Below are 57671 nucleotides of genomic sequence, written 5' to 3'. Positions count from 1 at the left end.
CTCTGCACTCTGGCTCAGGTCGAACACCGACAGCGTCTCGCCTTCTTCGTACTGACCGGCGCTGTGGATAATCTGGTCGATATGCTTGAGCGCTTCCTTGTTGGGAGCGAGCACGATACGGAAGCTGGCCAGGTTGGAGACCTGACGTTTGTTGATCTCACGGTTGAACAAGGCCAACTGATGCTCAAGGCTGTCGTAGTCGCTGCGAATGTTGCGCAGGGTTCGGGCGATGTCGGTCACAGCGGCGCGACGTGCCTTGCCAAGCGTCAGAGCTTCATCAGTGCGGTGCGCGTAGGCATTGATCAACAGCTGCAAACGGCGCTCGACATCATCTTCGTTGTCAAACTTGGCCACGCCCTTGAGGCGCACCTGTGCGTACAGCGCTTCGATCTGCCCATCGCTGCGCAGCAGTGCCTGCCAGCTGTCCTGATAGTCATTGAGCAGTGGCAGCAGGTTTTCCATGGAGTCATCGATCGGGTCCATGAACGGCGTGCCGAATGGCATGTCAGCAGGCAATAGCTGACGACGCCGCAAAGCATCATCCAGCGTGCGTTGTTTGGATTCCAGATCGCCGATCTGACGCGCCACCAATTGAAGCTTGGCTGACAGCTGCTGGACGCGTTCGGTGAAAGCATCGCTGGAGCGCTTGAGTTCATCCTGCGCCGCTTCCATCTGCGCGAGTTCTTCGAGCTTGCCGGGTTCTTCGGCGCTCAGGGTCTGGGTGCGACGGAAGTCTTCCAGGGCTTTCTGGGCATCCAGTACCCGCTGGTACAAGGCTTCGGTCTGGCTCTTGCCGGCGACTCGGTCGGCGGCCACCGCCTGCTGGGTTTTGAGTTGCTTGAGTTCTTTTTCCAGGCGTTCTTTCTGATCTCGCAAGGCGGCACGGTCAGCCAGTGCTTGAAGCGCCGGCGGCTCGATGCTCGACAGGTTGATCGACAGGCCCGGCACTTGAAACTGCTCGCCCTTGAAGCCATCCAGAATGGTTTCCAGGGATTTGACCCAAGCATCTCCTTCGTCCAGGGCAATGCCTTGTTCGCCTAGCGGCAGGCTGAACAGTGCGCTGTTGAACAAGCGCATCAGGCGTTCGACATCCGGTTGCGAAAACTCTTCGCGCAGACGCGCGTAGCTGTTGTTGTCGGCATGATCGAGCTGTTGCTTGACGGACTTCAGGCGCTTTTCCAGATCCCGCAGACGTTCATCCAGATCCTCGGCGCTGAATTGACGGGACTGGGCCAGCGCACCGGCCAGTTCGTCGTGCGCGTCCTTGGCCGCGAGCAGCTGTTGCTCCAGGACCTTGGCGTCATCCACCAGCGCAAAACGGTTCTTCAATACCGAAAGCTCACCCAGCCAGCGCTGGATACTGCTGATCTCACGCTCCAGGCGCATCAGTTCCTGAGTGCTGTTGCGCTGGTCGTTCTGCATGACGTCCTGCTGAGCGCGATAATGCTCGGCCTGGATCACCAGCTCTTCCTTGCGCGCGCCGGAGTAATCGGACCAGCTGCCAAGCAGGGAATCGAGAATCGGCGACAGACGATGCAGTTTGCCGCGCAGGATGTCGCGTTGCTTCACGCCTGCTGCCAGTGCTTCGACCAGTGGTCCGGCCAACACCAGCGAGTTGTAATCCTGCTCCATGCGCCGCACGTCACGGAATGCCTCTTCACAGGCGGCGATGTAGTCGACGCTGCCGGAACGCAGGCTATGCTCGAACGCATCGAGGAACAGTTGCTTGAGCTTGGCGGCGGTGATCTCGCGCATGTGCAGCAGGTTGATGAACAGCGCGCGGAAGGTCTTGAGGCTCTGTTCGCTGGTGGAGCGCAGCGGGATCAGGGTCAGATCCAGCGGGATCGAGGTGTGACCGCCAACCAGCAGGCGCCGCAGTTCATCGGGCTTGAGCTCGTAGGCTTTCAGGCCTTGGCTTTCCAGATTGCTGAACAGCTCTTTCTGGCGCAGGCAGGTATCGTCTTTTTGATAATGACCCAGGTCCAGCTCGCCGGCATAGGCGAAGAACTGGTGACCGAAGCCCCCGCCAGGACCGCGACCGACTACGCCGATGACGTGCGGACCGTGGGGCAAGGAAACTTCCACCAGAATGTAGCTGGTGTCGGAGGCGAAGTAGAAGCGGCGGGATTGCTCCAGGCTGTACTTGCCAAAGCTCATGTCCGACATGCGGGCCAGAATCGGGAATTGCAGTGCGTTGATCGACGCACTCTTGCCCAGGTTGTTCGCGCCGTAGACCGACAGCGGGTTTTCCAGCGGGAACAGCCCGAGGCTGTAACCGGCAGTGTTGAGCAGTGCAAAACGGCGAATGCCATAGCGTTCCTGGCTCATGCGTCCATCTCCTGTTCATCCGCAATGGCCCGTACCAGCGCCTGTTCCTCGGTTTCCAGCGTTTCTTCGCCGAATTCATCGAGATCCAGCGGGTCGTCGGTCTCCAGCAGCTTTTCATCACTGTCGTCATCGATGAGCACCGGCGTAGGCAGCGGCAACGCGCTGTGCAGGCTGGCGGCCAGATCGCGGTCCTGCTGGACCGAGAGGCATACGTCGAGGAAACGATGCATCGGCGGCAGGAAGCGGTACACGCCCATTTCCTCACCGGCAAAACCGAGTTGGGTCATGCGGCGCATGATTTTCTCTTCGAGTTCGTCCTGAGTCTGGACTTCGGCCTGTAGAAACAAGTCGCGGTACTTTTCCAGCATCGAGGGCAGTTCATCACGGCCCAGGCTGCCGCCGTCCAGCACGGCAATCGGGTCGCGACCCTGGTCAGCCAGATGCTCGACCAGAATGAAAGTGAACAGCGCCAGTCGTTGCGCGGTCTTGTTGACCTGCGCGGCGGCCAGTTCCGGAACGAAGTAATAGAAACCGCGGGTGTCGCATACCAGCTCGAAACCCAGCGCCTTGAACAGCGTGCGGTACTGATCCTGGAAGTTGGAAAGCTGAGCGTACAGTTCCGGGTCGCGGCGGCTGACGTGGTAGCCCTTGAACAGCTCCCGAAAGATCGGCGCCAGCTGGGACATTTCAGATAGATCAAGATGCATGAACAGTGCTCTCGGAATTCTCTGGCTGCTCAGCCTGATGGGCGAGCAGGGCAAAGGAGCGCAGGCTGACGCGGTGCTCCCGGGTGAAGTATTCGCAACGCTCCAGGCGTTGGCGGGCAAAGCGCTTGTCCCGCGACAGACGCGAGAACCAATACAGTAATTCTTCGGTTTCGCCGTGCGGTTCCTGCTCCAGCAGCCAGACCATCAGGTCCGGCAGTGGCAGCGCCTGCTCGCAACGTTCGAGCATTTCCTTGACAGTGCGCGGCGCGCGTGGCGCTTCGCCTTTGCGAGTGGCACTGGCCTTGGGGAATTTTGCCGGCTTGGGTTCGAAGCGCGCCAAGGCGTATACATACGCTTCGACCTGGCTTGCGCTGCCCAGAAAGGTGCTTTGCGGACGGGTGAACATCGGCATCGCCGCTTGCGGCACGGCATCCAGACCTTTGCGGCGGATGGCCGACAACGCCAGTGCCGCACCGCGCGTCACTGCGTTGTGGCGACGGGCTTCTTCGCGCAGCGGCAGCAGCAGTTCCCGTGCATGGCGCAAGGTGAGCTGGGCGCTGGTCTGCATCTCCAGGATGCGCGCGTGGGTGCGCAGCAACATGTCGTCATCGACCAGATGCCCGAGCCGTTGCTGTTCGGTCAGCAGGCGCAGCAGCACGTTCTCGACCTTGCGCACGCCCTGTTCAAAGGCGCCATCGGCGTTCACCAGCTGAATCATCGGCTCGACGTATTCGTCCCATGTGGCCAGGACCTCGGCATAGCGTTGACGCAAGGGAATCTGTCGGTCGCTGGTCTTGGCCCGATCGGCCACGGCCACCAGCGCCTGTTCGTCATTGGCGAGCTTTTTCAGGACGTCGCGCACGCGCATGTCCAGCAGTCGCAACTGGCGAGCCAGGTCGTTGGCGTCCCGGATATCGAAGGCGTCCTGAATGTAGCCGGCCAGCCGTTCCAGGTGGCGCAGGTAGGCTTCGATTTCCAGGCACAGGCCGAGACGATGCTCGCGGCGCAGGTAAGACAGGAAGTCGTGAATCTGCGCGTTCAGCTCGAAACGGTTAGGGCTCTTGGCGACGGGGACCAGAATGTCCAGACGAATCCAGACGTCCAGCAGATTGGTGATTTCTTGCGGGGTGCTCTCCTGTTGCTGAACGGCCAGCTGCTGACGCAGCTCGCTCAGGCTCAGGGTGCCCTGGTCGAAGTGTTCGCACAAAGGCTCGAGTAACGCCCAGTGCTCGGCAAGGGCGCGCAGGACGCGCTTGGGTTCGATCATTGGAAGGCCGACTGTTGGCAAGTGAAAGTCGGCAATTGTACTGCATCATCCCGGTTAGGTTTCACCTGCCGGCGTCATCCCTGTCCGAAAGCCGCAACCGGCTCCGGCGCTGCATGGTGAACGGCCTATAGGCCGCCGAACCGCCTGACCACAGGCCGGATCGTTGCTCGACGATTGCGGGCAGAGCGCCTAGAATTGCGCGCTTAACTTATCCCCAGGTGGTCGACCCTTGCTCAACGAGTCTCGTCGCCGCGCCTATCTGACGTCCATGCAGGTGGTCAGCTGGTTGCCGCGCACCGAACTGCCGTTCGCCGCGCCGTCACGTCCGCAGCTGCTGGAAGCGTTGCCGCCTGCGGCCCAAGGCTTGCCGGCGGCTGCGCCGTCGCAAGCCGAGCCGGGCGCAGCGGCAGCGGGCAATCCGGTCCAGACGCGCGCAGCGCCTGTCACCCGTCAGGTCGAGCGGCCGAAGATCGAAGTTCCGCGCCCGTCATCCAGCCCCAAGGCAGCCGCCGCGCCAGTGGTGGAGAGCGATGAACCGGCACCGGTCAAGACGCCGGTAGCGCCGCCGCCGCGCTTTGCCTTGCAATTGTTGCGCGCCGGACGTTGTCTGTTGCTGGTGGAGTTATCCACCGGGCAGCCGTTCCAGAGTCGCGATCCGTCCTACTTGCTGCTCAAGGATATGCTGCGCGCCGCCGGCCTTCCGGACAGCCCGCAGATCATCGGCGAGCCGGTGCGCTGGCCGTTGCTGGTGCGTGGCAACATGGATCAAGGGCCGGAGGCGGCGCGGGATTTCGTGCAAGGTTTCGTCGCGGCGCGGTTCGAAGAAGAACCCTGCGCTTGTCTTTGGCTGATTGGCTTGCCGTCAATGCGCTTTGCCGCAGACGTCAATGCCGAGTCTTACGATCTTGAAGTCCAGGTCGATGGCCTGGGAACGGCCTGGGCGTTGCCCAGTCTCGAATTGCTGATGGACGAGCCTGAGCGCAAGGCAAGTGTCTGGCAAGCCATGCGTCGGCTGATGGCGCGCTGGAAATCGAACGATGAATGATGCAATTACCTTCCGCCCCATGACGGAAGCGGATCTGGATGCGGTACTGAAAATCGAATACGCCGCTTTCAGTCATCCCTGGACGCGAGGCATTTTTCTTGATGGTCTCAAGTCCTACGAAATCTGGCTCATGTTTGAGGGCGCGCAGCAGGTGGGCCACGGCGTGATTCAGGTGATCATCGACGAAGCGCATTTGCTCAATATCACCGTCAAGCCGGAAAGCCAGGGCCGTGGCCTTGGCCTTCGTTTGCTCGACCACCTGATGAAGCGCGCCTATCAGCTCAACGCCCGGGAATGCTTCCTGGAATTGCGCGACAGCAACCGGCCGGCGTATCGCCTGTACGAGAACTACGGTTTCAACGAAATCGGCCGGCGTCGCGATTACTATCCGGCAGTAGGCGGCCGCGAAGACGCGGTGGTCATGGCCTGCACGCTGCTCGAATAGTTGCCCCGATCAAGGTCGGTCGGGTCTGCCGTCGAGCGGGTCGACGATCGCCAGTTCTTCTTCATCCAGACCGTTGCCACCGCCGATGTCGTCTTCATCGACCACGGTTACATCCAGGTCGGCCGGCTCATCCTCGCCTTTTTCGTTGGGCGAGCGCGCGCCGTCTTCATGAATCAGGGTTTCGGGCGACAGATCGTCATCGGTTGAATGATGGTCCTGCGTCGACGCGCCGGTCAGGCCTGCCTCGGCTTCCCGCGATTCGGGCAGCAGATGCTCCAGTTCATCTTCAGGTATCTCGTCGCCGATGCGGGCTGTGTCTTCTTCCCCGAAGTGCAGCTCTTCCATCGAACCCATGCGGTCCTCGTTATCGTCGATGGGCTCCGGTTGCGGCGCACCGAACGGGCGGCGTGAATCGTTCATGGCAAAATCCTCACTTATTGGGGCCTGTTGGGTACCTGTAAGGTGGACCTGCCGTAACTTTGAAGATTCCTTTTTTCGTCATCCGGCGGACAGCGGGTGCGCGATGACATGCGGGCGTGGCGCAATAGCGTGACTTGGTGCCGCGGACGCGAGTCCAAGCCTGAGCATCATTACCGAGGCGTCATAGCATGAACGATCTAAAAGACCTGATTGATAACAACGAGCGCTGGGCCGATGCGATCAAAAAGGAAGACCCTGAGTTCTTCGCCAAGCTGGCCCGCCAGCAAACCCCCGAATACCTCTGGATCGGCTGCTCGGACGCGCGCGTACCCGCCAACGAGATCGTCGGCATGCTGCCGGGCGATCTGTTCGTACACCGCAACGTGGCCAACGTCGTGCTTCACACCGACCTCAACTGCCTGTCGGTGATCCAGTACGCGGTCGATGTGCTGAAGGTCAAACATATTCTGGTGACCGGCCACTACGGCTGCGGCGGTGTGCGCGCGTCCATGCAGGACCGCCAGCTGGGCCTGATCGACGGCTGGCTGCGCTCGATCCGTGATCTGTATTACGAGAACCGCGAGCTGTTGGCCAAGCTGCCGACCGAAGAAGAGCGCGTCGACCGTCTGTGCGAATTGAACGTGATCCAGCAGGTGGCGAACGTCGGCCATACCAGCATCGTGCAGAACGCCTGGCATCGCGGGCAGCCGCTGTCGGTGCATGGCTGCATCTACGGCATCAAGGATGGTCGCTGGAAGAGCCTGGACGTGACCATCAGCGGTCTGGATCAGCTGCCGCCGCAATACCGTTTGCGTCCGCAGGGCTGATAAACAGCGGATCGCCGCCCGCGGGCTCCTATATACAGGCTTACAACACGAAGCGTTGCACCATGCTGTTGAGGTCAGTGGCCAGCATCGACAGCGCGTTGCTCGCCACGGTCGTCTGTTGCGCGCCCGTGGCGGTCTGGGTAGACAGGTCACGGATGCTGCTCAGGTTGCGGTCCACTTCCCCTGCCACCTGGGCCTGTTGTTCGGCGGCGCTGGCGATCATCAGGTTGCGATCGTTGATGGTGTTGGTCGAACTGATGATGACCGTCAGCGCTTCGCCGGTGGCCGCCGCCTGTTCCAGTGTCTGGCTGGCTTTGGTAGCGGTGTGGCGCAGGGAATCGGCGGTTTCCTGGGTGCTTTGCTGTACGCCGTTGATCAGGTTCTCGATCTCGGTAGTGGAGGCGCTGGTGCGCTGCGCCAATGAGCGCACTTCGTCGGCAACTACCGCGAACCCACGGCCCGCTTCCCCGGCGCGTGCCGCCTCGATGGCCGCGTTGAGCGCCAGCAGGTTGGTCTGATTGGCGATGGCGCGGATCACATCCAGAATGCTGCTGATGCTCTGGGTGCGTTCGGCCAGACCTGCGGCCTGGTGCGAAGAGTCCAGCACGTTGTCGGTCAGTTCCTGGATGGAGCTGATGGTCGCCGACAGACGCACCTGACCCTGCGCGGCCGCCTGCGTCGACGCCTGCGATTCGGTAACCGTGTTGCTGGCGTTGCCGGCCACTTCCACTGCCGCCTGACTCATCTGGTTGACCGCAACGGCCGCTTGTTCGATTTCGTTGTTCTGCAGTTGCAGGTTATGGGCGCTGGCTTCGGCAATGGAACCCATTTCCTGTACCGACTGGGAAAGCTGGCTGGCGGCGGCATAGATCTGATCGATGGTGCCGTGCAGGTTGGTGCGCATGCGGCCCAGCATGATCAGCAACTGCGCCGTTTCGTCCTTGCCTTCCGGGATCTCGTGTCTGGAGAGGTCGCCGTCGGCGATCGTACTGGCGATATGCAGGGCGTAACGCACCGGATGAATGATGCTCACACTCAGCCGCCAGGCGAGCAGCAATGTCAGCGCCAGCGCCAGGCCAATGGCACTGAGGGCGATGATCCGCGCCCGGGCGTAGCTGGCGGTGGCCGTGTCTACGGCTGCGGCGGCGCGTTGGGTGTTGAGTTCGCGCAACAGCTGAACCTGCATGTCCATCAGGTCGCCCTGCATGGACAGCATGGTGTTGGCCAGTACGCGTGCTTCATCCAATTTGCGCTGTTCGATCAGTGCGATCTCGTCCTGCAGGCCCGGCATGAACGCCTTGTAGGCGTCCTGCAAGGCCATGATCGAGTCGCGTTCGGTGCCGTCCTTGATTCGCGCCAGGTAATCGACGAAGCCTTTTTCCACTTCGTTTCTGAGCTGCTCGACGTTGATCTTGCTGGTGATCACTGCGCCTGGGTCGTCGGCGTTGGCGATCAGCCGTGCGGTTTCGGCGCGCAGTTTTACAAGGCCAATGGCGATGGCGTCGGCCATGGCAATGCTGGGCATCGCGCCGCTTTCCACCACTTCGCTCTGGTTACGGATGTGCTGCATCTGCAACAGGCTGAAAACCCCCAGCGCAACCATCAGCAACGAGGTAATACCGAAGCACAGCACCAGCCGTTGGGTAATCCGGAAGCGGCGCAATACCGACGTTCCAGAGCGCTGGCGCAACAAGCGAGGCAGGATTTTTTTCACAGCACGTGACCCTATAAACGGAGCTTCGGAGAAGTGTTTATAAGGCAGTCGTGTGATGTCTTTATGACATCGCCAAGAAAACGGAATGTTGGCGCCAGACAAATGCGTCACACGCTGGAAGGTTGTGCCTCATGAACCGGTGCGCCAATCTCTTCCATCAGTTCATCGAGGAATCTTTTCAAGCGCTCATGGCGTACCTGAGCGAAGCGCGCGCCGGCCGACGTCTGGAAGCCTTCGGCCAGATGCAGCAGTTTGGTGTGGAAGTGGTCGATGGCGAATCGTTGGTCGTCGTAGCTGCGATGGCTGGCCTGCGGGTCAAGTGGATCATACAACGCGCTGCCCATGCGCCCCGACACGTAAAAAACCCGCGCGACCCCTACCATGCCCAACGCGTCCAGTCGGTCAGCGTCTTGCAGGATCTTCGCTTCAACCGAGGTCGGCGTCACGCCGGCGGAAAAACTGTGGGCTTCGACGGCATGCGCGACCGAGGCAATACGCTCTTCTTGCCAGCCCATTTCGGTGAGCAGTTCGGTCGCCTTGGCGGCGGCCAGGCGCGACGCACTCGAGCGAAACGGCGAATTTTTCTCCACCGCCACACAGTCGTGCAGCAGCGTCGCGGCCAGCAGAATCTCCACGTCACCGCCTTCCTGGTCACGAATGGCGCAGACATTGCTCCACACCCGCAACAGGTGAGAGACGTCGTGGGAGCCATCGACGTTCTCTGCCTGGGTGTGGGGAATCAGGCGAGCGGCGAAATCCTGGAACGGAGCGAAACTGGCTGCGGTCATCGGCGTTTTCCTGATGCGGCTGGCGTGGCGAGACAGTGTAGACCGCGACACTGGCGCCAAGGTCTGGAGGCTGCGAGGCTAACGCGCAATTATTTCGCTGATGTGCCCGGCGAGCAGTTTCGCGCCATGTTCGTTCACATGGTTGAAATCCTTGTACCAGGAACTCGTGTCGCCGATCAGGCACTGCGCCGTGCGGCAGAACACGTCGTCCATGGCCACCAGATGGAAGTCCTGGTGCCGGCGTTCGTGCTCGAATGTCTGGCGGGTGAAGCGTTGCAGTTCCTGATGCCGGTCGAGGGTCACCGACAGGTTTCCCACCAGTTGCAGCTTTTGCTCAGGCGTTTGCGAAGCGTTGCGGGCCAGGCGGTAATAGAGATTTTTCGGGTTGATCATCTGTTGCGGTACCTGGGCCACGATGAACACTTCGGCTCCGATCTCGCGGTAGGCGCGCACGGTCGCTTGCAAGCCTTGCTGGAATACCTTGCGTGACGCTTGCTGGCTGCGTTCGCGGCTGTCCCGCGACACCAGGAAATACCGGTACATTTCCCGATCGTGATAATCGCCGTCGGTATAGAGCGTCCAGCGTGCCACCAGCACGACCTTGCGAATACCGTGTTTCTTCACGTATTCGAATTCGCGGCTGGCCAGTGCTTCGCAAACGCCGGCCTGGTAATTGCCCTGGGCAACGTCTACGCCCAGAAACGGCAGGCAGCCGCCCAGACCGATGTGCACCAGGGTCTCGTTCTGTTCCCGGGCGGCAGCATCGAAAGTCGACAGCAGGGCTTCGGAGTGGCTGTCGCCGAAGACCGCCACATCCGGCGTGGCATTGGGCTGCGCCAGGCCGAACAGGCAGAAATCGACGTTCCAGTAATTGCCATGCAGGTTGCGGTCGCAACGGTCACGCACCTGCGGGTCGGCAAATTCTTCGTAGATCGTCGGGTCCACGTTGAAGCGGCCGGTAAACCCGTTATTGAGGTAACCGGTCAGGCCAACGGCGATGAACACCGCCGATGCCGTGGCGCCGAAGCTGAAGATTTGCGTTCGATTGAACGTACCTTTGTTGCGCAACGGCTGTTCGATGAATCGCCAGCTGAGCCACGCCAGGACCAGCGACAGGCAGGCCAACGCCAGCATGATCGACAAGGCCGGTTGAATCAGGCTGTGATGGCGGGCGAAGGCGAATAGCGGCTGGTGCCAGAGGTAGGCGCTGTAGCTGATCATCCCGATCAGCACCAGTGGCCGGCTGCTCAGCACTCGCCCGACCCAGGTGTCTGCGTGAGCGAACAGAATGATCAGCGCCGCGCCAAGGGTCGGCACCAGGGCGTGCACGCCCGGAAAGGGGGTGCTGCTGTCGAAGCGGGTGACGGCGTAGGCGATCAGGCCGATACCCAGCAGGGCAGCGGCTTGATCAAGCATGGGGTTGTCGCGTGTCACTGACGGGCGCTTGACGAGGTAGAAGGCGATGAACGAACCCACCAGCAGTTCCCACGCTCGGGCATGGAGCAGGTAGAACGTGCTGGCCGAGTCGTTGCGCACGCCTGCTTCCGCGATCAGCAGGCTCAGCACGGCGATGACCGACAGCATCCCCACCAGCCATCTGAACCCCAGACGCCAGGCCATCATCAGGATCAGCGGAAAAAACAGGTAGTACTGCTCCTCCACGGCGAGGGTCCAGGTATGCAGCAACGGTTTGAGTTCAGCACTGGGATCGAAGTAGCCGCTCTCCAGCCAGAACAGCAGGTTTGACGAGAAAGTGGGCACGGCTACCAGGCTTTTGGAGAAATACTTGAAATCCTCCGGGTCCAGCATGGTCCAGGCCAACGGCAGGCACACCAGCATGACCACGAACAGCGCCGGCAGGATGCGCCTGGCCCGCCGTTCGTAGAAGTTGATCAACGAGAATCGCCCCGCCAGCATCTCGGCGAGAATGATCGAGGTGATCAGGAAGCCGGAAATCACGAAGAAGATATCGACACCGACGTAACCGCCGGGAAACAGCTCCACACCCGCGTGATACAGGATGACGGGAAGGACCGCGACCGAACGCAGGCCGTCGATTTCCGGGCGATAGCGCAGCGCCGGGTTATGAGGAATGCCCATGGAGTTCTGCTCTGATGTGGGGTGGACCGATGGAGTTGGTCGCCAGCTGCAATAGCTACCGCCAACGTCGAACGCAGGAATTAGAAAAAAGAGGGAATGGGCCGCGAAACGGGCCGCAAGCAAGCGAACCGCTTGTGTTGTTTAGCTCAGTCTTTTCGGGCTGTCCAGTTGGCAAGTGGCTGCGGGTGTCCATGTAAGCGCCAGCGGGGCCGCTCTCCGGCAGGTGCATCCTCGGCAGGCGTGCCGTTCGAGAATGTGCCTTCGCGAGTACGCTCGCCGCTACAGATTCAGCGCGGTTTGTGGAGGAGCGCCTTACTGGCGAAAACGCGAACCGCCCAAACCGATAAAAGCCCTTTATAATCCATGGTTTTTACCCGTCGATGCGAGAATCCAGTGAGCTTACCGTCCTGTCCGAAATGCAATTCCGAGTACACCTATGAAGACGGCACCCTGCTGATCTGCCCGGAATGCGCCCATGAGTGGTCTGCCGCCGGCGAGGGTGCCGACGCTTCGGACGATGTGAAAGTGATCAAGGACGCTACCGGCAACGTGTTGCAGGACGGCGACACCGTTACCGTGATCAAGGATCTGAAAGTCAAAGGCTCGTCCCTGGTGGTCAAGGTCGGCACCAAGGTCAAGAACATCCGCCTGGTGGACGGCGACCACGACATCGACTGCAAGATCGACGGCATCGGTGCCATGAAGCTCAAGTCCGAGTTCGTCAGAAAGGTCTGATCCGATCACGTTACGGAATGCCCTGAACGCCTCGCGATCCTGTCGAATCGCGGGGCGTTCGCGTTTTTTGCGTTACGTCGATCGATGCCTGCTCTAGCGTACTTCGACCAGTACCGGGCACGGCGCGACATCGAGCACGCGGCTGCCTACCGACGGATCGAGCAGGCGCCCGAGGAATGACAAGTGCCGATGGCCGATCACGATCAGGTCGCAGCCAAGGCGCGTGGCTTCTTCGCAAATCGCCTCAGCCGGATTGCCGCCCCTCAGCGTGTCCGCCGAACACTGAATGCCTCGTTCACGAAGTTGTTCCAGTGCGGTGGTAATCAGGCTTTGGGCGTGACGCTGTTCGCCGGCAGCAGCGGGGTACTCTGTCTTGGCGAACGAGGATTCACAGTCAGTCAGTGCGTATGCCGGGTCGACCACACAAATCAGGTGCAGGTGCGCCGGCGGGTCAGCGGAAGCCGCCAGGCCGCTTGCCAGGTCCAGCACCTTGCCGCTCTGTGCACTGCCGTCGATGGCTACCAATAGGGTCTTGAACATGCGATCTCCTTGTGGACACGTCAGTGTGCGATTTGCTCCGGGGCCGGTAAATGCCGTTGCCTGCAATTATCGATTGCGTTACACGCAATCGACGAGCGGTCATCCTGCCATGGGCGTCACGGGCCATGTGTTGTGGTCGAACCGTGCGAGACGTAGAATTCGCGGCATCCGGCTGTAATTCCCAATACCCATAAGAATCCACATCACGCGCTGCACTCGGTCCCGGACCTTGAGTGGTTTCTTCGCGTTGCCGTGTGGTTGTCTACATGCCCGATTTTTTGTCCAGGTGTCATGTGTGGTGTCATCACATGGCGAACGACCTCCGGGTTTCGAATTTCTTGAGTGCTGCCTTTCCTGATGAATACACCCCCGAATGCACATGCCGGTAGCTGGCTTGGCGTCGTCGCTTTGGCCTTGGCGGCCTTTATCTTCAATACCACCGAGTTCGTGCCGATTGGCCTGTTGAGCAACATCGGCGTCAGCTTTGACATGACTCCTGCGCAAGTGGGGCTGATGCTCACCATCTACGCATGGGTGGTGTCACTCATGTCGCTGCCGATGATGCTGATCACGCGCAATATCGAGCGCCGCAAGCTGCTGATCTGCGTGTTTGCCGTGTTCGTGGTCAGCCATGTGGTCTCGGCCATGTCCACCAGCTTCACGCTGTTGCTGATCAGTCGGGTGGGCATTGCCTTTGCCCACGCCATATTCTGGTCAGTGACCGCCTCGCTGGCGGTGCGTATCGCGCCACCGGGCAAGCAGGTGCAGGCACTGGGCCTGCTGGCGACCGGCACGTCGCTGGCCATGGTCCTGGGCATTCCCCTTGGACGCCTTCTCGGCGAGGCGCTGGGCTGGCGCACCACCTTCCTGACCATCGCCGCGGTTGCCGCGGTCGTCGTGGTATTGCTCACGCGGGCGCTGCCGCTGCTGCCGAGCCAGAACTCGGGGTCGCTGCAAAGCCTGCCGATGCTGTTCAAGCGTTCGCGGCTGATGGCGGTCTACCTGCTGACCGCGACCGTGGTCACGGCGCATTTCACTGCCTACAGCTATATCGAGCCGTTCACCCAGCAAGTCGCGTTGCTGAGTGGCGACATGACCACCGTTCTGTTGCTGGTATTCGGCGGGGCAGGGGTGTTGGGTTCGGTGCTGTTCAGCCTGTTCAGCAGCCGCTTTCCCAATGGGATGCTGATCGGCGCCATTCTGATGATCTCGTGGTGCTTGCTGCTGCTGTTGCCGCTGTCCGGTCATGAGACGGCGCTCATCACGATCACCGTGATCTGGGGCGTGGCAGTCATGTGCTTCGGGCTGTTGCTGCAGGCCAGAGTGCTATCGCTGGCGCCGGATGCGACCGACGTGGCCATGGCGCTGTTCTCGGGCATCTTCAATATCGGGATCGGCGGCGGCGCCTTGCTCGGCAGCGTGGTCAGCAGCCAGCTGGGCGTGGCGAATGTGGGCGTCGTAGGGGGCTTGCTGGCGGTGGCGGGGCTGGCACTGTGTTGCGTCAGTACCTGGCATTTCGGCAAGACGCCCACCGTTGCAGAGCTGGAGCAGGAAGCGAAGTCCTGATCGAGCGGTCAGACACCGACCGGACGCGCAGTCCGGTCGGTATCGGTTGAATCAGGCCTTGAGGCGACCGATCCATTCCAGCGACGTTCTCCAGATACAAATCCCCAGAAAGTACGCCGACATTGTCAACCACAAGCCCATGACCACCGGACCGTTGTGCGGATGGTTGGTGATCAGCAGCGCACTGCTCAACAGCCAGACCGTGGTGACGGCAATGTTGATCGGCATGAAGCGTCGCACGCGGAACGGGTGTAGGAACTTCATGCGGGTCAGGGTCAGCAGCGCCAGGGCGATGATGGTGATGAACGTCAGCCAGGGCGCCGGGGACAGAATGTACAGACATAGCGCCACCACGTTCCAGGCCGCGGGAAAGCCCTGGAAGTAGTTGTCCTTGCTTTTCATGTCGACGTTGCAGAAGCAGAACAGCGAAGACACCAGGATCACCGAAACGCTCAGCAACAGCGTGTAGTCCGGTACCGGAATGTAGCGGTAGATGAACAGCGCCGGTATGAAAACGTAGGTCAGGTAGTCGATCACCAGGTCCAGTACCGAACCGTCGAAATGCGGCAGTACCGAGGTGGTGTTGACCTTGCGTGCCAGCGAGCCATCCACGCCGTCGACGATCAGGGCCGCGCCCAGCCACAGCAGGCAGGCCTTGGGTTCGTTGTTGAACAGGGCAATGGTTGCCAGGAACGCAAGGACTACGCCGGTGGCGGTAAAGCCATGTGCACCCCATGCGTTGAGTCTGGCTATGCGTTGATTGGATATCACGGGGCGCTCTCCAGGAACTAATGCTTGTCAGGGTTTGCCGTAAACCTGACCGGTAACCACTATCGACCCGGTAACCGGCTATAAGGTTCAGCGATGACTATCGCTGGTTTCCTGCTCATTTTCCACGAAACTGCGCTGGTTGTCGGCCCGCTCGTCCTTGTATTCGTCAGGTTCGACGAAACAGGTGGGCGGCGTGCCGTTGGCGTTGAGTTGATTGATCAGCTCCGGCTGGCCGTTTTCGTTGAAGAAAACCTGACCGATACCCGCTGAATTCCACAAGCGTTCACCGGCCTTGCTGTGTTCCGGCGTGCGCGGAATAACTTTCATCAGGCGGCGTTTGGTGAACCAGTTGAGAGGCGAGCGCGGTGAATACAGCCAGCGATTGAGCCGGTCGAAGGTGTCGAGCAGGCGCCGTGGAAACTCGTTCTTGATACCGCTGCTGGTGATCTGCCAGATTCGTGGGCCGCCGCTGCGTTGACGAATCTGGATTTCGTAGACGAACGAATAATGCACGTCACCGGAAAGGATCACGTAATTGCCCGGCGTGCGCGAGTGACGAAAAATGTTCAGGATCACCTGGGCTGCGCCGCGATGGGCCATCCAGTTCTCGGCGTCCACCAGCAACGGAAAACCGCACCAGCTGAATACTTTCTGAATGGCTTCGATCAACTTGACGCCAAACACCGGTGCCGGCGAAACGATGATCGCCGATTTGTGATCGAGCAGTTCCTGTTGCAGCTCGCTGAGCGCTTCCCAGTCCAGCAGGCCGGAAGGATGGTTGAAATTCGATTCGCTGCGCCAGCGCCGGGTCCGGGTATCGAGCACCACCAGCGCAGGGCTGGTCGGCAATACGTAATGCCATTGCTGGAAACCGAGCAACCGGTCGATCAACGCGTCCTGGGCCGCAGCAGGCCAGTATGGTTGGGCACCGTCGGCCGTTGCGCTCAGTGCCAGCGCCTCTTGAAGCAGATCGCCAAACACGTCGGGATTGTTGCCCCAGCCCTGGCACAGCAAATACGCGATCAGCGCGTTGCCCAGGATGCGCTTGGAAAACGGATGGTTGTAAGCAGTCTCTTCCCAGTTGGCAGAGAGGTTCCAGTCGTCGGTGATGTCGTGATCGTCGAAGATCATCAGGCACGGCAAGTGCGCCATGGCTCGCGCCACGCCGCCGAGGCCGTTGCGGAACTCGTCGATCCGCGTCTGCTCAGCGGCCCAGCGTTCCTGTTCCTTGGCATCGAGCGGCGGCACGGTTGGCGCGATCAACGTCCACGGCGTGGGCGACCAGACCAACAGATACATGGCCATGACTTCGGCCAGTGTCACCAGGTGATTGTCGGCGGTGGCGCTGGTGAAGACCGGCTTCCGGGCGCCGCCGAAGAAACGCTCACGCAGGGTATCGTTGCTTTTCAAGGCCGGTAGCAGGTCGGCGCGCTGGTAATAGCTGGCCGGGTGCCGATACAGCTCGTCGCTGTCATCGACCACCGCGCCTTCCAGCTTTTCACCGAACAGACCAAGACGTTCGATCAGCGCGTGAATGGCGCGCAGCATCGGCCCGGCGACATCGTCGGCATAGATCTGGTCGCCGCTCATCATCAACAGCGCCGGTCGATCCAGTGGGGCCGGTCGTTGCGCGAGCAAGCGATCGACGCACAGCAGCCCTTCGGCAGAACTGTGGTGAGGCTTGCGACATGAACCATGCAGCAACTGGTCGATGCGGCTACGCACCACAAAGTTGGGCTGTGAGGCGTTGCCATACAGCAGGTGCGGCGCCCATTCGCCTATACCGCCGGGCTCCCCGTCGATCTGCAGGTCGTAGTCGATCTGGGTGTCATCGGGCAACTCGGCGTCGAGCGTCACGTCGATCAGGTGCACAAAAGCCTGCTGGCCGACGGCGATGACCTGGCATCGATCGGCATTGAGCGCGTAGTCCTGGAATGCCGACTCACCAGCGACCCGAAGCTGCAAGGTCAGGGTCAGCTTTCGTGAGCCCACCAGCCAGAGCACCAGACGGCCTGATTCCTGACGGCGCAATATCGGGCCGGCGAGGACTGCGGGAAGCGTGCAAGGCTGATCAAGGGTGGCGGCGGGTATCACGGCTCTGAGGCTCTGGGTGGCGAAGGACCGCGAATACTAGCGCAAACCCTGTGAAAAATTCCTCATCAATGCTGGCACCGAGGTTATGCCAGTAGTGCGTTTGCATTGATTTGATGAATGAAAGTTCGCTTGCGGAGGCGGTTCACGCCAGGGTGGGAAAATTGTTACCGAATGTCCGATGAACGACCTGCAGCCGCCGGCCGCCGTGCCGATAGCGGGTATGACGCCAACCTACGGGGCGCATCCTCTTTCGCAAGTCTTCAGCCGATCGGCTGTTTCATAGGTAATCAGATGAACTGGTTCTACAACGCCAAGCTTTCGACCAAGCTTTTTATTGCATTCGCACTGTGTGCGCTCATCACGCTTGCAGTCGGCGTGATAGGCGGCCGAGGCGTTGAGGCGATTTCCTTGAACCTGAAGGAAGTCTTTTCCAATAACCTGGTTTCGATCTCCAAAACCAGTGCAACCAAAGGCAATTTCACTTCGCAGAACCGTGATCTCTATCGTTACCTGTCTGCTGCGGCAGCGGACGCACCGCAGACGACTAGGGATGAAATCCTTTCGAGCATGCGCGAAAACCGCGCCAGCGCCGAACAAGCCTACGCGCAATACCGCGCTCTTCCGCTTGATGATGATGAGCGAGCCGCCGGTGATCGTATGGACCGCGCCTGGCCGGCTTATCAGGCGTTGCTCGACCGGATCGTGGCCAGGATCGACGCAAATGATCTGCCCGGCGCGCGAGTGCTGGTCGGCAGTGAACTGCAGCAGGCGTACCGCCAGGTGATGGATGACCTCAACGTGATGGTGAAGTCCAACAACCGTCAGGCGGAGGAAGGTGCATTGGAAGCCGCCAAAACCGAATCCAGCGCCCGTCTCAACCTGTATATCGGCGTAGGCGTGGCATTCCTGGCGGCGCTCATTTTGGGCATGTTCATCAGCCGCACCATCAGCCGTCCGATTGCCGAGGCTGTCGTCAGCGCTCAGCGCGTCGCCAGCGGCGACCTGACTCAGGCCATCGTCAGCACCCGTCGTGACGAAGCCGGCCAGTTGCTCTCTGCGCTGGGCGACATGCAGACCAACCTCAAGAACACTATCCAGCAGATCGCCAGCGCTGCCGACCAGCTCGCTTCGGCGGCCGAAGAACTCAATGCCGTTACTGAAGAAAGCAGCCGTGGCTTGAATCGCCAGAACGACGAAATCCAGCAGGCCGCGACTGCCGTTACGGAAATGACGGCAGCGGTGGAAGAAGTGGCACGCAACGCCTTGTCCACCTCTGAAGCGTCCAGGCTGACGAGCACCGATGCGGCCACCGGTCGTGATCAGGCCCGTGAGGCGGTCAAGGCAATCAACACCGTCAGCGCCGAAATCAGCTCGTCGACCTCGATGGTCGAGGAGCTGGCTGGTCAGGTTCGCGATATCGGCCAAGTCTTGGATGTGATTCGCGGCATCGCCGAGCAGACCAACCTGCTGGCGCTCAACGCCGCCATCGAAGCGGCCCGCGCGGGTGAGCAAGGTCGTGGTTTTGCCGTGGTAGCCGACGAAGTTCGCGCCCTGGCGGCCCGCACTCAGGCCTCGACCGGGGAAATCGAAGCGATGATCGGCTCGGTTCAGAGCAGCGCGGACAAGGCCGTTCAGGCCATGGGCAACAGCCGCAACCTGGCCAGCAACACTCAGTCGCTGGCACAGGCTACCGGCCAGTCGCTGGAGCGCATCGCCCAGAGCATCGCGGAAATCAACGACCGCAACATGCTCATCGCCACCGCATCCGAAGAACAATCCCATGTGGCCCGCGAGGTGGACCGCAACCTGATCAACATCCAGGACTTGTCGACCCAGACCGCCGCCGGCGCGCACCAGACCAGCGCTTCCAGCCAGGAGCTGTCGCGTCTGGCCGTATCGTTCAACAGCCTGGTGGGCACGTTCAAGATTTGATGGCGCCGGCCTCTTCGCGAACAAGCGGAGCGCCGCCCGGTCCGCTCCTACGGATTGAAATACACAGCAATTCCTGTAAGCCAGCTTGCTGGCGATTGGGCCGGAGCAGACCACAGAAACAACAAAGCCCGCATGCGCGGGCTTTGTCGTTTCTTACCAGGCTGAATCCGGAACGGTTACTGCTCGTTGCTCGATTCCAGCTTCTTCTCCACTTTGGAATGCCCTTTCTCCAGCACGGAGCGGATTTCCTTCACTTGCTTCTCGGACACGGCTGGTGCCTGGTTCGACCAGCCTTGACGCAGGAAGGACGCCAGTTCTGCGATCTCGGTGTCGTTCATGCGCTGGGCGAAGCCAGGCATCGGCAGGATCGATGGCGAGCGTTCGGTGGACGGCGTTTGCGCGCCGGCAAGGATCACGTGGATCAACGCTGTCGGGTTCTCGGCATTGATCACCGAAGCACCGTCCAGACGTGGGAAGACCCGTGACGCACCTTCACCGGCCACGAAGTGGCAGGCACCGCAGTTGTCCAGATACAGCCGCTCACCCAGAGTCAGATCTTTGGCCGCGGTCAACTTGCGAGTCGTGGCCTCACTGCGCTGGGCGTCATGCTGGTAAACCCCTTCACCGCCGGCGGCCAGGGATTTCAGGTAGGCGGCCATCGCGTGCAGATCCTCGTCGGACATGTGCGAGGTGCTGTTGGCAACCACATCGGTCATCTCACCAGCAACCGAAGCGTGGTTGTTACGGCCCGAACCCAGGTAGTCGACGATCTCGTCCTGAGTCCAGTGCTTCACACCGCGCAGCGCAGGCACCGACCAGTCGTTGAGCACCGCGCCGGTCAGGTAGTCGGAAGATTTCTCGTCCAGCCCCTTTTCCTGCATGGTCAGCGCACGCGGCGTGTGGCACGAACCACAGTGGCCCAGGCCTTGAACCAGATAGGCACCGCGAGCGAGCTGCGTGTCGGCTTCGGACTTGGCCGCGGCCAGTGGCACGGCAACCGACTCCGGCGATGGCGAGAACAGCGTGCGCCAGTAAGCCAGCGGCCAGCGGATCGACAGCGGCCACGGAATATCGTTGGCCTTGTTCGCCTGCTTGACCGGCTCTACGCCTTTCATGAAGTACGCGTACAGCGCTTGCGTATCTTCATCGGTAACCCTGGCGTAGGACGGGAATGGCATCGCCGGGTACAGCGCGCTGCCGTCATGCCCTATGCCACGGCGGACCGCGCGTTCGAAGTCGCCATAAGTCCAGCCACCGATGCCGCTGTCCTTGTCCGGCGTGATGTTCGTAGCGTAGATCGTGCCGATGGGCGACTCGATGCCGTGGCCGCCGGCGAACGGCTTGCCGTCGTGCGCTGTGTGGCAAGCCACGCAGTCACCGGCACGCGCCAGGTACTGGCCTTTGCTGATCAGTTCAGGCGTGATCTCTTGACTCATCTGCGCGCTGGCGTCACCCGAGCGGTTGAGGAACGTGCTGAGCAGCCAGGCCAGCAGGGCAATCACCACCGCAGCGGCGATCAGCACCAGCAGCAAAGAGCGGGATTTGGATTTCATGGTCTCGCTCCTTATGCCTGAACCAGCGGGCCAGGGTTCTTCAGGTACTGTTCTTTGATGGCCTGGGCCGAGAACAGCGTCAGTGCGCCGATCAGCGCGGTCGGGTTGGCCTGGAAGTTCTGCGGGAAGGCGTTGCCACCCGGCACGAAGACGTTATGCACGTCCCAGCTCTGCAGGTAGCGGTTCAGCGCGCTGGTCTTGGGCGAGTCACCCATTACTGCGCCGCCGACGTTGTGGGTCGACACGTACTTGGTGATATCCCAATGCGAATCCATGCCCAGGAAGCTCTCGCTGTAGCTGTCCGGCTCCAGTTCCTTGGTGATATCCAGCACGATCTTGCGCAGGTACTGCTGAAGTTTCAGCTCGTTCTGTTTCCAGTCGAAGGTGATGCGCAGCAACGGCAGACCCCAAGGGTCTTTGTAGGTCGGGTCCAGGTCCACATAGTGGCCGCGATACGACATGCAACCGGTGGAGATGCTGATCTTCATCGAATGGCCGTACCAGTCCTGCATGCCTTCCTTCCAGCCCTGGCCCCATGCCGGCGTGCCGCTTGGCAGGGAAGTGCCGATCGGCGTACCGGTGGCTTGCGAGCTGTGGATCTTGGCGCCGCCGATGAAACCCAGTTTCGGACCGTCGAAATTGCCCGGCGAAACGTCGTTGAACATCTGGCCTGTGGCACCGGCGGTGGCGAACGGGTTGAATTCCTTGTCCTTGAAGAACAGGGTCGAGCCGCCGTTGCTGAGGAACGCGTAGTTGCGGCCCACCGTGCCGGTTTCAGTGATCGGGTCGTAAGGTTTGCCGATGCCCGACAGCAGCATCAGGCGCACGTTGACGAACTGGAAGCCGGCCAGAACCACGATACCGGCCGGCTGGAATACCAGATTGCCGTCCTGGTCGGCGTAGGTCACGCCGCGGGCAGTCTTGCCATCCGGATGCAGCTCGACCTTCAGCACGTTGGCGTTGCACTTGTAGTCGAAGTTCTTCATGCGCTTGAGCGAATCCAGCACCGCAGTCTGCGGCGAGGCTTTGGAGTAGTTCAGGCACGGATACTTGCTGCAATAGCCGCAGTAGTTGCACGGTGCGATCTGATTGCCGTACGGGTTGGTCCACGCACGGGACACGTTGGCCGACGGGTTCGGGAACGGGTGGTAACCCAGCTTGCGCGCAGCGTCGGCAAACATCTTGTTGTTGAGCGTGTCTTCCAGCGCGGGCAGCGGGAATGGGTTGGAGCGCCGACCTTCGAACGGGTCGCCGCCTTCGATGATCTTGCCGTTCAGGTTGCCGGTGTTGCCGGACAGGCCGCAGATCTTGTCGAACTTGTCGAGGTACGGTTCGATCTCGTCCCAGGTGAATGGGTAGTCACCGATGCGCATGTCTTCCTGCAGAATGCCCGGCTTGTAAGCCTGGTCTGCATAGGTCTTGAGCTTGATGTCGGTTTCGGTCGGACGAATCAGCACGCCGGTCCAGTGCAGGCCCGAACCGCCAACGCCGGTGCCGGGAACAAAGGCGCCCCATTTGCGGGTCGGCAAGGCAACGTCGTTCAGGCCGTGGCGAACGGTCAGCGCGCCATCCTTGGGCGTGACCATGATCTTGTTGCGCACGCCGTAGGCGTATTGGTCGGCCGGCTTGGGGTAGGTGAAATCCGAGTTGTTGCGATCTTCACCGCGCTCCAGGGCGCGTACCTTCAAACCTGCCTGGGCCAGCTCGATGCTCATCAGAGAGCCGGCCCAACCCAGGCCGACTACGACGACGTCGACTTCGTCATTGGTAATAGTTGCCATAAAAAACCTTTGCTGAATGCTTGGCGAATGGAGGATCAGCCGCGTTGACCGCTGAGACTGACCGGCCCGAGTGGGTACTTGACGTTGTGTTGCGCCACCCATTCCAGGTAACTGGCGCGAGCACCCGGGAAGCCGATGGCAATCCACGCCTTCATGCCCTTGTTGCCGCCGTAGATCGGGTCAGACAAGTAGCCCTGCTGCGCGTGGGCCAGCAGTTCGTTGAAGAACAGCTTCGACTTGAGCACGTCTTCGCCATACGCCTTGAAGTTGATTTCGCCGGCCGCCAGTTTCTTCATGACGTCGTTCTGCAGTGCGGCATCGAGCAATGCAAAGCGGGCGCTGTGCTTCTCGACGCACCAGGCATCGACGACCTTGATGCCGTTGCGGTAGATCTGCTGCGGCGTGTAGGGAATCTGGTAGCCCATGTCGGGCGATGCATCGATCTGGAATGGGCCGTCGAGATAGATGTCGCTGCCCAGGTCGCTCGCCAGCTGCTGGTCGACGAACACCGGGACGTTGGTTTCCAGCGCGCCAGGGCCGCGGCCGCCGGCGGGGATGAAGCGGTCATTGGCCGCCTTGATGAACGTCCATTCTTCCGGTGTGAAAAAGGTCGGTCGGTATTCGTCCAGGCTTGGTGCCACCATCTCGGCCGCCGACGCTGCGCTCAGACCCTTGATGGTCACGCCCAGCGCAGGCAGGGCAATCAGCGAGGAAAGCAGAAACTTCCTTCGTGACGTAGGTTTATTCAACAACATTTGAGGCCCCTATGACTGCTCACAAGAAAAACCCCGGGGCGAGGCAAGAAGCCTGAAATGCTGTGCAACCTTGAGCGAACGTAAATAGCAGGCAGCCGAATGCACCCTTGCTTGAGGGGCGTGCGCGGCGGCTTGTCAGGTTCTGGATCGATTCAACGAAAGCGGATGGCTGAGTTTTCCACCCGGCTCTTGGCTCGGCCGCATGAGACGAGGTCGCAGGCGTTCACCTGGGATCGTTTGGGCGACGGGCGCAATCCGGAACAGGGCTGGCAGGCCTCGAGGGCTGCTCTAATTGTGATCGTTTGCAAAGGGGCGGCTGCATGAACTGCATTCATTCAGCACAGCATTGAGGTGCGATACTCGGGTATCGTCTGCTCATCACGGGGCTTTGATGCTAACAGCTTTGGAAATTGTGCGACAAATTATTTCTTTGTTACTGTCAACGCGCCCGGTTGTCGCAGCCCCGGAATAGAGCGGTGGACGCCGACGCGAAGCGCGTCGGCGACGCTCGAATGAGGGGTTATGGACTCGAATGGTCATCTGTCCGCGCAAGACCGGTCAGGGCTTCATCGACGATGGCCTTGGCCATGCCCGTGAGGTAGTGCGCTGCCCAGGCGGCATGTGCACCTGTTTCCCCCATCGCCACATCCAGGGCCAGTTCGTTTGCACAGCCGATCAGATTGGCGGCGTGGGCCAGCGCTTGTTCAGTGGGGATGTTCGGATTCGGGCGTAATGGGAGTTGCTGAGCATCGCAGCAACTGAAGGGGATCGTGATGTTGCGCGTATCGAGAGTGTTTTCCATGAGGTAAGGCTCCTTCTTTGGGAAACCGCCACCGTCTGCCACCCAGCAGTATAGAGCAGCGCCGTGCGCAGGGTTTTCTGGGTTTGATGAAGGAGTGGCGAGGGCACTAAGAAGAGCAGGGCGACGACGAGCCTCATGATCGAGATTTTCCAAACGCCGGAAACAAGAAAGCCCGCACGAGGCGGGCTTCTTGTGTGCCGGAAGATGCTGGGCATCTCCTGGCAGGTACTTGGTGGCTACACAGGGACTTGAACCCCGGACCCCAGCATTATGAATGCTATGCTCTAACCAACTGAGCTATGTAGCCAAGTGGCGCGCATTATTCGCGGGAAACGCATATGTGTCAAGCGTTGATCTGAAAAATATTTGCGTGTGATCAATCGGTTAGCACCCCTCGCCATTTTTGTGGGGCGAGTCTGTTTCCTCCAGTGACGATCTCGGCTTCGGTTACGCGCCCAGACCTCACTTCCGTGTGTCTCAAGTGTGAAGAGTTCGTGGGTGGCCCCTGCTGCGGCGGTGCCTTGACGCCAGCATCCAGGGTATTTGCAGCGGCGTCAGCGCTACGGGTCCGGTTCTTGCTTTGCTGTCTGTAGTACATGGCATTTTGCCGGTAGCCATTCAGGACATCACGACATCCGCGCAGCCTGGCCGCACGCGCGGGTGCTCAGGGGAGTAGCAGGACATGAACAGTCTTTTGTCGCCAGGCATGCGCCTGATGGGGCATTTTGGGTTTGCTCGCAAGTTTCAAGTCTTGTTCTTGCTGTTCATGCTGCCGTTGCTGGGCAGCATCTGGGTAATCGCCCAGGACTATCGCACCAAGCTTTCGGTGATATCGGGCGAACAGTCGGGTACGCGGCAACTGCGGGCGCTGGACGATCTCGATGTGCAGCTCTCGGCTCAACGTGACCGGGCGGCGCGCTGGAAGGCTGCGGATATCCTTCGCGAACCGACCCCTGAGGCGCGTGCTGCGATGGAGGGCGTGGATGCCGCAAGCCCCAAAATCGTGCAGGCACTGGCCAACGTCGGCACCGTCTTGGCGCAGGAAGGCGCGAGCGCGGACACCATGACCCGTTACAAGGCAGTGCAGGCGGCGGTTGGCGGCATGGACACCGCGGCGCTGCGCACCGTGGGCTGGTGGCCGGATGGCTACGATCGTTTCACCACCGCGCTAAGTACAGTCCAGGCGCTGCGCGAGCAGATCGGCATGGACAGCGGCCTGATGCTGGATCCTTGGTTGGAAACCTATCTGCTGATGCAGCTTTCTACCCAGCAGATTCCTGATCTGGTGGAGCGCGTCGGGCGCATGGCGAGTATCGGCCAGACGTCAGTGGCCTCCGGGCAGTTCAGTCTGCAGAGTCGGCTGCAGATGCGCGACCTGCGCAGCCGCATCGATGACGCCAAGGATCAGATGCACAAGGCTGGTGCGCTGTTGATGTCCAGGCTTCCGCCGGAACTGGCTTCCTGGGCAGACCGATATAAAGCGGCCTCTGCAATGCTGGATGCCGAACTCAAGATTCTTGATGAGGGTGTCTTCGGCGGCACGATCAAGCTCAAGTCGGCGGAGTTCGAGCGCAGTATCGATGCCGTCCTTGGTGGCATGGCCGACCTGCGCAGGCAGTCGCTGGCGTCGCTCAACGAACGGCTTGAGTTCCACCGTGACAGCGCCACCATGACGTTCATTCCCCTGGCCATTGTCTTCGGCATTCTGGTGCTGGCCGCGATGTACCTGTTTGCCTGTCTTCAGGCGTCGATCCGCCGCAGTGCCAGTGGCATCACCACCCTGGCCGAATCCCTGCGCGATGGGAACCTGTGCGTCGAGGTCTCCGTACAGGGGCGCGATGAACTGGCTTCCATCAGCAAGGCGCTCAACGTGGCCGTGATCCAGCTACGCACCAGCCTGTTGGGCGTGAATCAGGAAACCCTGCGGGTAGGCGAGGCGGTGACCACCCTCAATGCCCAGTCCAGCGGCACGCTCAATGAAGTGGAAGAGCAGCAACAGCAAATCAGCCAGATCGCCGCGGCGGCGACGCAATTGGCGGCCACTTCGCAAGGCGTGGCGCGAAGCTGCGAACAGGCGTCCGACAGCGCCCGCCAGACTCGACAGATCGCTGAAGAAAGCAGCCGCGACAGTCAGCGGACCACCGACAGCATCCAGCAGCTCAACCAGCGTTTGACCGACACTGCCGCGGCACTGGGGCGGGTCAGCGAACAGGGCCAGCAGATCCAATTCGTGGTCGATGCGATCCGCGGCATCGCCGAGCAGACCAACCTGCTGGCGCTCAACGCCGCCATCGAGGCCGCGCGTGCCGGAGAACAGGGCCGGGGCTTCGCCGTGGTCGCCGATGAGGTCCGGAGTCTTTCGCAGCGCACCCAGGCTTCCACGGCACAAATCGCCGGCACAGTAGACAGCCTGCGTTCCACCGTGACCCAGGCCGTCAACCTGATGGAAGCCGCCTGCGGCCAAGCCATCACCGATGCCCAGTCAGTGACCGGCCTGGGCGTGCGCCTTGGCGAGATCGCCTCGGCGGTGCAAGGCGTGACCGATACCCTCACGCAAATCTCCACCGCAGTCGAAGAGCAGGCATATACCGCAGACGAAGTCAGCAGCAATATCCAGCAAGTCGACCAGGCGGCCGGTCGCTTGCTCGAAGGTGCGCGGGCAGTGAATCGGGCGGCGGATACCCTGAACCAGGGGAGCAGGGCGCTGAATGACAATACGGCGCGGTTTCGGTTGGGGTGAGGTATCGGAATCCCTGGGCAAGCGCAGCAGTCTTCTTGAAAGACCGTTCTACCTGTTTGCATGGAGGGCTGAGATCTAGCCTAAAATCAAAAAGTTCATTTTATTTTGTAGGAAAAGGCTATTTTTCATATTGGTGACGAGTGTGTCTTCATTATGCTGACTGGAATATCACAAGCGGGTAGACTCCGGGGCTTTGTTTAGAAAGGTCTCCTTGAGAATGCGGTCCACCAGGAAGAACATGGCAGGCAGCGTGAGCCTGGCGTCAGGGTGTAGTCCTTCAATACCTGACTCGTCCAAGCTGCCCCCGCACGTTGCCATCCTGATGTGTACTTATAACGGAGCGGCCTATCTCAGGGAACAGTTGGAATCGTTCGGCGCTCAGACCTACAAGGACTGGACGCTCTATGTATCCGATGACGCTTCAGTTGATGCGACGCGACAGATTCTGAGCGACTATCAGAATCTATGGGGAGAAGGTCGTCTAGTTATCTTCGAAGGCCCTTGCCTTGGTTTTGCCGAGAACTTCATTTCATTAGTTCGCAGACCGGACGTAGTAGGGGATTTTTTTGCCTTCAGCGATCAGGATGATATTTGGTTTCCTGACAAGTTGGAACGAAGTGTTGCCCGCCTGCTGCCGCTCGGAGAGACAGCGCCAGCGCTGTATTGTTCGAGAACACGCCTTGTGGATGCAAACAGACAAGTCATAGGCCACTCCCCGCTGTTCGGCAGGCCACCTTCGTTTCAAAATGCTTTGGTTCAAAGCATTGCGGGCGCCAATACAATGCTGGTCAACCAGTCTGCACGTAACCTGCTTCTCAAGTTGCCGGAACAAGCATCACTGGTAGCTCACGATTGGTTGACATACCTGCTTGTTACGGGGTGCGGCGGTCATGTAGTTTATGACTGCGAGCCAAGTCTGGATTATCGACAGCACTCAAGTAATTTAATAGGCGCCAATTCATCTGTTAAAGAACGCATGATACGGTTGAAGAAGACGCTTCAAGGGCGCTTCGTTAAATGGAACGATGCAAATATCCAGATTCTGAAAATGATGCACCCATTGCTGACAGAGGGTAGCGCAAGGGTATTGATGTTTTTTGATCGCAGCAGGAAGGAAAAGCTATTAAGACGGGTTTCAAGTTTTCGTAAGTCGGGCGTCTACAGGCAGACAATCCAAGGAAATATCAGTCTTGTTTTAGCTGTTTTTTTGGGGAAGTTTTAGTCTCCGTTATTGGCTAAAAGATTGCGATTTGTAGCGTGTCGTACTATCAGGCCGGGGTAGTCAAATCTATTTTTTGGCAGTAGGGGGCATTGGTTAGGGTGTTTTCTTCAGTGCCCTGAATGATATTTTGCGCAGCTCCTGAAGCTATTAGTGGCGCTGCGCAAGAGTTTTGCTGTCTGGTTAAATCGCTTGCGCTCCAAGCAATGTCGGTGTTCCGCGCATCGCGTAATACGTACCGAATTTCAAGTTGCAGCTTCTGCGGTCTATGGAGACTTATATATCTCGTATGCAGGATTTGGGGAGTCGGGAACAGTTTCAAAATGGGTGCGAATGTATTCATTCACAAGCTGGTGAGAGTTGGAAAATCTTAACTCTTCCCTCCCGTCCATTGCAACGTTCATGATCAAAGCGAAGCCCGGATCTGCTTTTTTAATACGCTGGATTTCTGTTCGCTGGAATTCTTCAGGGCGAGGCGATAGTGCATAGATTTCCCATAGTGGCGCACGGCGATCTAGTAGAGCGTATGCGCCTGGCCAAAAAGGCAGCACAAGTACAGATCGTCCTGCCGCAGCATAACGAGCGGTCAAGTTTCGCAAAAGTTCTACTGCCTCAGCAGTGCTGGCATCCATGGACAGGGTTGAGCCTGATACATTCAACTGCCTCCATCCCTCTTGAGTGCGAGCCAAAAAGCCAGGCTGCCAAGCGGCTAGTATGAATAAGCTCACTGAAGCGGTAAGCACACTCAGTCCCAAGCGTGAAGACCACGATGTGAGTGCCGCAACGGAGATTAATAGTCCTAGTAATAGAGGATAAATCGCTTGAGCTAGATGGCCTAGATCCGCTCGGGCAAAGGCGAAGTGAGCGTATGGGAGAGCGGTGCAGGCCGCCGCGATTAATTCAGGCCGTACATAATTGCCTAGAAGCCGCTCCCTGAATATCCACCCTAGTGTTCCTACGCCGAATGCTAACAGAGCCATGAAGCAGATCCCTATCAGGAACCACCTTGTTTCTATGATGTAGCCTGCGGTGCCAAATCCGACTGTCCATGGCCAGGGTATAGGGAGGGGCAGATTGGTGTTACCTTGTTGCAACATGAAAATAATGGTTTCGACAAACGCCCCAAGGTAGCCTGGTATAACCAGGCACATAATCAAAACTGGCGTATAGCCTACTATGACGCCCGTCGCCCATGCCCCAAAGCCCCTCCAGATATGACTTTTTTCAGATGTCCGGATCATGAGCCAGATAAAGGCGAGCAAGCTGGCCGCCACGCCATAAACCCCATGATTTCGGCCGAATACTGCGGCCAGGCCTACTAGGGCGCCGAGTAAGAAATACCGTACTGCTACAGGGTTGATCAGTAAATAAGTAATCCCTGCGACGATCATCATTGAAATCGAGATATCAAAAATCTTATGGCGTGGGTACATCCATGTCATAAGAGTGATGGCGGCAATGCACAGGTAAAGGACATTTTTTGCGGTGGTTTGTCGCAGTCCGACAGAAATGGTCCATAAGCCTGCATACATGCCAAATGTTTGAAAGGCTGCTACTGCTATGCGTAAAGGAATGATTCCATCGTCACCACAAAGCAAAAAAAATCCCGCTGACCAGTAGTACCGTCCAGGATCATATGCCATGAAGTCCCTGATCGGAATATCGCCTGCGAGTAATTGTCTGGCGCCGTACCAGAGGTATCCTTCGTCCCACAGATTGAAACCGTCATGGCCTTGCCAGAGGAAATTCCCCACAACGAAAATGGCCGCTATGGCCAAGAGTAGGAGGCCATTCGCTCCTTGTTTGTGCGCTGCATGATTCATGGTTTATTCCGCGTTGTATCAAACTGACGTGCACTATGCCTTTTATAGGCGGGACCTGCCAGCCGGTTATCTCGCCGTCTTTTATACGACGGGCTGATGCCGTCTTGCCTGTGAAACCATCGTAAGCGCTTCACAAACCCTAGATTTTAAACCGATACTTGATCGCCGAGCTGTGCTCCGAATTCTTTCAGGAGCCGCTTGGCGACGATACGGCCCTACACCGAAGTCGAGCGTCTATTCTACCCCAAGCTCGTCGACTTCCGAAAATCTGCAGCTGGCGTTTCTCAGCGAAGCGGAAGCATTGCTGAATCCTTCAGTTCAGGACCCGACGTGAATATGAGCATTTGGATGTGACCGTTCGAGCTGCGAATTATTCAAACTCGGCATCGGCGATAGGGCCGCCGGCCCACAATGCTCATATGGCCAGTGTTAGTAATTTGATAAGGTTGGTGGGGCGAGGTTGATGATGTATCAGAATTTATTTTTAGCGTGCTTTGAAAACCTATGAGTATATAGGTGGCCAATGCTGAGCCGTTATGTGGGATGTGCGGGCATAGTGCAGCGTTCCGAGAATCTTTTTTTGATAGGTGCGGGGGCTGGGATAGGAACGGTTAATCCGGAGGAGGCGAAAAGAATGAATCGGCGCAGTAAGGTAAGCGCAGTTGATATAGAGCGTGGTGGAAGGCCTGAAGGTGTCGCTTGCGTGTCGGAGTTATCCCGCAGCGTTCGCGTCGCAGTTAAGCCATGTTAAGGAGCGTTTTTAAGCTCGGCATGCTGTCTTAAAAGGATGACGGAGACACGGGTAACGACCTCTATCTTAACAATCGGCGGCGGCGACGTGATCCTTGACCGCCGTGTGAAAGGGCGCCGGGAGCACTCCGATCAGAGCCGATACCTAGGAGTGTGGCGTTTCGGTCACGATCTGTTCACCCCCAAAAACGCTGCTTCCTTGCAGATGAAACATGTATGATAGAGTCCGCCAATTTTCACATTCGAGAGAAGGAATTCACAGATGACTAACCTTGTACAGTCAGATTTGACTGCGCAGAAGATCAGAATAGAGTTGTTCTGCAAACGTATTCTCATCGGGTTTTTGATCGGGTTGCCTGTGTTGTCGGGTGTTTTTAATCTCGTTTCGTGGCTAAGGTTCGGTATAGACCTTCCTTATCTCGATGATATTAGACCATATTATCATGAGAATGCTGGATCGCTTAAACTAAGCGATCTTTTCACATCCTCGAATGATACGTTTTACCCGCTCGGCATGGCTCTGGATTCGTTAGCTTTTAGGTGGTTAAGTGGTAATAGCGTTGCATATCAGGCGATAAGTATGACAGTGGTAGTTACTGGCATATTGTTTGCTCAGTGGAAGCTGCTTCAGTACTGTCTGGAAGATCGACTGCTGTCAGCTGCGGCGTTTTCGAGTCTGCTGTTTATGCTCCAGCCGGATTCATATTGGGGCCTACAGAATATGGCTTATCATCAAGCTTTGCCGCTGTTGTTGATATTGTTAGCTTCGGTTGTCTCAGTTAGTAAATTTAATATCAAGATCAAGTGCCTTTCTGTGTTTTTTCTGGCTCTTGCTTCCGGTCTGGTTTACATAAGTGGTGCATTCGCTTTTTTAGCTTTCGCTTTAGCGATGCTTTTTAAAGAGTTAATCTCAAAAAAGCGATCGCTTAATATGATCTATTTGTCGACATCAATGATGATTCCCTCATTATTAACGAGTATTTTGCAAGGTTGGGTGATTGTCGGTATCCAGCACGGCGTCCATATGGCTGATACAAAAATGGCCTACCCATGGGAGGTGGATTTTTGGATATTTATTATAGGCAAGGTCGCCAGGTCCCTGTATTTGCCGCTTACATTTCCGTTAGTTTCATTGGTTGTCGCTATTTGCGCGCTTGTGTTGATGGTTATGATTTACATTTTATCAATCATAACTGCTGAAAAAAACGAAAATCCAAGCATGTTTTCACGTGTCTCATCTACGGCTTTTCCGATATTTTCTGCCATTTTTGTTTACCTAGGATTGGTGGCCGCTGGTCGCGCCAATCTATACCCGCCCAGTATTAACTCCGGGTTGGAGCTTTTTATATTCGATTTTGCAAGGTTTCATTTTTTCTGGGTGTGTGTGGCCTGGCCATGGGTGATTGCATTTATCTTTGCTGTTTTGACACGCGTTAATAAGGTGTTCTCTGTTTCGCTTGTCGTTTTCTTGTTCGGCGGTGGAGTCGCGATTGTCAGTGGCACTGATATCATGGCCCATGATGAGTATTACAAGCAGACTCATGATATTAGGATTGATAACCTAAATTGTTTAACTCAGGGTAGTCAGCTCAATGCGTCATTTCAATGTCCAAATTTACATCCGGGGATTGATATGAATTCGATATTGAACTATGCGCGATATATGGAGGCCTCGTTCGTAGGTCTCATCCCATCCTCGCCTGCTGGATCTGGAATTAGTACAGCCTCCTATGATATCGCCACAAGCGGATTCAGCGCGGCAAACCTCACAACCCTTGGAGGGAGCAATCGTATGACAACTGGGCTTGATCCTATGATTTTCCTAAATCAAGATAAGCTGACCGGTCTTTCAAGTTGTCGGCTTCTCCAGGTTAAAGTGTCAATGGTCGTGGAGCGGCCAGATCTGGCGCAGCTTTTCTATATTCCTTCCGGCGAAACCGTATCGGAGCGAAATTCTCTCGTTAAACCTGTCACTGTCGGTGTAAATGAACTAATATTTACTGTTAAGAGTGATAAAGGGTTTTCAAATTATCTAAGATTTGACCCGGTTACTGCGAGTCAGGATATTTCCTTAAACAACCTTGAAGTTAGATGTTTGTACTCTGGCAAATCTGCTTGAGTGCGAAGTGCGATAGTCTGAGCGTGGAACAGTGTCGTGATGCTGTTCCCGTCCTTAAATAATTTGCGGTCACTGCGTCAAATCGTGCCTGGCGACTGATCCTTTTTATTTAGACCCAGCCTGACACTACCCTACTGATAGGCGTATTTAACTATAGTTGGCGTTAAGCGAAAAGGGGGGCCAGCTCTTTAGGAGGCAAGTGTTCTCAGAGCTGGGTATCGGCGGTCTAATCTAACCTTCTGCGGTAAACGGAGCCTCACCGGCTGCATTGGGCGTTAGCGCGTTCAACGTGGTTCCGGTTTCTCATTCGCGAAAGCGAGCTTTGAAAGGATAAAGGTAACAGGCAATGTGATTGCAATGGCGATCAAGGGCGCCACTCTTGCGTCAAAATGCAACTGCTCAACCCACCACCAAAGTATGGCAAGACTCAATAGATATTGGACGAGGTAAATGAGAGGGAGCAGCAGGATGGAGCGGATTCCCCTATGGCTTTTGAAAACGAAAAAACGATTCAACACGTAAGCGAGCAGAATCCCGCTTATGTAAGAAATGGTGTAGCTCTCCCTATAGGGTAAATACAGCAAAAGTAAAAGGTACAGCCCGTAGGTCAGGGCGGTGTTCACACCGCCTGACATCAGGAATCGGGCAAAGCCTTTGTTCAATAGTTTCGAGACCGCCTGATTCACCTCAGCGCTACCCTAGGTCGTTAATCAGAGATTTGAATTCGTCATAATTGCGTATGTAATCCGCCGGGTCGTAATAGTGCGAAGCAAATACCAATAGTACTGCGTCCGGAGAATAACGATATTGTATGCCCCACGTCATAGGGGGAAGATGAATGCCTTGGTTGGGCTTATCAAGAACGAATTCTTGGCGATTGACACCGTCATCGGCCACGACATGAACGGAGCCTTTTACCGCAACGAGAAACTGGTGGCAAACCCGGTGAGCATGTTCTCCCCGTGTCTCTGCCGTGGGAACGTCGTATACCAGAAAGTATCTTTCAGACTTGAACGGGATTGATTTTTCGAACTCACCTGCGGACAGGCTGCCTCGGATATCGGTGACTTCATTCAACCTATGGAGGGTGACGTTACGTACTGAGGTCGGTGTCACACCAGGTGCTGAGGAATCAGCGGCTACCTCATTGTTCGCACTTACAGGCTTGGCGTTTACATAGCCAATGATCTTTGCAGGGTTACCTACCACGATTGCGTTGGGAGGCACCGACCTTGTAACTACTGCACCAGCGCCCACCATAGCGTTGATGCCGATGGTGATACCAGGCAGGATGGTGCAATTGGCCCCCAGAGAAGCTCCCTTCCTGATGATGGTACGGGCGAACGTCTGTGGGTACACCTTACTGCGCGGGAACAGGTCGTTAGTAAAAGTCGCGTTCGGACCGATGAATACATCGTCCTCGATCGTTATGCCGTCCCAGACCTGAACTCCGCATTTCAGCGTTACTCGGTTACCAATGATTACATCGTTTTCGATGAATACGTTGTCGCACACATTACATTCACTACCCAGTTCTGCACCCGGCAGAATGTGTGCGAACGCCCACACCCGTGAGTCCTTCCCGATCTTCTCGGACTCACACAAAGCGTGACTATGAACAAAAAAATCCTTAGCGCTGCTCATTGCTATCTCCAAATCCTTCGACACGCATTGGAATGGCCAAAGGTCGATTCTTTGTGTTTTCGTAGGTGCGCCAGGCGTAGGATCCGACGATTCCCAGCCCCAGCAGATTTAGGCACCCAAGTAGGGTTATGGTGAGCATGATCATGGCGTAACCCGGCACATCGATCATGCCTTCCAGTTTCGCTATCAGCGTTATCACTCCGAAAAGCGCCGCCAGGGCAGAACCGAAAGCGCCGACCCTGGTCAGCAGCCTGATCGGCATGTCCGTAAACGAAAACACGCTGTCCATGAGGTAATTGACCTTCTTGCGGAAGGTCCATGCAGACGTTCCGTGCACCCTTTCCTGACGGGTATAGGTTACAACTTCTCGGCGATAACCCATCCAGAAAATCTGTGCAATCAAGGAGCTGTGTCGCTCTTCAAGCGTCAGAAGTGTATCTCGGAAGGCCTTGTTGCAAGCGAACATATCCACGCCGCCGGGTGGCAGCTCTGGTATGACATATCGCCGGTAAAATCCCCAGAATATTCGGGACGCGGTGCGTGTCGTCCAAGGGTCTTGGCGAGCTTCACGCACACCCACGACCACGTCGATATCCCCGCCCTTCAATACCTGATTCATCCTCAGGACCAGCTCGGGCGGTTCCTGCAGATCTGCAGCCATTACCGCATAACGGTCGCCGCTCCCGTGCTGAAGACCGGTTCGAATCGCCATGAACGACCCAAAGTTCCTGGAGAGCAGAATCAATTTCGATATGAATGGCTGGTTAGGCAACTGCTCACGGAGAATCTCGTAACAGCGGTCAGGACTGCCGTCCACAACGAACACGACCTCCAGCTCATGCTTAAGCTGCACGTCCAGGGCGGTGACTGCTTTGAGCAAATCCGGAAGGTTGCTCTCGTTGCGATAGACCGGGATGACCAACGTCAGCAAGACTATATCTCCTTGGAAAAATACGCTGCCACAGCCTTGATAACGCGGTCGACCTCTTCATCGCTCAAGCCTGGGAAGCACGGTAAAGAAATCACGGTTTCGCAAGCGCGCTCGGTGACATCAAGGCTGACAAGCGCGGTATGCGCGTAAGCCGGCTGTCGGTGGTCGGCGATCGGATAGTGAATATCAGTGCTGATCGATTCGGCTTTCATCGCCGCGCTGAACGCCGCGCGGTCGTCCACGCGTACCACGTACAGGTGCGCAACATAATCGTCACCCACGGAAGATGGAAGGGTCAGGCCGAGGCCCGCAAAAGCTGCATTGTAACGCTTTGCGATTGAGCGACGCTGCTCATTCCAGGTATCAAGCAGAGGCAGTTTGATACGCAAGATCGCGGCCTGCATTTCGTCGAGACGGCTGTTGCGTCCGCCGGGTACGGCCACGCGATACTTCTGGTCCCAGCCATACTGGCGAAGCTGGCGAATGCGGGCGGCCAGTGCGGTGTCCGTGGTGACCACTGCACCGCCATCACCCAGTGCGCCCAGGTTCTTGGTGGGATAGAAGCTGAAGCACGCTACCGTGCCGAAGCTGCCTGCCTGTTTGCCATTGCGTCGAGCGCCATGGGACTGAGCGCAGTCTTCCAGCACCGGGATACCGGCGGCTTCGGCTACACGTACGATTTCCTCAATGTTTGCCAGTTGACCATACAGGTGTGTAGCAATGATGGCGGCTGGCTTGCTCTCGGCGATCACCGCCGCTAACGAAATCGGGCACAATGTGAGCGTGACTGGGTCGACGTCCGCATAGACCGGTTGCGCGCCCACAGCATGAATAGCGGTGCTGCCATAAAATCCGGCGTTTGCGACAGCAACTACGCGATCGTTGGAGGTGACGCCAAGGCCTTTTAGCGCCAGCTCAAGTGCATCGGAACCGTTCGCCACGCTGATGCAGTGCGGCACGCCTACATAGGCGGCGAACTCTTCCTCAAAAAGGCTGACTTCCTGGCCTAGAACATACCAGTGGCTGTTCAGAACAGCTTGAAGAGGTTTTGTAAAATCCAGTCCAGCGTTAGCTTTGACGGCAGAAAATAGAGGGATGTTTTCCATTAGGCTTTCCATAATCAATGAGACAAGCGCGTGATGGCGTCGCATGCATAAGGCATGGCGAACACTTCAAAAGTCGAGCTAACGGTATATAGCTGCAAGCTACAATCTTCGGGTGATGACCTCGAGTCAATATTGCCCTCATAACCACTACGAAGCGCAGCTTTGTTATTTAGGGCCTTGGCTACGTCAGGCCGGTCGCCGTGTACGTCTATAGCGCCTACAATTTTCCCAGCCTCAACGGCTATCACATACCGGGCTGTAGCTTCTCCGTTGGGCACAACACTCCACCCTCTGAAATGCCAGCCGCCTTCACTTCTCGAGATTTCGTCGACATGTCCAGTGGCATTTTGAGGCGCCACCGGGATCTTGAGCGAAAATTCACCGTTAGCCAGTGACAGGCGTTCGGCCAAAGCGTGGAGCGTCATCCCGGAATTGTCTGTGGATTTGCTGGCGTCAACCGCACGAATTGCTTCCGCAGCCGGCATGCCGAGGGCGGAATTGCTGATGTTGACCGGGCTGAGGGTATTTGTCGTCCACGACAAGATGTTAGTCCAGGCCATCCATCCAGCAAGCAGTATCAGACACTTCAAACGACGGCGGTCAAATTTTTCGCGTCTGAGGGCTGACGCGTTAGTATCGGGCTGTGAATGATAAGTTGCTGAAAAGGCGATCAAGATCGCCATAAACGGTATCGTGACGAATAGGTACCTTCCCTGCGGTTGCGGTAGCGAATTTTGGGAGGCTAGCAAGCTCAAGATGATAATTGATGGGAATAAACCAACAATCATTAAAAGAGGCAATACCCTTCGCGCCAGTACGCTAGGTGCGTTCGAGCTTGAGTAACTTTTCCAAGTCTGCAGTGCGGCGCAAACTACAATAGTTGCAAAGATCAGAGCTGCAATCACGTAGTAAAACTGCGGAATGAATATATTCATCCAGCCCGTAACCGAAAAGTAGCTCATCAAAGTGATTAAAAACCAAGGCTTGATGTTTCTCATTTCGAGCAGGTTGTCTTCACACCCTAGATAGCACGTTCCATATCCGGCTGCGGGATTTTCGCGATGCATGGCAACAAAAGCTATTTGCCCAGAGACGCCCGAGATCTCCCCAAATTTCAGGTAGGTGAACAAAAGCAGCGGGCCAGCCAGGATCGCCGCCGTTACTAAAATTGTTCCAATATGCTCCGTAGCTTTTCTTTTCTCTACATATTTATCGGCAGCTATCATGACCGCCACAAATACCAATGCCGGCAAAAAATACAGCTTTGCCAGGAGCGTCAGTCCTAACGCAGCGCCCAAGCACAGCGCGGTGTATTTTTTGGGGGACTTCAAAAAGCCAAGCAGCGCGCTGATCAGCAATGCGACGCTCATGAGTCCGAAGGCATCGCTATTGAAGTACGAAAATACAAACGACACCTGCGGAATCAAGCAGACTGAAATGGCTGTAAGCGCCGCCGCTTTGCTGGACATTCCTGCTCTGTGGGCAATCCGAAACATGGCGCAGATGAATACCGCGCCTAGCAGCCAATTGAATGATCGAGCAGCTAGATAAGCCAGCTCACTCGGCAGCGCCCAACTCAAGCCATAGGTAGTCGCCAGTGCCCCTAGCACGTGTGGGAACGGCAGCCCGTGATACCAAAAGTCCCCAGGCTGCCAAGTATGCCCAGAAATGGCGCCCGTAAGTGGCTGACTAGGTTCCAATGCGCTGGGCAATGAATGGAATTGCTTCAAGTACTCCAGCAAAAAGAAATGCGTAGATTCATCGGGCGCCCCATTGAACGCTATCCCTGCCGACCAGATCGACAACACTAGAAAGTACGCGACAGCGAGTACTCGCTGATATTGAGCGCATGACCACCCTCCATACGGGGTGGTGAGATTGGTGTTAGGCACAAGTAATCCCTGAGACGGCAGTGACTTCCAAAATGCTGCGGATCAAACTGTCTCCAGACATATTCATTTTTTGACCCTCGGCGGCCAAGCCAGTCCAAAGTCCTCATGGTCCAGAGTCAAGTTGGGATTATAGGTATAGTCCACCTGAATATTGGGCCAGCGAGACTTGATGTACTGTATTTCCTGCGAGAACCTCTCCTGCTTCTGCGGCGTGTCTTCGAGACCGCGAGTTGCAGACTCGTGATGGTACAGCTCGGCATACGGCGTCCAGATGTTCAGGTAGCCGGCCTCTTGTACTCTGAGGCAGAAATCAACGTCGTTGAAAGCGATTTTCAGGTTCTCTTCGTTAAGGCCATTGACCTCGTCGAAGATTGACTTCCTGATGATCAGGCACGCCGCTGTTACTGCGGAAAACTCCTGAATCAGCTCTGCCCTGCAGAAATAGCCGTGAGCCCCTTTCGGCAAGTACTTGTGCGAATGCCCTGCTACGCCACCCACGCCTACGACAACCCCACCGTGCTGCAAGCGGTCGTCGGGATACCAGAGCCGCGCGCCTACTGCACCGACTTTCGGCTGGAGCGCAATCGAGACCATCTCGCTCAGCCATTCCGGAGTGATCACTTCGATGTCGTTGTTGATCAGGCCAATCAATTCACCGTTGGCAATCTTGACGGCGCCGTTATTAAGCGCTGAATAATTGAACGGTCCATCATCGCGAAGCACGCGGATGTTATCTTCCTGATCCAGCTGGGCAAAGTATTCGAGTGACTCAGGCTCATCGGACCCGTTATCGATAAGAATGATTTCGTAGTGAGGATACGTGGTCAGTCGTTTGATGCTGTCGATGCACTGCTTGACCAGCGCATGAGCATTGCGTGTCGGGATGATCAGGCTAACCAGCGGCAGGGCGTCTGGCAGTTTGTAATGCACCCGATACATGCCGGTAGGCAGCAGCTCGGCGGAGCCGATTTTGCCCTTCCGGTCAAGATGGTCATCCAGCGCTTTCACGCCAGCCAGTGCGGCATAGGGTTTCTCGTCGCCAGCCATGGCGGTGCTGCCGGCATGTATACGCCAGTGGTACAGCACTCGCGGGATATGGACGATCTGATTACGCTCTAGCTTGTCCACGCATCGCAGCGCAAGATCGTAATCCTGAGCGCCTTCATAGCCAACTCTGAATTGGCCTACCTGGTTCACGAGATCTCGGCGATAGGCCGCTAAGTGGCAGATCATATTCTGGGAGCGAAACAGAAACTCGTTCCAGTCCGATTTGAAATAGGGCGCACTTCGAACACCGTTGGTGTCTATCTTGTCTTCATCGGAATAGACCAGGCCAGCGTCTGGGTTCTCGCGAATCGTACGCGCAATCCAGTACAGAGCATGTCGCGGCAACAGATCGTCGTTGTCCATAAGGGCAACGAATTGTCCCTTGGCTACGGCCAGCGCAGAATTGCTGGCTTGGGAAATATGGCCATTGCTGTTCCGGAACACGACCTTGATGCGCTTGTCTTGCGTGCTGATCGACTTCAAATACTCGATTACAGCAGGATTGGTCGAGGCATCATCTGCCAGGCACAATTCCCACTGTGTATAGATCTGCGCCCGCACGCTGTCTACCGCTTCACGCAACAGGTCCAGTGGTGGGTTATAGACCGGCATGATGATAGAGATTACCGGGTATTCAACCCACCGGTTCATATGCTCGGTAATCCGATTGATCTCCGCCTCGTCCAGGGTGTCGTAATACTCGACCCAGCGGGAATAGTCATGGCGATCAGGTATCTCACGGGTCTCCTGACCAACGAAAACGTGCTGCGCGTCCCCCTTGATCCACCGCGCCTGCGCCAGAACTCCTGACAGTCCACGCAACCGCCAGACCTGATACGCCTTGCGTGCTGTGCTCGACAGTCCGCCGCCGCGTCGGATGATCAACGGCAGCAATGCCGCCGCCCGTTTTGCGCGGAAGTACGTCCTTGTGATTTTTCGCAGCGGAGCGGTAACTTTCCAGCTGTAGGACGATTGCATGGAGATGATGTGCATGTTCAGGTTGTGAACGTGGGTGTCTCGTTCAATCAAGGTGCGGCGATGACTTTCCTGGGCCAGGGAACTGGCTGCTTCAAGTTCTGCCAGTGCCATATGATGGCTCTGTTGCGCAGCTTGGCTGGCCGCCTTGAGTTCCGCGAGGGCAAGCTTGTGACTTTCCTGGGCCGCCGCGCTGGCAGACTCCAGTTCCGCGAGGGCCACGCGGTGGCTCTCCTGAATCACGAGGGTTGCTGCTTCAAGCTCTTCCAACGCCATGCGACGACTTTCCTGAGCGGCCTCATTTGCTCTTTCTATTGCTTCCAGAGCTGAGCGATCCTTGAGATTCAAGTCCGATATAGACTCAAGCGCGTGCTTGAGCTCCTCTTCCTGTTGATGGAGTCTGTCGGCCATTTCCTTTTCCGTATAAAGAGTAAACGCGACCTGTATTTTGAACGACTTCCTGGCGATTAGCGAATTGATATCATCCGGCAAAATCACATACGGATCGTCATCAAGAGCCATATACATTGTCGTGTCGTACGCAGGATCCCGCAGTGCTGTAGCCTTGGCAGTCTGGAGCGCAGGATCCGATCCGTCCTTCCATTGCCATACAACTGAATTCCCTACATAGACTTTTATGGCGTCGATCGAAAAGGTCTGACGTGTGTTTATCGGGTCGAAGCGCAGCGCCCCGCACCGGGAGGTTGCAGGAACCGTGAACACCAGTGTTTGCGGCCCGTCATGAACAAACCGGTTTTCAGTCCGTTCTTCCGAAAAACTACCCTGTGAGTTTCCGATGTACAGGGTCGCGGTTTTGGGCCTGTCATTGTGCAATGAACCCAGTTTCTGAATCGTCGCTTCTGGAGACCAGTTCAAAAAGCTGACGGCCTCGCGGCCGGTCACCTTCACCTGAAACATGGCTTCCAGTACTGCGAAGCGATTGAGCTCTTCGTCGATGACATCGAGATCAACGCTCGCCAAAAGCTGAGTGATGAAGTCCTGCTTATTCAGTACCGTGGCGGTGGGGTAGAACGGGGTCGCTGAGGCGATCAGCAGCAAGAGCCCACGCATCAGTAGATGCCCAAGCTCAACGCCTTCCTTCATCTCCCATTCGATGTCTATGAGATGGGGCTTGCCATCGCCGTCGATGATGATGTTCTGAGCAACAGCATCAAGGTAGTGGCCGGGCAGCAGGAGACCGACCCGATCCAGTGGCGCGGTAAATCCTTCTGCTGCAAGGAGGTGTGCCAGGGCATCTACATACAGCCTCATGAATGGCTTGAAGGTATCTACCGTCCAGTCCTGAGTGGCTGAAGCTTCCAGGAACTTTTGGCTTAAGAGCGTACCTTGGCTGTAGCCATGAGAGGCAGGAAGGATGAAGTTAAACTGGTCATCTTCCTTGGCTATGGGCGCGTTACTGGCAAGACGATGGTAGTGAACCTCGATTCCTTGCGGCGTCTCAACGAATACAGATGCCTTGCAATAGGGCGCACTGCGATTGGTGCTGTAGTGATACCCCAGGATGGATTCCGGAACAGGATTTTCCTGCTGGCATGAAGCGACCACCAGAAAAGAATTAGCCAGGTCCATGCCCAATTGGTTATCAATGACTACCGGCCATGCCTTTTCCAGATTGAACGTCGTATTGGTTGGAAGCTGGGGGTCTTTACGAGTGTTCTGGCAAGCCAGCGCTGCTGCATTGAAACCTTTGGATCGGAAGCCGTTCTCGGTAATGATGGAATTGGGGATCTTGTAGTCCGGATAGGGGGACAAAAAGCTGGAGGTCGCGAAGCCTGCCCGGGCAATAAGTTGCTCTAGTTCTCTGCGGCCGAAGGTCTTTGGCTGATGGTCGCCGTATCTTCCTTCGATGCCGTACATTGCTATTCCGACGTGATCTTCGGGCGCTCCGGCGAAGTACTTGAGGCCCAGCTGGTTTTCGATCGCAATAAATAGACGGCCGTCGGGTTTCAGCAGGTTGCGAACCTGCGTCAGCATCGCGTGCGCAGGATCGGTATCGCTACTGAACATGCTGGCGTATTCCAGCACGCCGATCAGGGTCACTACATCGAATTTTTGGTCGATGTCAAAGTCGCCGAATTTCTCCGCCAACACCGTGACATTGTCCAGATCGCGGGTCCGGCTGGATGCGATAGCCGCTCTGCGCGGGCTTCCTTCCAGTGCAAGTACTTGAGCTCCGGCCTCGCCGAGGTATCGACTGATTGCGCCACATCCTGCGCCGATCTCAAGCACGGATTGTCCTTTCAACAGGTGCTCGAACGGACGGAAGATATTCCCCCGACTGGAGCTCAAGTGGTAGAGCTTGGGCCAATCAGTACAGTTGAGCGCAAGCTCATTTGAAAATACGGAAACGTCAGAGACTTTGCGCACGATCTCTGCCAGCTCATTTTCAGCGCTGTCGCCGTCGCTGTAGGCGATGCCCTGGTAGTCTGATCGCACCCATACTGCCGTGTCTGAATCGAGGGTATAGCCATATTTATCAAGTTCAAACATCAACAGTTACCGGTTCAATATCTATGGACGCATCGAGATCGATCAGACCGAGAAGCTTTGGCGTAGGCTCGACAACGAAATGTATCGAATCGTATCTCCTGTCGTGGGGCACGATTTCCTCCCCCTGTCGGGACGCAATCCCTACCGAAATGAAGTAATCGCCGGACGCCAGTGAGCTCTTGAATGTCAGGCAAGCTTTCGCCTGGGAGCCTGGATGACCGAGCAAACTCATCGCTTCGCAGTTGAGCATGTAGGAGTTGGTACCGTAGACGGTGACCCCTTCCTTTGTTTTGATCGTAAAACCCACGATCGGATTGATGACCGTGCGGTTGAATCGGAGTGCCACCAGAAGCGTAAAGTGTTCACCGGACTCGATACTTGGTGGGTACTCTCGGCCTGGCACGCTCAGATGGAAATCGAGCAGGGTCGCGGCGCCATCACCCCAGCGATACTCGTGTGGATTGTATCCGGCGCGGGTGGCGTACACGTCCGAGTCGAACCGCAGTGATATCTGGTTTGACGGTGCAAGTGGTGTATCCACCCGCTCGGCTTCGGCAAGGTCCAGCGCCTTCACCGCAGCAACACTTTTCTCACGCCCAAACAGAATGTCGGTGTAACGATTGATCACTGGCCGCGATTCGCCAATCATCTCGATCCTGCTTTTCTCCAGCAGAATGGCCCGTGAGCAGTGGGTCACCACTTGCTCACTGGAATGTGTAACCAGAAGAATGCTGGTGCCGTTCTCCTTCAACTGCCGCAAGCGCTCGAAGCATTTGGCCTGGAAGCGAGCGTCACCGACTGAAAGAGCCTCGTCTACGACCAGAATCTCCGGATCGACCTGCGCTTGCACTGCAAAAGCCAACCGTACTGCCATGCCGCTGGAATAGGCCTTCACAGGCTGGTCAAGAAACTCCCCAATGTCGGCAAAACCAGCGATTGCATCGAATCGCTGATCCACTTCGTCATGGGTCAAGCCCAGCACCGCAGCGTTCAGATATACGTTCTCACGGCCTGTAAACTCAGGATTGAAACCTGAGCCCAGTTCCAGCAGAGCAGCCACACGTCCTCTGGTTTCGATCTCGCCAATCGTAGGATTCAGAGTTCCGCATATGATCTGAAGCAGTGTCGACTTACCGGAGCCGTTACGGCCGACAATACCAACGGTTTCGCCTTTGCCGACTTCAAAATTGATATCGCGCAGTGCCCAGAACTCTTTACCGTAGGTCGTCGGTTCCTGCCCGGACCAGCGCTGAAGCCGCGGGACGATTGCCTGTTTCAGGCGGTCGCGAGGCTTGTCATAGGTGTAGAAGCACTTGGATACGTTCTTTACGCTGATTACAGCTTGATCAGATGACATCAGCGAATCCTTTGCGTGTCTTTTGGAAAAACCAGAAGCCCAGCACGGCTATTCCCGAGCCGATCAGCATGGCGATACCAAAATCTGTCCAGTCGGGAACGCTGCCAAATAACAACACGTTGCGACTTTCCTCAATGATGTAGGTCAGCGGGTTCAACTGCAGCCAAGGGCGGTATGCCTCGGGGAGCGCCGCCATTGGATAAAGAACCGGGGACAGAAATAGCAGGACGGTGGTCAACACTGTTATTACTTGTCCTACATCACGCAGGTAAACGCCCAGCGACGCAAGGAGCCAGCTGAATCCCAGTGTGCCCAGCATCAAAGGCAAGAGAATCAGTGGAAACAGCAGAGCAGTCCAATACAAGGTATTAAGGATCACCAGTTGAGCGATTAACAGGACTACAAGACTTACACAACTGTGGAACAGGGCTGAACCTAGTGTAATAACCGGAAGAATCTCCAGAGGAAATACCACCTTCTTTACGTAGTTGCTATTGGCCATTACTAGCGAAGGTGCGCGGTTAGCGCACTCGGCAAATAGACCGTGCACGATCATTCCTACGAACAGCAATATGGCGAATCCGCCTTTGCCCACATCAACGCCTACCCATCTGGCGCTGAAGATCTCCGAGAAAACGAAGGTATAGACAGCGAGCATCAGGACCGGGTTGAAGAATGACCAGGTTAGACCCATGATCGATCCGCGGTAACGCCCAGTGACTTCGCGTTCCGTCATTTGCATGATCAGTGAGCGATTTGCCCATAAGCTCGTAACCAGCTTTACAGGCCCGGCTGACGGGTTCGAATGAGGATTCACTACGCAAATACCTCTGCGCTCTCAAAGCTGGCAGCTTTCTGATCTTTGGCAGACAAGGCAGGCTGTTCGCTGAAAGGCCAGTCGATTCCGACCGTTGCATCATTCCAGGCAAGGCTTCGTTCGTGCTCGGGTGCCCAATAGTCAGTGGTCTTATAGAGAAACTCAGCACTCTCTGACAACACGATGAAACCATGGGCGAAACCTTCAGGGATCCAGAGCTGCTTCTTGTTCTCTGCGCTGAGGTTCACGCCTACCCATTTGCCAAAGGTCGGTGAACTTTTGCGCAGATCGACCGCAACGTCGAAGACTTCTCCCTGGGTAACCCGCACAAGTTTGCCCTGCGGTTGCTGGATCTGGTAATGCATGCCACGCAACACACCTTTGACCGAGCGCGAATGGTTGTCTTGAACGAAGTGCACCGGCCGGCCTACAGCCTCTTCAAATACTCGCTGACTGAAGCTTTCAAAGAAAAACCCACGATCATCACCGAACACTTTGGGTTCGAAAACTATGACTTCTGGGATTGCGAGACGTGTGGCATTCATACTTACTTATCTCCGAAATTCTGATCCGGACGGCCTGAGATGGCCTGGATCCGGAAGGCTAATACAGGGTTAGCCCGGGTCTCGTAATCTACTGGCGCTTGCAAAAGCCGCCCGGGGCACGCGATCGCTTCTTACCCAACTCAGTCGCTGTCTCAGTGACTGGCGCGCGCCTGCATGAGTAGGCTGGCTCCCCCGTCTCTGGCTGACTCGGGTAGTCAAAGGCGTTTGCCAAAACCCGTATGCAAAAAACCGTATGCAGGATCGAATCGCATCACGGATGTACGAGTTCCATCTCTGACAGCGGGCCGGCTCGTTTGGCTCGGGACGCCAAAAAAATGAAGGCCGCACATTAACATAAGCCGTCTCCAAGGAACATTCGGCCCCTCAAGTGCAGCGCTAATATCTGTCGCGCCGAGCTTGCTCAACGCGTGCCGGACACCCTCCTTTGAGCTCTGGAATTTCGGGGTAGCAGGTCTTACCTGGCGGTGCTTATGCTGGCCGCGATACACGCGACTACAAACAGCAGCTTGTCCCGTCCTCGCCTTCGACAATGCCTGGCCCTGAGGGCCAACCTGAGGAACTGCAAGCGTGAAGCGCGCGGCGTCTCTGCTGAAAGCAGCGGGTTGTGTCCGGTCAACCGATCAATCAGCAGAACCTGCGCAGGCCACCAACCGTTCGTTATGGTCTTGAGTCGTGCGAGGAAGGAGCCGATGCCGGTATTGGCACCTACCTGATTCTTTTCGTGTTGTCGATACTGCATGCCGGGCTCCGGGTCGATGAACCAGCGAAACCCCTGGGATCGTGCAAAAGCATAACAATACCAGTCGTGGAGGCCGACCTCCTGCGCCAGGTCCCAGTGTCCGACGAGCGACGACTTGAACGCGTCCGCCAGGCGGCGGTTTAGCACGTAGGTACAGCCTGGGCCTGCAGCTTCGAAGAGATAGTCCCAGCGAACTTGAGGCTGCGCCTTGTCCAGCAGTAATCTTCGACCATCAGGCCAAAACGCAATGACGTTGCTGGAATAGGCTTCGAACTGCTCGGAATTCAATCTGGCGATGGCGCGCTTCAGTTTGCCCGGATGCCAGATGTCGTCCTGGTCTGAAAAGGCGACGTAGTCAAAGGGTGAGAAGTCGACATCCCGAACCAACCGGAAGAAATTACGCGCCGCGCCACCGAAATGCCCCGCAGGCGGCAGGAGGATGATGTTGGCATGTCGCTTCGCAATGGATGTACACCACGCCTCAGTGCCGTCCGTGGACGGATCGACACTGATAAATACGCTGACACTGACGTTCGTCTGTTTCAGGATCGAGTCAAGCTGCTCCTCGATCCACGACATACCGTTGTAGGCCGCCAGCAGTATGGCTACCTTGGGAAGCTCAGAGCTCATACGGGGGTAGCCTTACGGGTAACGCGCCTTAGAACGAGCCGAGCTTGAGCAGCTTTTGCAGATACTGCCCGTAGCCGGTCTTCTTCAGCTTTTCAGCCTGCTCGCCCAGTTGTTCCGGTGTGATCCAGCCATTGGTGTACGCGATCTCTTCCAGGCAGGCGACTTTCCAGCCCTGGCGTTGTTCGATGGTGTGCACGAAGTGGCTCGCTTCCAGCAGCGACTCGTGGGTGCCGGTATCGAGCCAGGCAAATCCGCGCCCCAGTATTTCCACGTTCAGGCTTTGTTGTTCCAGGTAAACGCGGTTGACGTCTGTGATTTCCAGCTCGCCACGCTCGGAAGGCTTGATGTTTTTGGCGATTTCCACGACCTGGTTATCGTAGAAGTACAGACCGGTGACTGCGTAGCTGGACTTTGGAGCATCGGGTTTCTCTTCGATGCTCAATGCGCGGCCCGTCTCGTCGAACTCAACGACACCGAAGCGCTCAGGGTCTGATACGTGATAACCAAAGACGGTAGCGCCGCTTGTCTGCTGGCTGGCAGAGCGCAGGTTTTCGGAGAAGTGCTGACCGTAGAAAATGTTGTCGCCCAGGATCAGGCAGCAAGGATCGTTGCCGATGAACTCTTCACCAATAATGAAAGCCTGTGCCAGACCGTCCGGACTAGGTTGCTCGGCGTAGGTCAGCTCAATCCCGTACTGGCTGCCATCACCCAACAGCTTGCGGAAGCTTGGCAGATCTTCAGGTGTGGAGATGATCAGGATCTCCCGCATCCCGGCCAACATCAGGACCGAAAGCGGATAGAAAATCATCGGCTTGTCGTAGATCGGCAGCATCTGCTTGGAGACGCCAAGGGTGAGGGGATGCAGACGAGTACCCGAGCCGCCGGCCAGGATGATGCCTTTACGATTGATGGTGGTCATTTATTAAGAACTTCCATGAGCATACGGGTTACACCACTTTGCCAGTCCGGCAAGTGCAGGGAAAAATTGCGGCGCAGCTTCTCTGTGTTCAATCTTGAGTTAAGCGGGCGCTGAGCCGGAGTCGGGTATTCGGTGGTGGGGATAGGATTGATCGTTTCGACCGCCAACGGTTCACCCTGGATGCGAGCAAAGTTGATGGCGAACTCGGCATAGGCATGCCAGGACACTTCACCGGCCGGCGCCAGGTGGTAAATGCCGCACAGCTCCGGGCGAACCAGCGTCTGTTGCAGCGCGGCGGTGGCGATGTCAGCCAACAGGTCTGCACCGGTCGGCGCGCCGATCTGGTCGGCGATGACGTTCAGGGAAGTACGGTCCTTGGCAAGACGCAGCATGGTCTTGGCGAAGTTGTTGCCACGGGCGGCATACACCCAGCTGGTGCGGAAGATCAGGTGCTTGCAGCCTGTCGCTGTGATCAGCTGCTCGCCTTCGAGCTTGGTCGCGCCGTAGTAGTTGCCCGGCGCCACCTTGTCGGTTTCCTTCCAGGCTGTAGTCCCGGTACCGTCGAATACGTAGTCGGTCGAATAGTGGACCAGCAGCGCGTCCAGCTGCAGCGCTTCTTCTGCCAGAACCTGACTGGCCAGTGCGTTGACTGTGCGAGCCAGTTCCCGATCGGTTTCGGCCTTGTCGACGGCGGTGTAGGCCGCCGCATTGACGATGACCTGAGGCTGCACACGACGTATCGTTTCGCGCAGTCCTGTCAGATCAGAGAGGTCGCCCGACAGGTCGCCGTAGGCGGTAGACAATGTGTGGCGATCCAGCGCCACGACCTCACCCAGTACCGAGAGCGAGCGTTGCAGCTCCCAACCCACCTGGCCGTTCTTGCCCAGCAGAAGAATTTTCATCATTTATCGGCGCGCGCTGTGTAGTTCTTGTCGATCCATTGTTGGTAGCTGCCGCTTTTCACGTGCGCTACCCATTCAGGATTGTTCAGGTACCACTCCACGGTTTTGCGGATACCGGATTCGAAGCTTTCTTCAGGCACCCAGCCCAGTTCGCGCTGGATCTTGCTCGCATCGATCGCATAGCGCAGGTCATGGCCCGGACGGTCCTGCACGTAAGTGATCAGGTCAGCATGCGGGCGGAAGGCCGAGTCCGGACGCAATTGATCGAGCAGGGCGCAGACGGTGTGCACCACTTCGATGTTCTGCTTTTCGTTGTGACCGCCGATGTTGTAAGTCTCGCCGATCTCGCCTTCGGTCACGACCTTGTACAGTGCGCGGGCGTGGTCTTCGACATACAGCCAGTCCCGTACCTGATCACCCTTGCCATAGATAGGCAGCGGCTTGCCTTCCAGTGCGTTGAGAATGATCAGTGGAATCAGCTTCTCGGGGAAATGGCACGGTCCGTAGTTGTTCGAGCAGTTGGTCACCAGGGTCGGCAGGCCGTAGGTGCGGCTCCAGGCGCGTACCAGGTGGTCGGAGCTGGCCTTGCTGGCCGAGTAGGGCGAGCTTGGCTGGTAGGGCGTGGTTTCGGTGAACAGGTCTTCCGGACCTTCCAGGTCGCCGTACACTTCATCGGTAGAAATATGGTGGAACCGGAACGCGGCCTTGCGCGTTTCGTCCAGCTGGTTCCAGTAGCCACGGGCGGCTTCGAGCAGTGTGTAGGTACCGATGATGTTGGTCTGGATGAACTCCGACGGGCCGCTGATCGAGCGGTCGACGTGGGACTCGGCGGCCAGATGCATCACGGCATCGGGCTGGTGCTCATTGAAAACCCGGTCGACGGCTTCGCGGTCGCAGATATCTACATGCGCAAAGGCATAGCGCTCGTTCTGATCCACCGATTGAAGCGATTCGAGGTTGCCTGCGTAGGTCAGCTTGTCGACGTTGACGACCGAGTCATTCGTATTGGAAATAATATGGCGAATGACCGCCGAACCGATGAAACCTGCACCACCTGTTACTAAGATCTTCAAAAGAGTAATACCTTGAGTTATGACAAGGCTCTGCCTGGTCCGTTGACACAATGAAAGTCCATAACCGTTCGCTAGCACCCATGCGGGTAGTGACTTACAGAAGTACGTCGACTGGCGGTAGTTTGGGCGACATTTTACATAGAAGATCCGCCGCGCCCCACCAAATAATTGGCGTTTGGTCGACCCATGGCAGACGAGAGTTCGCGGGCCGGCAAGTGCGAGGTTGTTTCAGGTATAGCGACCCAGGGCGAAGAGGGCAGGGAGGCTTCGATCTTTCGGCATCTGGCGGCATAACCGAAGAGCGCTTGCACCGAGATCGATGCGCTGCACTCGCCTCGATCCGCGAGGCTGTGCTTTTGCGTCGAGATGCAAAAGCCCCCGAATCGCATGGCGATGACGGGGGCTTGAGGTCAGTCAGTGTCCGCTCGTATCACGGACGGCCGTCAGACGTTGAAACGGAAGTGCAGCACGTCACCGTCCTTGACGATGTAGTCCTTGCCTTCAAGGCGCCATTTACCGGCTTCTTTTGCGCCGGCTTCACCTTTGTACTGGATGAAATCGTCGTAGGCGACGCACTCGGCGCGGATGAAGCCTTTTTCGAAGTCGGTGTGGATCACGCCGGCGGCCTGTGGTGCGGTAGCTCCCACGCGGACGGTCCAGGCGCGGACCTCTTCGACACCGGCGGTGAAGTAGGTCTGCAGGTGCAGCATTTCGTAGCCGGCGCGGATCACGCGGTTCAGGCCGGGCTCTTCCAGGCCCAGGGCCTCAAGGAACATGTCCTTCTCTTCGCCGTCGTCCAGCTCGGCGATTTCCGCTTCGATCTTGTTGCAGACCGGCACCAGCATCGCGCCTTCTTCTTCGGCGATGGCACGAACCACGTCCAGCAGCGGGTTGTTCTCGAAGCCGTCTTCGGCCACGTTGGCGATGTACATGACCGGTTTGGTGGTGAGCAGGTGGAAGCCGCGGATAACGGCTTTCTCGTCGTTGCTCATGTTCTTCATCAGGCTGCGCGCAGGCTTGCCTTCACTGAAGTGAGCGATCAGTTGCTCCAACAGGCCCTTTTGGACCACAGCATCCTTGTCGCCGCCCTTGGCGTTGCGCGTGACTTTCTGCAGCTGTTTCTCGCAGCTGTCGAGGTCGGCGAAGATCAGTTCCAGGTCGATGATCTCGATGTCACGCTTCGGGTCGACGCTGTTGGAGACGTGAATCACGTTTTCGTCTTCGAAGCAGCGCACCACGTGGGCGATGGCATCGGTTTCCCGAATGTTGGCGAGAAACTTGTTGCCCAGGCCTTCACCTTTCGACGCGCCCGCGACCAGGCCTGCGATATCCACGAATTCCATGGTGGTCGGCAGGATGCGCTTGGGGTTGACGATGGCCGCCAGCGCCGCGAGACGCGGGTCGGGCATGGCCACGATCCCGCTGTTGGGCTCGATGGTGCAGAAGGGAAAGTTCTCTGCCGCGATGCCGGACTTGGTCAGGGCATTGAACAGGGTGGACTTGCCGACGTTGGGCAGGCCGACGATGCCGCAATTGAATCCCATGGTGTATCCCCTCGAGTGATGTCAGGCCTTCTGGCTGTGCAGGTTTTTCATCGCCCGGTTCCATTCACCGGCGAAGATATCCGGCAGCACGCCGAGGGCAAAATCGATACTGGCGTCCAGTTTTTCCTGTTCGGCGCGTGGCGCTCGACCCAGGACAAAACCGGATACCTTGCTGGCATCGCCCGGGTGGCCGATGCCAAGCCGCAAGCGATGGAATGTATTCTGGTTGCCGAGCTGCGCGATGATGTCGCGCAGCCCGTTATGCCCGCCATGACCGCCGCCGACTTTGAGTTTGGCGACGCCCGGAGGCAGGTCGAGTTCGTCGTGGGCCACCAGTATCGCGTCAACCGGAATTCGATAGAAACCGGCGAGCGCCGCCACGGCCTGGCCGCTGCGGTTCATGAACGTGGTGGGGATCAGCAGACGAATATCCTGACCTTGATGCGAAAAGCGCCCGGTCAGGCCGAAGAATTTGCGCTCGGGAACGAGGTTGACTCGGTTCGCCGCAGCAATACGCTCAACGAAAAGAGCCCCTGCGTTATGCCGGGTCTGTTCGTATTCAGTGCCTGGATTTCCCAGGCCAACGATCAGTTGTATGGCGGTCACGACAGGGGCCCTTCCTTGGAGTTGTGGATAACACCGCTGACCACAGCGGCAAGAGTGAACGAAAAAGGCTCATTTACCATGATGTAAACTCCGCGATCTCGCCCGCTTTGCCTGCTATGGCTCGCGTTGTTTCCTGGGCAACTCCGACGTTACCAGAGTAATGAATTACTCGGCAGCGCCTTCTTCTTTGGTGTCTTCAACAACTACACGCGGAGCGTGGACGTTGGCGATAGCCAGGTCGGTGCCGTGTGCCAGTGCAACGAACTCAACGCCGTTAGGAGCCTTGAGGTCGGACAGGTGAACGTTGTCACCGATTTCCAGAGCGCCCAGATCGACTTCGATGAACTCAGGCAGATCTTTCGGCAGGCAGGAAACTTCCAGCTCGGTAGTAGTGTGCGAGATTTCGCCGCCTTTCTTGACCGGAGCTTCTTCGTTGATGAAGTGAACCGGTACGATCGCGGTCAGTTTCTGGCCGGCGATAACGCGTACGAAGTCAGCGTGCATCACGTGACCTTTGGCTGGGTGACGCTGCAGTGCCTTGATCAGGACGTTCTGCTTCTGGCCAGCAACGTTCAGTTCGATAACGTGGCTGAAAGCAGCTTCGTTTTCGAGCAGCTTGGCAACTTCTTTAGCCAGCATGCTGATGGACTCAGGGGCTTTGTCGCCACCGTAGACAACAGCAGGAACCAGGCTCGCGAGACGACGCAGGCGGCGGCTCGCACCTTTCCCCAGGTCGGAACGCTGTTCGGCATTCAGAGTGAAATCATTCATGTTGTTTCTCCAAAATAACCACATCCACCTGGCGTTTGCGACCAGCGCCAAAGCGGTATGGGCAAAAAAGCCCCGCCCTGACCGGATGCCAGGGCGGGGCGCTTTTCGTCGACGAGATGCAGGCTTCGGGAAAACCCTTAGCGGAACATCGCGCTGATCGATTCTTCGTTACTGATGCGGCGAACCGCTTCGGCAACTACCGGCGCGATATCCAGTTGACGGATACGGCTGCAGGCTTGTGCGGCGGCGGACAACGGGATGGTGTTGGTCACCACCAGTTCATCCAGCACGGAATTTTCAATGTTTTCGATCGCCCGACCCGACAGCACAGGGTGTGTGCAGTAGGCAAAGACCTTGGCAGCGCCATGCTCTTTCAGGGCCTTGGCCGCATGGCACAGAGTGCCGGCGGTATCGACCATGTCATCGACCAGGATACAGGTGCGCCCTTCGACATCACCGATGATATGCATCACTTCGGAGTGATTGGCTTTCTCACGGCGTTTGTCGATGATCCCGAGGTCCACACCCAGGGATTTGGCAACGGCACGTGCACGCACGACGCCACCGATATCCGGGGAAACGATCATCAGGTTTTCAAAGCGCTGGTCTTCGATGTCATCCACCAGAACGGGGGAGCCGTAGATGTTATCTACCGGAATATCGAAGAAACCCTGGATCTGGTCAGCATGAAGATCAACCGTGAGAACACGGTCGATACCCACCACGGTCAACATATCGGCAACGACTTTCGCGCTGATAGCAACACGCGCGGAACGCGGACGGCGATCCTGGCGGGCATAACCAAAGTAAGGAATTACAGCAGTAATTCGGGACGCTGAGGAGCGGCGGAAGGCATCAGCCATCACGACGAGTTCCATCAGGTTATCGTTGGTCGGAGCGCAGGTAGGCTGAATGATAAAGACGTCTTTACCGCGGACGTTTTCATTAATCTCAGTGCTGATTTCGCCGTCGGAGAATTTTCCGACCGAGACATCACCCAATGGGATATGCAGCTGACGTACCACACGCCGAGCCAGATCGGGGTTAGCATTCCCCGTAAAGACCATCATCTTGGACACGCGCAGTACCTAGAGGCTGAGGGTAACCTGGATGAGTATAGAAAATGGCAGGGGCGGCTGGATTCGAACCAACGCATGGCAGGATCAAAACCTGCTGCCTTACCGCTTGGCGACGCCCCTGTAGTGATCAATCCGAGTGCCTGGCACTCGTTTCCTGTTACAGAATTTGCAGCTTGCGATGCAACATCGAGATGTTGCTTCCTTTCGCTACGAACCCCGTAAGGGTCTCTGTAAGAAGGGCCGAGACTTTATCAGCTTCAGCTTTGTTTGGGAAGGCCCCAAACACACAACTTCCAGTTCCGGTTAATTTTGCTTCGGTAAAATTACCTAGCAAATTCAAAGCGTTACGTACTTCTGGGTAACGCCTCTCTACAACCGCCTTACAGTCATTTCGACTGTTTCCCTTGGGAACGGGGCGCACTTTAATGGGAGGAGTGTCGCGTGTCAACAACGGATCTGAAAAAATTTCTGCTGTACTTACAGAGACTTGCGGGACGAGTACCAAATACCACGGTTCTTCGGGGTTTACCGGGGTAAGAATTTCTCCGACACCTTCAGCAAATGCGGCCCGACCGCGTACGAAAACCGGGACATCCGCGCCCAGCGTCAGGCCGAGCGTCGCCAGGCGATCTTCGTCCCAGCCCAGCTTCCAGAGATGATTCAGGGCCACCAGCGTGGTTGCGGCATCGGAACTGCCGCCGCCGATGCCGCCGCCCATGGGTAATATTTTGTCCAGCCAGATGTCCATCCCGAGCGTGCAGCCGGATTGTCGTTGCAGCGCGCGCGCCGCCTTGACGATCAGATTGCTGTCGTGGGGAACGCCCGGCACATCGGTTTGCAGGCGTATTTCGCCATCCTCGCGAACGGCGAAGCTCAACTCATCGCCGTAATCGAGAAATTGAAAGATTGTCTGCAACTCGTGATAGCCGTCAGGTCGACGGCCAAGAATGTGCAGCATCAGGTTGAGCTTGGCAGGGGCAGGCAGGGTCAGGCGTGGTGCAGGCATGTTCACTGCCCCAGCTTGCGCGGTTGCCAGTCCTTGATGACCAGCGTGACGTCGAGGTCCTGGCCATGCAGCTTCACGCGCTCAGGCAGCCAATAGCCGTTCTGCTCCACATAGCTGAGGTATTCCACCTGCCAGCCATCCTGTTCCAGATTCGCCAGGCGACTGTCGCCATCCAGCGTCAGGCGGCTTTTGCTGTCGGGGGCAGGCAAACCACGGACCCACCACACCAGGTGCGACACTGGAAGTTTCCAGCCCAACTGCTCTTCAAGCAGGGTTTCCGGCGTAACCGCTTCATAGCGGCCTTGATTGGCAACCTCCAGTGCAACGCCGCCGGGGCGGCCGGTCAGGCGTGCGGCCCCGCGCCCGAGCGGGCCGGAGAGGCGAATGTCGTAGTAATCCTGGCGTTGCAGCCAGAACAGCGTACCGCTGCCCGAATCCTTCGGTGCGCGGATACCGACCTTGCCGTTGATCTGCCAGCCGTCGAGGCTGCTCAGTTGCTGTTTATGTTCGCGCCATTGCGCGGGGTCGCCCTTGCCTTGTACGGCTTCTCGGGAAGTCAGGCCGGCACAGCCGGCGAGCAGGGCGATGAGGCTGAATACAACTACGTGGCGCAAAAACATAACGTCAAAGAGTCTCTGATCCGGTCAAGCGCCGCAACGTGCTGCGCAGGATGGTGCTGTCGGGTTGTTGTTCAAGGGCTTTGCCCCAGATCTTGCGGGCTTCGCTTTGTTTGCCGTTGGCCCATAACACTTCGCCCAGATGAGCGGCGACTTCATGGTCCGGGAAACGCTCGAGCGCCAGACGCAGCAGGCGCTCGGCCTCATCGAGATTGCCCAGGCGGTAATTCACCCAGCCCAGACTGTCGAGCACGGCCGGATCTTCCGGGTTGATGCGGTGGGCCTTTTCGATCAGGTCCTTGGCTTCGGCGTAACGCGTGGTGCGATCGGAAAGGGTGTAACCCAAGGCGTTCAAGGCCATGGCATTTTCCGGCTCGCGCTTGATGATGGTCCGCAGGTCCTTTTCCATCTGGGCCAGATCATCGCGCTTTTCCGCAAGCATGGCGCGGGTGTAGAGCAGGTTGATGTCATCCGGATACCGCTTGAGCGCCTGATTCAGTACTTGCCAGCCGCGATCCGGCTGACTGTTGCTGGTCAGGGTTTCCGCTTCGATGAGATAGAGCTGGATTGCGTAGTCGGGCTGCTCGTCGCGGGCATCGGAAAGCCGCTTGGCTGCTTCGGCCCAACTGCCGTTGCCGATCAGAATGTCGGCCTGGCGCAATTGCGCCGGCAGGTAGTCGGTGCCTGGTCCGACCTGAGCGTATTCAGCCAGGGCGCTCTGCGGATCGTTGCGCTCTTCATGGATGCGCCCCAGGTTCAGGTGCGCCGAGTCCACGTGTGCGCCGCGAGCGATGAGTTCTTCCAGATACCCCGCTGCCTCGTCCCATGCCTTGGCTTCCAGGCAGACCAGGGCCAGCGAGAAACGCAGCTCATCATCGTCCGGATACTGCTGCAGCAGGTTGGAGAACTGCACTTTCGCGTCGTCCATGCGGTTCTGTTCCACCAGCATGCGGGCGTAAGTCAGGCGCAGGCGCTTGTCCTCCGGGTATTTCTTGAGGCTTTTTTCCAGGATCGGCAGCGCTTCGTCGCCGCGCTCCATGCTGGCCAGCAGGCGGGTGTGCAGCAGGATCGGTGCGATCTCGCCTTCCTTGGGCGGGTTGTCTTCCAGCAGGCGCAGCGACTGTTCGGAATCACCGTTCTGTTGCAGCAGCAAGGCCTTGCCGAAAATCAGCTGACCGTTGCTCGGATACTTGTCCAGCAGCCGGTCGAAACTCTTGAGCAGGCCGTCGCGGGTGTCCGTGTCGGTCTCGGCCGCCGCCAGTGCCAGAAAATCGAAGTGGGTATCGCCCTGACCTTGCAGGACACGTTCCATGTAGACCATGGAATCGTCGTAGCGGCCCGAGCGCGCCAGCTGGATGGCAGCGGCACGTTGCGCTTCGAGGTTGGTCGAGTCGTTTCTGGCCCAGATCAGCGAAGTGTCCAGCGCAGCCTGATCGGCGCCCAGGTACTCGGCGATCCGGTAGGCCCGTTCGGATACGGCAGGGTCCTGCGTGGTAATCGCCTGGCTGACGTAGTTATCCAGCGCAATGTCAAACCGGTTGCGCTGGCCGGCCAATTCAGCGCTCAACAGGCTGACCATGGTTTCCGGGGTAAACGAGCCATAGACCACGGGTTTGACTTCAGGCGCGGGCGGCGTGTCTTTTTGAGCGGGCGCTACGGGCGAGGACTCTGGGGTCATCGACTGGCAACCGCCGAGAAAAACGAGGGCGAGGAACAACGCGGAGGATCTAGTCATATATAAGAAGGGCGGCTTACCTGCGGTTTGGAGCATCATGACACAAGGCTGTGGGCAAACCCACAACCGACGAGAATTCTGCCGGCACTGCGGTTTTTGAACGTGCCTTGAGGCTGCGGACGCGCCCGACAACGCGCGATTCTAGTGGGACAATAATATGCGGTGGTTGTTCTGAGCTTATCGAAGTAGGACAATTGCCGGCTTCACGTCACCACCAGCGACCCTGAATGGCCTTCCTTGCACTTGGTATTAACCATAAGACTGCCTCGGTAGACGTTCGCGAGCGCGTGGCATTTACGCCAGAACAGCTGGTTGAGGCCTTGCAGCAGCTCTGCCGCCTCACCAACAGCCGCGAAGCCGCGATTCTCTCGACGTGCAACCGT

Annotated in this window: 45 protein-coding genes, 2 tRNA genes and 1 pseudogene (2 of these 48 only partly in view); 10 read left to right on the top strand and 38 right to left on the bottom strand. The window is 57.4% G+C overall.

Translation table 11 applies throughout. From position 1 onward, the window contains the following. The 3 genes in view from mksF to mksB are tightly spaced (each overlapping or abutting the next) and all read right to left on the bottom strand, a layout consistent with a single transcriptional unit that may run on beyond the window. Nucleotides 1-2328 carry the 5' portion of an Mks condensin complex protein MksF gene (mksF, locus tag EGJ27_RS10780; protein WP_125830704.1) on the bottom strand. It extends 507 nt beyond the left edge of the window, so 2328 of the gene's 2835 nt are visible here — the first part of the coding sequence; its start codon is at nt 2326-2328; its stop codon lies off the left edge, out of view. Then, entirely contained in the window at nt 2325-3035 is a 711-nt protein-coding gene (mksE, locus tag EGJ27_RS10775; protein ID WP_125830703.1) for an Mks condensin complex protein MksE, read from the bottom strand. Before mksE ends, mksF begins: the two co-directional genes overlap by 4 nt. Then, nucleotides 3025-4302: an Mks condensin complex protein MksB gene (mksB, locus tag EGJ27_RS10770; RefSeq protein WP_125830702.1), complete on the bottom strand. Its 1278-nt coding sequence runs from the start codon at nt 4300-4302 to the stop codon at nt 3025-3027. The genes mksE and mksB overlap by 11 nt, the downstream gene beginning before the upstream one ends. Nucleotides 4303-4531: 229 nt before the next feature. Between mksB and EGJ27_RS10765 the strand changes: the two genes are divergently transcribed. Together EGJ27_RS10765 and rimI are read left to right on the top strand one after the other, a co-directional pair. Next, entirely contained in the window at nt 4532-5347 is an 816-nt protein-coding gene (locus EGJ27_RS10765) for an energy transducer TonB (protein WP_125830701.1), read from the top strand. Continuing rightward, the gene (rimI, locus tag EGJ27_RS10760; RefSeq protein WP_125830700.1) at nt 5340-5792 is read left to right on the top strand and encodes a ribosomal protein S18-alanine N-acetyltransferase; all 453 of its coding nucleotides are present in this window, start codon (nt 5340-5342) and stop codon (nt 5790-5792) included. The genes EGJ27_RS10765 and rimI overlap by 8 nt, the downstream gene beginning before the upstream one ends. A 9-nt stretch (nt 5793-5801) precedes the next feature. Here rimI and EGJ27_RS10755 read toward each other — a convergent pair whose 3' ends face one another. Then, entirely contained in the window at nt 5802-6212 is a 411-nt protein-coding gene (locus EGJ27_RS10755) for a serine kinase/phosphatase (RefSeq protein ID WP_125830699.1), read from the bottom strand. A gap of 188 nt (nt 6213-6400) precedes the next feature. Here EGJ27_RS10755 and can point away from each other — a divergent pair, with 188 nt between their 5' ends. Next, complete coding sequence (gene can / locus EGJ27_RS10750) at nt 6401-7039, top strand: carbonate dehydratase (protein WP_125830698.1); 639 nt, start codon at nt 6401-6403, stop codon at nt 7037-7039. Between the two features lie 40 nt (nt 7040-7079). Here the strand turns inward: can and EGJ27_RS25315 are convergent, their stop codons facing one another. The 4 genes and pseudogenes from EGJ27_RS25315 to EGJ27_RS10735 form a co-directional block, all read right to left on the bottom strand. Beyond that, a complete protein-coding gene (locus EGJ27_RS25315; protein WP_371920849.1) occupies nt 7080-7784 on the bottom strand; it encodes a methyl-accepting chemotaxis protein in 705 nt (234 codons plus the stop codon). Between the two features lie 378 nt (nt 7785-8162). Further along, nucleotides 8163-8753 (bottom strand): annotated as a pseudogene (locus EGJ27_RS25310) (MCP four helix bundle domain-containing protein); the annotation flags it as partial. 107 nt (nt 8754-8860) lie between these two features. Continuing rightward, the gene (locus tag EGJ27_RS10740) at nt 8861-9541 is read right to left on the bottom strand and encodes an HD domain-containing protein (RefSeq protein ID WP_125830696.1); all 681 of its coding nucleotides are present in this window, start codon (nt 9539-9541) and stop codon (nt 8861-8863) included. A 78-nt stretch (nt 9542-9619) separates the two neighbouring features. Further along, nucleotides 9620-11641, bottom strand: a complete 2022-nt coding sequence (locus EGJ27_RS10735) for an acyltransferase family protein (protein ID WP_125830695.1) — start codon at nt 11639-11641, stop codon at nt 9620-9622. A gap of 393 nt (nt 11642-12034) precedes the next feature. Here EGJ27_RS10735 and EGJ27_RS10730 point away from each other — a divergent pair, with 393 nt between their 5' ends. Then, nucleotides 12035-12376 carry a zinc ribbon domain-containing protein YjdM gene (locus EGJ27_RS10730; protein WP_256672751.1) on the top strand — a complete coding sequence of 114 codons (342 nt, stop codon included), beginning with the start codon at nt 12035-12037 and terminating at the stop codon, nt 12374-12376. A 93-nt stretch (nt 12377-12469) separates the two neighbouring features. Here the strand turns inward: EGJ27_RS10730 and EGJ27_RS10725 are convergent, their stop codons facing one another. Continuing rightward, nucleotides 12470-12916 (bottom strand): universal stress protein, encoded by a 447-nt coding sequence (locus EGJ27_RS10725; protein WP_125830693.1) that lies wholly within the window; start codon nt 12914-12916, stop codon nt 12470-12472. A gap of 354 nt (nt 12917-13270) precedes the next feature. On the opposite strand from EGJ27_RS10725, the gene EGJ27_RS10720 reads away from it, so the two are divergent. Further along, nucleotides 13271-14482, top strand: a complete 1212-nt coding sequence (locus EGJ27_RS10720; protein WP_125830732.1) for a sugar transporter — start codon at nt 13271-13273, stop codon at nt 14480-14482. A 51-nt stretch (nt 14483-14533) separates the two neighbouring features. Here the strand turns inward: EGJ27_RS10720 and pcsA are convergent, their stop codons facing one another. Beyond that, a complete protein-coding gene (pcsA, locus tag EGJ27_RS10715; RefSeq protein WP_125830692.1) occupies nt 14534-15253 on the bottom strand; it encodes a phosphatidylcholine synthase in 720 nt (239 codons plus the stop codon). Nucleotides 15254-15340: 87 nt separating this feature from the next. Then, entirely contained in the window at nt 15341-17344 is a 2004-nt protein-coding gene (locus EGJ27_RS10710) for an alkaline phosphatase D family protein (RefSeq protein WP_125830731.1), read from the bottom strand. Nucleotides 17345-17638: 294 nt separating this feature from the next. Between EGJ27_RS10710 and EGJ27_RS10705 the strand changes: the two genes are divergently transcribed. Then, the gene (locus EGJ27_RS10705) at nt 17639-19279 is read left to right on the top strand and encodes a methyl-accepting chemotaxis protein (RefSeq protein ID WP_125830691.1); all 1641 of its coding nucleotides are present in this window, start codon (nt 17639-17641) and stop codon (nt 19277-19279) included. Nucleotides 19280-19455: 176 nt separating this feature from the next. Here EGJ27_RS10705 and EGJ27_RS10700 read toward each other — a convergent pair whose 3' ends face one another. From EGJ27_RS10700 to EGJ27_RS10680, 5 genes are all read right to left on the bottom strand, one after another. Continuing rightward, nucleotides 19456-20832: a cytochrome c gene (locus EGJ27_RS10700; protein ID WP_125830690.1), complete on the bottom strand. Its 1377-nt coding sequence runs from the start codon at nt 20830-20832 to the stop codon at nt 19456-19458. Between the two features lie 11 nt (nt 20833-20843). Continuing rightward, nucleotides 20844-22613 carry a GMC family oxidoreductase gene (locus tag EGJ27_RS10695; RefSeq protein WP_125830689.1) on the bottom strand — a complete coding sequence of 590 codons (1770 nt, stop codon included), beginning with the start codon at nt 22611-22613 and terminating at the stop codon, nt 20844-20846. A 35-nt stretch (nt 22614-22648) separates the two neighbouring features. Next, nucleotides 22649-23368 (bottom strand): gluconate 2-dehydrogenase subunit 3 family protein, encoded by a 720-nt coding sequence (locus EGJ27_RS10690; protein WP_125830688.1) that lies wholly within the window; start codon nt 23366-23368, stop codon nt 22649-22651. A gap of 520 nt (nt 23369-23888) precedes the next feature. Then, complete coding sequence (locus tag EGJ27_RS10685; protein ID WP_125830687.1) at nt 23889-24170, bottom strand: DUF3077 domain-containing protein; 282 nt, start codon at nt 24168-24170, stop codon at nt 23889-23891. A gap of 230 nt (nt 24171-24400) precedes the next feature. Further along, nucleotides 24401-24477, bottom strand: a tRNA-Met gene (locus EGJ27_RS10680). A 375-nt stretch (nt 24478-24852) separates the two neighbouring features. Between EGJ27_RS10680 and EGJ27_RS10675 the strand changes: the two genes are divergently transcribed. Both EGJ27_RS10675 and EGJ27_RS10670 read left to right on the top strand, forming a co-directional pair. Further along, nucleotides 24853-26910, top strand: coding sequence for a methyl-accepting chemotaxis protein (locus EGJ27_RS10675; protein WP_125830686.1), 2058 nt, complete (start codon nt 24853-24855; stop codon nt 26908-26910). Between the two features lie 322 nt (nt 26911-27232). Next, nucleotides 27233-28132 (top strand): glycosyltransferase family 2 protein, encoded by a 900-nt coding sequence (locus EGJ27_RS10670; RefSeq protein WP_371920848.1) that lies wholly within the window; start codon nt 27233-27235, stop codon nt 28130-28132. A 263-nt stretch (nt 28133-28395) separates the two neighbouring features. Here the strand turns inward: EGJ27_RS10670 and EGJ27_RS10665 are convergent, their stop codons facing one another. Further along, nucleotides 28396-29952 (bottom strand): hypothetical protein, encoded by a 1557-nt coding sequence (locus EGJ27_RS10665; RefSeq protein ID WP_125830684.1) that lies wholly within the window; start codon nt 29950-29952, stop codon nt 28396-28398. 1012 nt (nt 29953-30964) lie between these two features. Between EGJ27_RS10665 and EGJ27_RS10660 the strand changes: the two genes are divergently transcribed. Further along, nucleotides 30965-32821 (top strand): hypothetical protein, encoded by a 1857-nt coding sequence (locus tag EGJ27_RS10660; protein WP_125830683.1) that lies wholly within the window; start codon nt 30965-30967, stop codon nt 32819-32821. A gap of 284 nt (nt 32822-33105) precedes the next feature. On the opposite strand, the gene EGJ27_RS10655 is transcribed toward EGJ27_RS10660, so the two are convergent. The 21 genes from EGJ27_RS10655 to EGJ27_RS10555 all read right to left on the bottom strand — a co-directional run bounded on the left by EGJ27_RS10655 (nt 33106) and on the right by EGJ27_RS10555 (nt 57288). Continuing rightward, nucleotides 33106-33456 carry a GtrA family protein gene (locus EGJ27_RS10655; protein ID WP_125830730.1) on the bottom strand — a complete coding sequence of 117 codons (351 nt, stop codon included), beginning with the start codon at nt 33454-33456 and terminating at the stop codon, nt 33106-33108. 58 nt (nt 33457-33514) lie between these two features. After that, a complete protein-coding gene (locus EGJ27_RS25195) occupies nt 33515-34465 on the bottom strand; it encodes a WxcM-like domain-containing protein (protein WP_125830682.1) in 951 nt (316 codons plus the stop codon). Further along, entirely contained in the window at nt 34452-35402 is a 951-nt protein-coding gene (locus EGJ27_RS10645) for a glycosyltransferase family 2 protein (protein ID WP_125830681.1), read from the bottom strand. Before EGJ27_RS10645 ends, EGJ27_RS25195 begins: the two co-directional genes overlap by 14 nt. Then, nucleotides 35399-36502: a DegT/DnrJ/EryC1/StrS aminotransferase family protein gene (locus EGJ27_RS10640; protein WP_177522992.1), complete on the bottom strand. Its 1104-nt coding sequence runs from the start codon at nt 36500-36502 to the stop codon at nt 35399-35401. The genes EGJ27_RS10645 and EGJ27_RS10640 overlap by 4 nt, the downstream gene beginning before the upstream one ends. Before the next feature lie 14 nt (nt 36503-36516). Continuing rightward, nucleotides 36517-38112, bottom strand: a complete 1596-nt coding sequence (locus EGJ27_RS10635) for a DUF2142 domain-containing protein (RefSeq protein WP_371920847.1) — start codon at nt 38110-38112, stop codon at nt 36517-36519. A 345-nt stretch (nt 38113-38457) separates the two neighbouring features. Continuing rightward, entirely contained in the window at nt 38458-42927 is a 4470-nt protein-coding gene (locus tag EGJ27_RS10630) for a glycosyltransferase (protein WP_125830679.1), read from the bottom strand. Beyond that, nucleotides 42920-44284, bottom strand: coding sequence for an ABC transporter ATP-binding protein (locus EGJ27_RS10625; protein ID WP_125830678.1), 1365 nt, complete (start codon nt 44282-44284; stop codon nt 42920-42922). Before EGJ27_RS10625 ends, EGJ27_RS10630 begins: the two co-directional genes overlap by 8 nt. Next, the gene (locus EGJ27_RS10620) at nt 44274-45101 is read right to left on the bottom strand and encodes an ABC transporter permease (protein ID WP_125830677.1); all 828 of its coding nucleotides are present in this window, start codon (nt 45099-45101) and stop codon (nt 44274-44276) included. The genes EGJ27_RS10625 and EGJ27_RS10620 overlap by 11 nt, the downstream gene beginning before the upstream one ends. Further along, nucleotides 45101-45646 (bottom strand): dTDP-4-dehydrorhamnose 3,5-epimerase, encoded by a 546-nt coding sequence (gene rfbC, locus EGJ27_RS10615; RefSeq protein ID WP_125830676.1) that lies wholly within the window; start codon nt 45644-45646, stop codon nt 45101-45103. Before rfbC ends, EGJ27_RS10620 begins: the two co-directional genes overlap by 1 nt. Nucleotides 45647-46121: 475 nt before the next feature. After that, a complete protein-coding gene (locus tag EGJ27_RS10610) occupies nt 46122-47036 on the bottom strand; it encodes a glycosyltransferase family 2 protein (protein ID WP_125830675.1) in 915 nt (304 codons plus the stop codon). Nucleotides 47037-47064: 28 nt separating this feature from the next. After that, nucleotides 47065-47955 carry a glucose-1-phosphate thymidylyltransferase RfbA gene (rfbA, locus tag EGJ27_RS10605; RefSeq protein WP_125830674.1) on the bottom strand — a complete coding sequence of 297 codons (891 nt, stop codon included), beginning with the start codon at nt 47953-47955 and terminating at the stop codon, nt 47065-47067. Continuing rightward, entirely contained in the window at nt 47952-48857 is a 906-nt protein-coding gene (gene rfbD, locus EGJ27_RS10600) for a dTDP-4-dehydrorhamnose reductase (protein ID WP_125830673.1), read from the bottom strand. Before rfbD ends, rfbA begins: the two co-directional genes overlap by 4 nt. After that, nucleotides 48857-49930 carry a dTDP-glucose 4,6-dehydratase gene (gene rfbB / locus EGJ27_RS10595; protein ID WP_125830672.1) on the bottom strand — a complete coding sequence of 358 codons (1074 nt, stop codon included), beginning with the start codon at nt 49928-49930 and terminating at the stop codon, nt 48857-48859. Before rfbB ends, rfbD begins: the two co-directional genes overlap by 1 nt. A gap of 443 nt (nt 49931-50373) precedes the next feature. Next, nucleotides 50374-51474: a redox-regulated ATPase YchF gene (gene ychF, locus EGJ27_RS10590; protein WP_125830671.1), complete on the bottom strand. Its 1101-nt coding sequence runs from the start codon at nt 51472-51474 to the stop codon at nt 50374-50376. A 21-nt stretch (nt 51475-51495) separates the two neighbouring features. Then, nucleotides 51496-52080 (bottom strand): aminoacyl-tRNA hydrolase, encoded by a 585-nt coding sequence (gene pth, locus EGJ27_RS10585; protein WP_125830670.1) that lies wholly within the window; start codon nt 52078-52080, stop codon nt 51496-51498. A 165-nt stretch (nt 52081-52245) separates the two neighbouring features. Further along, nucleotides 52246-52851, bottom strand: coding sequence for a 50S ribosomal protein L25/general stress protein Ctc (locus EGJ27_RS10580; RefSeq protein WP_125830669.1), 606 nt, complete (start codon nt 52849-52851; stop codon nt 52246-52248). 137 nt (nt 52852-52988) lie between these two features. Continuing rightward, the gene (locus EGJ27_RS10575) at nt 52989-53930 is read right to left on the bottom strand and encodes a ribose-phosphate pyrophosphokinase (RefSeq protein ID WP_002552145.1); all 942 of its coding nucleotides are present in this window, start codon (nt 53928-53930) and stop codon (nt 52989-52991) included. Between the two features lie 45 nt (nt 53931-53975). Continuing rightward, a tRNA-Gln gene (locus EGJ27_RS10570) sits at nt 53976-54050 on the bottom strand. Between the two features lie 37 nt (nt 54051-54087). Continuing rightward, entirely contained in the window at nt 54088-54936 is an 849-nt protein-coding gene (gene ispE / locus EGJ27_RS10565; protein ID WP_125830668.1) for a 4-(cytidine 5'-diphospho)-2-C-methyl-D-erythritol kinase, read from the bottom strand. Between the two features lie 2 nt (nt 54937-54938). Next, a complete protein-coding gene (gene lolB, locus EGJ27_RS10560) occupies nt 54939-55556 on the bottom strand; it encodes a lipoprotein insertase outer membrane protein LolB (RefSeq protein WP_125830667.1) in 618 nt (205 codons plus the stop codon). A 4-nt stretch (nt 55557-55560) separates the two neighbouring features. Continuing rightward, a complete protein-coding gene (locus EGJ27_RS10555; RefSeq protein ID WP_177522991.1) occupies nt 55561-57288 on the bottom strand; it encodes a tetratricopeptide repeat protein in 1728 nt (575 codons plus the stop codon). A gap of 227 nt (nt 57289-57515) precedes the next feature. On the opposite strand from EGJ27_RS10555, the gene hemA reads away from it, so the two are divergent. Next, nucleotides 57516-57671 carry the 5' end (the start) of a glutamyl-tRNA reductase gene (gene hemA / locus EGJ27_RS10550; RefSeq protein WP_125830665.1) on the top strand. Its footprint extends 1122 nt past the window's final position, so the window shows 156 of its 1278 coding nt (coding positions 1-156); it begins with the start codon at nt 57516-57518; the stop codon falls past the right edge of the window.

Source organism: Pseudomonas sp. v388 (assembly GCF_003935425.1).
Classification (GTDB): Bacteria; Pseudomonadota; Gammaproteobacteria; order Pseudomonadales; family Pseudomonadaceae; genus Aquipseudomonas.
This window is presented reverse-complemented; position numbering and strand designations above follow the sequence as displayed.

Excerpts from the sequence above, each read along its gene's own strand:
- mksE (WP_125830703.1), bottom strand. The coding sequence starts at position 3,035 with ATGCATCTTGATCTATCTGAAATGTCCCAGCTGGCGCCGATCTTTCGG.
- mksB (WP_125830702.1), bottom strand. The coding sequence starts at position 4,302 with ATGATCGAACCCAAGCGCGTCCTGCGCGCCCTTGCCGAGCACTGGGCG.
- rimI (WP_125830700.1), top strand. The coding sequence starts at position 5,340 with ATGAATGATGCAATTACCTTCCGCCCCATGACGGAAGCGGATCTGGAT.
- EGJ27_RS10755 (WP_125830699.1), bottom strand. The coding sequence starts at position 6,212 with ATGAACGATTCACGCCGCCCGTTCGGTGCGCCGCAACCGGAGCCCATC.
- can (WP_125830698.1), top strand. The coding sequence starts at position 6,401 with ATGAACGATCTAAAAGACCTGATTGATAACAACGAGCGCTGGGCCGAT.
- EGJ27_RS25315 (WP_371920849.1), bottom strand. The coding sequence starts at position 7,784 with ATGAGTCAGGCGGCAGTGGAAGTGGCCGGCAACGCCAGCAACACGGTT.
- EGJ27_RS10740 (WP_125830696.1), bottom strand. The coding sequence starts at position 9,541 with ATGACCGCAGCCAGTTTCGCTCCGTTCCAGGATTTCGCCGCTCGCCTG.
- EGJ27_RS10735 (WP_125830695.1), bottom strand. The coding sequence starts at position 11,641 with ATGGGCATTCCTCATAACCCGGCGCTGCGCTATCGCCCGGAAATCGAC.
- EGJ27_RS10725 (WP_125830693.1), bottom strand. The coding sequence starts at position 12,916 with ATGTTCAAGACCCTATTGGTAGCCATCGACGGCAGTGCACAGAGCGGC.
- EGJ27_RS10705 (WP_125830691.1), top strand. The coding sequence starts at position 17,639 with ATGAACTGGTTCTACAACGCCAAGCTTTCGACCAAGCTTTTTATTGCA.
- EGJ27_RS10700 (WP_125830690.1), bottom strand. The coding sequence starts at position 20,832 with ATGAAATCCAAATCCCGCTCTTTGCTGCTGGTGCTGATCGCCGCTGCG.
- EGJ27_RS10695 (WP_125830689.1), bottom strand. The coding sequence starts at position 22,613 with ATGGCAACTATTACCAATGACGAAGTCGACGTCGTCGTAGTCGGCCTG.
- EGJ27_RS10690 (WP_125830688.1), bottom strand. The coding sequence starts at position 23,368 with ATGTTGTTGAATAAACCTACGTCACGAAGGAAGTTTCTGCTTTCCTCG.
- EGJ27_RS10685 (WP_125830687.1), bottom strand. The coding sequence starts at position 24,170 with ATGGAAAACACTCTCGATACGCGCAACATCACGATCCCCTTCAGTTGC.
- EGJ27_RS10675 (WP_125830686.1), top strand. The coding sequence starts at position 24,853 with ATGAACAGTCTTTTGTCGCCAGGCATGCGCCTGATGGGGCATTTTGGG.
- EGJ27_RS10670 (WP_371920848.1), top strand. The coding sequence starts at position 27,233 with ATGTGTACTTATAACGGAGCGGCCTATCTCAGGGAACAGTTGGAATCG.
- EGJ27_RS10665 (WP_125830684.1), bottom strand. The coding sequence starts at position 29,952 with ATGAATCATGCAGCGCACAAACAAGGAGCGAATGGCCTCCTACTCTTG.
- EGJ27_RS10660 (WP_125830683.1), top strand. The coding sequence starts at position 30,965 with ATGACTAACCTTGTACAGTCAGATTTGACTGCGCAGAAGATCAGAATA.
- EGJ27_RS10655 (WP_125830730.1), bottom strand. The coding sequence starts at position 33,456 with ATGTCAGGCGGTGTGAACACCGCCCTGACCTACGGGCTGTACCTTTTA.
- EGJ27_RS25195 (WP_125830682.1), bottom strand. The coding sequence starts at position 34,465 with ATGAGCAGCGCTAAGGATTTTTTTGTTCATAGTCACGCTTTGTGTGAG.
- EGJ27_RS10640 (WP_177522992.1), bottom strand. The coding sequence starts at position 36,502 with ATGGAAAACATCCCTCTATTTTCTGCCGTCAAAGCTAACGCTGGACTG.
- EGJ27_RS10630 (WP_125830679.1), bottom strand. The coding sequence starts at position 42,927 with ATGTTTGAACTTGATAAATATGGCTATACCCTCGATTCAGACACGGCA.
- EGJ27_RS10625 (WP_125830678.1), bottom strand. The coding sequence starts at position 44,284 with ATGTCATCTGATCAAGCTGTAATCAGCGTAAAGAACGTATCCAAGTGC.
- rfbC (WP_125830676.1), bottom strand. The coding sequence starts at position 45,646 with ATGAATGCCACACGTCTCGCAATCCCAGAAGTCATAGTTTTCGAACCC.
- EGJ27_RS10610 (WP_125830675.1), bottom strand. The coding sequence starts at position 47,036 with ATGAGCTCTGAGCTTCCCAAGGTAGCCATACTGCTGGCGGCCTACAAC.
- rfbA (WP_125830674.1), bottom strand. The coding sequence starts at position 47,955 with ATGACCACCATCAATCGTAAAGGCATCATCCTGGCCGGCGGCTCGGGT.
- rfbD (WP_125830673.1), bottom strand. The coding sequence starts at position 48,857 with ATGAAAATTCTTCTGCTGGGCAAGAACGGCCAGGTGGGTTGGGAGCTG.
- ychF (WP_125830671.1), bottom strand. The coding sequence starts at position 51,474 with ATGGGATTCAATTGCGGCATCGTCGGCCTGCCCAACGTCGGCAAGTCC.
- EGJ27_RS10580 (WP_125830669.1), bottom strand. The coding sequence starts at position 52,851 with ATGAATGATTTCACTCTGAATGCCGAACAGCGTTCCGACCTGGGGAAA.
- ispE (WP_125830668.1), bottom strand. The coding sequence starts at position 54,936 with ATGCCTGCACCACGCCTGACCCTGCCTGCCCCTGCCAAGCTCAACCTG.
- lolB (WP_125830667.1), bottom strand. The coding sequence starts at position 55,556 with ATGTTTTTGCGCCACGTAGTTGTATTCAGCCTCATCGCCCTGCTCGCC.
- EGJ27_RS10555 (WP_177522991.1), bottom strand. The coding sequence starts at position 57,288 with ATGACTAGATCCTCCGCGTTGTTCCTCGCCCTCGTTTTTCTCGGCGGT.